At 44.4% G+C, this 57,671-nt stretch carries 39 protein-coding genes and 14 pseudogenes (1 of these 53 running past the window's edge); 16 read left to right on the top strand and 37 right to left on the bottom strand.

The window, feature by feature from the left end:
* The 4 genes and pseudogenes from bioD to coaD all read right to left on the bottom strand — a co-directional run.
* A pseudogene (gene bioD, locus TT12_RS07870) lies at window positions 1–28 on the bottom strand (dethiobiotin synthase); it reaches 712 nt to the left of the window's first position.
* Window positions 25–1,339, bottom strand: a pseudogene (gene bioA, locus TT12_RS07865) (adenosylmethionine--8-amino-7-oxononanoate transaminase). The pseudogenes bioD and bioA overlap by 4 nt, the downstream one beginning before the upstream one ends.
* Window positions 1,340–1,341: 2 nt before the next feature.
* On the bottom strand, window positions 1,342–1,590 hold the full coding sequence (locus TT12_RS07860; protein WP_045453660.1) for a YfhL family 4Fe-4S dicluster ferredoxin: 249 nt from the start codon (window positions 1,588–1,590) through the stop codon (window positions 1,342–1,344).
* A 102-nt stretch (window positions 1,591–1,692) separates the two neighbouring features.
* A complete protein-coding gene (gene coaD, locus TT12_RS07855; protein ID WP_045453657.1) occupies window positions 1,693–2,211 on the bottom strand; it encodes a pantetheine-phosphate adenylyltransferase in 519 nt (172 codons plus the stop codon).
* 355 nt (window positions 2,212–2,566) lie between these two features.
* Here coaD and smpB point away from each other — a divergent pair, with 355 nt between their 5' ends.
* On the top strand, window positions 2,567–3,043 hold the full coding sequence (smpB, locus tag TT12_RS07850; protein ID WP_045453654.1) for an SsrA-binding protein SmpB: 477 nt from the start codon (window positions 2,567–2,569) through the stop codon (window positions 3,041–3,043).
* 104 nt (window positions 3,044–3,147) lie between these two features.
* Here smpB and rarD read toward each other — a convergent pair whose 3' ends face one another.
* Entirely contained in the window at window positions 3,148–4,170 is a 1,023-nt protein-coding gene (rarD, locus tag TT12_RS07845; RefSeq protein ID WP_045453651.1) for an EamA family transporter RarD, read from the bottom strand.
* 290 nt (window positions 4,171–4,460) lie between these two features.
* Between rarD and TT12_RS07840 the strand changes: the two genes are divergently transcribed.
* The 6 genes from TT12_RS07840 (at window position 4,461) to TT12_RS07815 (ending at window position 10,804) form a co-directional block, all read left to right on the top strand.
* Entirely contained in the window at window positions 4,461–4,928 is a 468-nt protein-coding gene (locus TT12_RS07840) for an Lrp/AsnC family transcriptional regulator (protein ID WP_045453648.1), read from the top strand.
* Window positions 4,929–5,070: 142 nt separating this feature from the next.
* Window positions 5,071–5,784: a YidX family protein gene (locus TT12_RS07835; protein ID WP_502685174.1), complete on the top strand. Its 714-nt coding sequence runs from the start codon at window positions 5,071–5,073 to the stop codon at window positions 5,782–5,784.
* A gap of 269 nt (window positions 5,785–6,053) precedes the next feature.
* Window positions 6,054–8,513, top strand: a complete 2,460-nt coding sequence (locus TT12_RS07830; protein ID WP_045453645.1) for a YgiQ family radical SAM protein — start codon at window positions 6,054–6,056, stop codon at window positions 8,511–8,513.
* Window positions 8,514–8,849: 336 nt separating this feature from the next.
* On the top strand, window positions 8,850–9,263 hold the full coding sequence (locus TT12_RS07825; protein WP_045453637.1) for a hypothetical protein: 414 nt from the start codon (window positions 8,850–8,852) through the stop codon (window positions 9,261–9,263).
* A 236-nt stretch (window positions 9,264–9,499) separates the two neighbouring features.
* Complete coding sequence (locus tag TT12_RS07820) at window positions 9,500–10,063, top strand: hypothetical protein (RefSeq protein WP_227678916.1); 564 nt, start codon at window positions 9,500–9,502, stop codon at window positions 10,061–10,063.
* A 33-nt stretch (window positions 10,064–10,096) separates the two neighbouring features.
* Window positions 10,097–10,804 carry a hypothetical protein gene (locus TT12_RS07815; RefSeq protein WP_045453630.1) on the top strand — a complete coding sequence of 236 codons (708 nt, stop codon included), beginning with the start codon at window positions 10,097–10,099 and terminating at the stop codon, window positions 10,802–10,804.
* Window positions 10,805–10,875: 71 nt separating this feature from the next.
* On the opposite strand, the pseudogene ligA reads toward TT12_RS07815, so the two are convergent.
* The 3 genes and pseudogenes from ligA to TT12_RS07800 all read right to left on the bottom strand — a co-directional run bounded on the left by ligA (window position 10,876) and on the right by TT12_RS07800 (window position 18,422).
* Window positions 10,876–12,965, bottom strand: a pseudogene (gene ligA / locus TT12_RS07810) (NAD-dependent DNA ligase LigA).
* 347 nt (window positions 12,966–13,312) lie between these two features.
* A complete protein-coding gene (locus tag TT12_RS07805; protein ID WP_045453626.1) occupies window positions 13,313–14,329 on the bottom strand; it encodes a cell division protein ZipA in 1,017 nt (338 codons plus the stop codon).
* Window positions 14,330–14,543: 214 nt separating this feature from the next.
* Entirely contained in the window at window positions 14,544–18,422 is a 3,879-nt protein-coding gene (locus TT12_RS07800) for a coiled-coil domain-containing protein (RefSeq protein WP_243443510.1), read from the bottom strand.
* Between the two features lie 222 nt (window positions 18,423–18,644).
* On the opposite strand from TT12_RS07800, the gene TT12_RS07795 reads away from it, so the two are divergent.
* Window positions 18,645–18,944, top strand: coding sequence for a DUF4298 domain-containing protein (locus TT12_RS07795; protein WP_045453623.1), 300 nt, complete (start codon window positions 18,645–18,647; stop codon window positions 18,942–18,944).
* Here TT12_RS07795 and TT12_RS07790 read toward each other — a convergent pair whose 3' ends face one another.
* The 3 genes and pseudogenes from TT12_RS07790 to TT12_RS18370 all read right to left on the bottom strand — a co-directional run bounded on the left by TT12_RS07790 (window position 18,945) and on the right by TT12_RS18370 (window position 21,043).
* Window positions 18,945–19,880, bottom strand: a complete 936-nt coding sequence (locus TT12_RS07790; RefSeq protein WP_045453620.1) for an abortive infection family protein — start codon at window positions 19,878–19,880, stop codon at window positions 18,945–18,947.
* A 38-nt stretch (window positions 19,881–19,918) separates the two neighbouring features.
* A pseudogene (locus TT12_RS07785) lies at window positions 19,919–20,721 on the bottom strand (sulfite exporter TauE/SafE family protein).
* 193 nt (window positions 20,722–20,914) lie between these two features.
* A complete protein-coding gene (locus TT12_RS18370) occupies window positions 20,915–21,043 on the bottom strand; it encodes a hypothetical protein (RefSeq protein ID WP_279378845.1) in 129 nt (42 codons plus the stop codon).
* Window positions 21,044–21,059: 16 nt separating this feature from the next.
* On the opposite strand from TT12_RS18370, the gene TT12_RS07780 reads away from it, so the two are divergent.
* Both TT12_RS07780 and TT12_RS07775 read left to right on the top strand, forming a co-directional pair.
* Window positions 21,060–21,875, top strand: a complete 816-nt coding sequence (locus TT12_RS07780) for a biotin--[acetyl-CoA-carboxylase] ligase (protein WP_243443495.1) — start codon at window positions 21,060–21,062, stop codon at window positions 21,873–21,875.
* A gap of 37 nt (window positions 21,876–21,912) precedes the next feature.
* Window positions 21,913–22,641 carry a pantothenate kinase gene (locus tag TT12_RS07775; RefSeq protein ID WP_045453617.1) on the top strand — a complete coding sequence of 243 codons (729 nt, stop codon included), beginning with the start codon at window positions 21,913–21,915 and terminating at the stop codon, window positions 22,639–22,641.
* Between the two features lie 83 nt (window positions 22,642–22,724).
* On the opposite strand, the gene TT12_RS07770 is transcribed toward TT12_RS07775, so the two are convergent.
* The 15 genes and pseudogenes from TT12_RS07770 to TT12_RS07710 all read right to left on the bottom strand — a co-directional run bounded on the left by TT12_RS07770 (window position 22,725) and on the right by TT12_RS07710 (window position 39,580).
* Window positions 22,725–23,192, bottom strand: a complete 468-nt coding sequence (locus TT12_RS07770) for an energy transducer TonB (protein ID WP_060490399.1) — start codon at window positions 23,190–23,192, stop codon at window positions 22,725–22,727.
* Between the two features lie 169 nt (window positions 23,193–23,361).
* Window positions 23,362–24,549: an isovaleryl-CoA dehydrogenase gene (locus TT12_RS07765; RefSeq protein ID WP_045453610.1), complete on the bottom strand. Its 1,188-nt coding sequence runs from the start codon at window positions 24,547–24,549 to the stop codon at window positions 23,362–23,364.
* Between the two features lie 197 nt (window positions 24,550–24,746).
* Window positions 24,747–24,884 carry a hypothetical protein gene (locus TT12_RS19370; RefSeq protein WP_502685173.1) on the bottom strand — a complete coding sequence of 46 codons (138 nt, stop codon included), beginning with the start codon at window positions 24,882–24,884 and terminating at the stop codon, window positions 24,747–24,749.
* Window positions 24,885–24,904: 20 nt separating this feature from the next.
* Window positions 24,905–25,171, bottom strand: a complete 267-nt coding sequence (locus tag TT12_RS19365) for a hydroxymethylglutaryl-CoA lyase-like TIM-barrel protein (protein ID WP_502685172.1) — start codon at window positions 25,169–25,171, stop codon at window positions 24,905–24,907.
* Window positions 25,172–25,190: 19 nt separating this feature from the next.
* On the bottom strand, window positions 25,191–25,679 hold the full coding sequence (locus TT12_RS19360) for a hydroxymethylglutaryl-CoA lyase-like TIM-barrel protein (RefSeq protein WP_502685171.1): 489 nt from the start codon (window positions 25,677–25,679) through the stop codon (window positions 25,191–25,193).
* Between the two features lie 45 nt (window positions 25,680–25,724).
* Window positions 25,725–27,854 carry an acetyl-CoA carboxylase biotin carboxylase subunit gene (locus TT12_RS07755; protein WP_045453607.1) on the bottom strand — a complete coding sequence of 710 codons (2,130 nt, stop codon included), beginning with the start codon at window positions 27,852–27,854 and terminating at the stop codon, window positions 25,725–25,727.
* A 69-nt stretch (window positions 27,855–27,923) separates the two neighbouring features.
* A pseudogene (locus tag TT12_RS07750) lies at window positions 27,924–28,732 on the bottom strand (enoyl-CoA hydratase/isomerase family protein).
* 151 nt (window positions 28,733–28,883) lie between these two features.
* Window positions 28,884–30,494, bottom strand: a complete 1,611-nt coding sequence (locus TT12_RS07745; protein ID WP_045453604.1) for a carboxyl transferase domain-containing protein — start codon at window positions 30,492–30,494, stop codon at window positions 28,884–28,886.
* 113 nt (window positions 30,495–30,607) lie between these two features.
* Window positions 30,608–32,380 (bottom strand): annotated as a pseudogene (locus tag TT12_RS07740) (AMP-binding protein).
* A gap of 277 nt (window positions 32,381–32,657) precedes the next feature.
* Window positions 32,658–34,443 (bottom strand): annotated as a pseudogene (locus TT12_RS07735) (AMP-binding protein).
* 301 nt (window positions 34,444–34,744) lie between these two features.
* On the bottom strand, window positions 34,745–35,959 hold the full coding sequence (locus TT12_RS07730) for an FAD-dependent oxidoreductase (protein WP_045453601.1): 1,215 nt from the start codon (window positions 35,957–35,959) through the stop codon (window positions 34,745–34,747).
* A 214-nt stretch (window positions 35,960–36,173) separates the two neighbouring features.
* Window positions 36,174–36,905, bottom strand: coding sequence for an amino acid ABC transporter ATP-binding protein (locus TT12_RS07725; protein WP_045443837.1), 732 nt, complete (start codon window positions 36,903–36,905; stop codon window positions 36,174–36,176).
* A gap of 182 nt (window positions 36,906–37,087) precedes the next feature.
* Window positions 37,088–37,716: pseudogene (locus TT12_RS07720) on the bottom strand (ABC transporter permease subunit).
* 37 nt (window positions 37,717–37,753) lie between these two features.
* Window positions 37,754–38,498 (bottom strand): annotated as a pseudogene (locus TT12_RS07715) (amino acid ABC transporter permease).
* Window positions 38,499–38,593: 95 nt separating this feature from the next.
* Complete coding sequence (locus tag TT12_RS07710) at window positions 38,594–39,580, bottom strand: glutamate/aspartate ABC transporter substrate-binding protein (RefSeq protein ID WP_045453598.1); 987 nt, start codon at window positions 39,578–39,580, stop codon at window positions 38,594–38,596.
* 316 nt (window positions 39,581–39,896) lie between these two features.
* On the opposite strand from TT12_RS07710, the pseudogene hslO reads away from it, so the two are divergent.
* Window positions 39,897–40,876: pseudogene (gene hslO, locus TT12_RS07705) on the top strand (Hsp33 family molecular chaperone HslO).
* Between the two features lie 116 nt (window positions 40,877–40,992).
* Here the strand turns inward: hslO and TT12_RS17045 are convergent.
* The 11 genes and pseudogenes from TT12_RS17045 to TT12_RS07650 all read right to left on the bottom strand — a co-directional run bounded on the left by TT12_RS17045 (window position 40,993) and on the right by TT12_RS07650 (window position 52,742).
* Window positions 40,993–41,247, bottom strand: coding sequence for a hypothetical protein (locus TT12_RS17045; RefSeq protein ID WP_243443493.1), 255 nt, complete (start codon window positions 41,245–41,247; stop codon window positions 40,993–40,995).
* Window positions 41,220–42,461 carry an esterase/lipase family protein gene (locus TT12_RS07700; RefSeq protein ID WP_243443492.1) on the bottom strand — a complete coding sequence of 414 codons (1,242 nt, stop codon included), beginning with the start codon at window positions 42,459–42,461 and terminating at the stop codon, window positions 41,220–41,222. The genes TT12_RS17045 and TT12_RS07700 overlap by 28 nt, the downstream gene beginning before the upstream one ends.
* 228 nt (window positions 42,462–42,689) lie before the next feature.
* Window positions 42,690–44,890, bottom strand: a pseudogene (locus TT12_RS07695) (PhoX family protein).
* Window positions 44,891–45,139: 249 nt separating this feature from the next.
* Entirely contained in the window at window positions 45,140–45,784 is a 645-nt protein-coding gene (locus tag TT12_RS07690; RefSeq protein ID WP_045453797.1) for a fumarylacetoacetate hydrolase family protein, read from the bottom strand.
* Window positions 45,785–46,053: 269 nt separating this feature from the next.
* Window positions 46,054–46,779 carry an ABC transporter permease gene (locus TT12_RS07685; protein WP_045443544.1) on the bottom strand — a complete coding sequence of 242 codons (726 nt, stop codon included), beginning with the start codon at window positions 46,777–46,779 and terminating at the stop codon, window positions 46,054–46,056.
* 12 nt (window positions 46,780–46,791) lie between these two features.
* Window positions 46,792–47,526, bottom strand: coding sequence for an ABC transporter permease (locus TT12_RS07680; RefSeq protein WP_045453595.1), 735 nt, complete (start codon window positions 47,524–47,526; stop codon window positions 46,792–46,794).
* Window positions 47,527–48,156: 630 nt separating this feature from the next.
* The gene (locus TT12_RS07670; RefSeq protein ID WP_045453588.1) at window positions 48,157–48,975 is read right to left on the bottom strand and encodes an ABC transporter substrate-binding protein; all 819 of its coding nucleotides are present in this window, start codon (window positions 48,973–48,975) and stop codon (window positions 48,157–48,159) included.
* Between the two features lie 194 nt (window positions 48,976–49,169).
* Window positions 49,170–50,094: pseudogene (locus tag TT12_RS07665) on the bottom strand (transporter substrate-binding domain-containing protein).
* A gap of 32 nt (window positions 50,095–50,126) precedes the next feature.
* Window positions 50,127–50,926, bottom strand: a pseudogene (locus TT12_RS07660) (transporter substrate-binding domain-containing protein).
* A 311-nt stretch (window positions 50,927–51,237) separates the two neighbouring features.
* Window positions 51,238–52,035, bottom strand: a complete 798-nt coding sequence (locus TT12_RS07655; RefSeq protein WP_045453585.1) for an ABC transporter ATP-binding protein — start codon at window positions 52,033–52,035, stop codon at window positions 51,238–51,240.
* Window positions 52,036–52,418: 383 nt separating this feature from the next.
* Window positions 52,419–52,742 carry a hypothetical protein gene (locus tag TT12_RS07650; RefSeq protein ID WP_045453582.1) on the bottom strand — a complete coding sequence of 108 codons (324 nt, stop codon included), beginning with the start codon at window positions 52,740–52,742 and terminating at the stop codon, window positions 52,419–52,421.
* 449 nt (window positions 52,743–53,191) lie between these two features.
* On the opposite strand from TT12_RS07650, the pseudogene TT12_RS07645 reads away from it, so the two are divergent.
* From TT12_RS07645 to TT12_RS07625, 5 genes and pseudogenes are all read left to right on the top strand, one after another.
* Window positions 53,192–54,492, top strand: a pseudogene (locus TT12_RS07645) (glutamate-5-semialdehyde dehydrogenase).
* A gap of 179 nt (window positions 54,493–54,671) precedes the next feature.
* Entirely contained in the window at window positions 54,672–55,442 is a 771-nt protein-coding gene (locus TT12_RS15480; RefSeq protein WP_201552734.1) for a ribonuclease domain-containing protein, read from the top strand.
* Window position 55,443: 1 nt separating this feature from the next.
* The gene (locus TT12_RS07635; protein ID WP_045453580.1) at window positions 55,444–55,812 is read left to right on the top strand and encodes a barstar family protein; all 369 of its coding nucleotides are present in this window, start codon (window positions 55,444–55,446) and stop codon (window positions 55,810–55,812) included.
* Between the two features lie 89 nt (window positions 55,813–55,901).
* Window positions 55,902–57,176 (top strand): sodium/glutamate symporter, encoded by a 1,275-nt coding sequence (gene gltS / locus TT12_RS07630; protein ID WP_045453577.1) that lies wholly within the window; start codon window positions 55,902–55,904, stop codon window positions 57,174–57,176.
* A gap of 141 nt (window positions 57,177–57,317) precedes the next feature.
* On the top strand, window positions 57,318–57,566 hold the full coding sequence (locus TT12_RS07625) for a DUF2164 domain-containing protein (RefSeq protein ID WP_045443523.1): 249 nt from the start codon (window positions 57,318–57,320) through the stop codon (window positions 57,564–57,566).
* Window positions 57,567–57,671: the final 105 nt, after the last annotated feature.

Raw genomic sequence — 57,671 nt, 5'->3', positions numbered from 1 at the left:
CGATACCGGAGATAAAGAGAACGCTCATTCTTGACCTTCTTGCGTTAAATAAATACTAACTACTTTTAACAATGCTTGGCAAAGGGTAGCAAGTTCGTCATCTGTAATCACATAAGGCGGCATGATATAAACCAGTTTCCCAAAGGGTCTGACCCAAATACCGTTTTCAATCAATAAAGACTGAAAGGTCGGCATATCAACCGCTTCATTTAGCTCAATGACGACAACTGCGCCCAGACAGCGTACTTCCTTAACACCGTCTAGCTTTGCTGCTACAGCAAGTTGTTGTTCCATTATTGTTCGGATATTTGCTGTACGCGCTTCAATATCATAGGAGAGTATTAAATCAATTGAGGCACAAGCGACGGCACAAGCCAGCGGATTGCCCATAAAGGTCGGACCGTGCATCAGTGCCGGATAATCACTTTGGCTAATGGTATCGGCAATTTTTCGAGTACATAAAGTCGCCGCAAAAGTCATATAACCGCCAGTCAGTGCCTTACCAATGGTCATGATATCAGCTGATACCTGCATGCTCACAAGCGAATAGCTTGCCACTACGCCCAAAACCAGTCGCGATTTCATCGGCAATTAGTACTACTTTGTATTTATCACACAATTTGCGAAGCAGTTGTAAATATTGAGGACTATAAAAGCGCATCCCACCTGCGCCCTGAATAATTGGCTCGATAATAAATCCAGCCAACTTATCGCTATTTTTATCAAAGAAATCCGTTAATTCATCATATTCCTGTTGGGTAATATCACGTTCAAAGCCCATTGGCGGAGCTGCGACAAAATGCTGCGTCGGTAATTGCTTGCCATAGAGACTGTGCATACCATTGATAGGGTCGCAGACACTCATCGCATGCCACGTATCACCATAATAGCCAGAATGGGTCGAGGCAAATTGGCACTTTTGTGGACGCTTAGCGGCAATTTGATATTGCAATGCCATTTTTAATGATACTTCTACCGCAATGCTACCGCTATCGGCATAAAATATGGCATCCAGTCCAGCAGGAACGATTGCAAGCAGCTTTTTGCCCAAGTCTATTGCGGGTTGATGGGTCAAACCACCAAACATGACATGCGCCATTTTACCCAACTGCTCAATCATCGCTGCATTCAGTTTGGGATGATTATAGCCATGGACACTAGCCCACCACGATGACATACCATCAATCAAGCGCGTGCCGTCTTCAGTAACGATATAAATACCATCAGCGTGATCAATCACAATATTGGGATAAGTCGGCGGTAGACTAGCATACGGATGCCAAAGGTGTTGCTGATCAAAGTCGTTCGTTGATTTCGTAGATGAGAGTGATGTTGTCATATTTATTGACCAGTAATACGTTTATATTTTGACAACAAATCGCTTTCGGTTTCGACATGGTCAGGATCATGAGGAATACAATCGACTGGGCAAATGACTACGCATTGCGGCTCGTCGAAGTGCCCGACACATTCGGTGCATAAATCAGGGTCAATCACATAAATATCATCGCCTTCTGAGATGGCTTCGTTTGGGCAGGCAGGCTCACAGACATCACAGTTGATGCATTCATCAGTAATTAATAACGCCATAGACTGCTCCTTATATTTTGCTTATAGCACTTGTATCGTTGGCTTTGACGATTTCGATGCGTTTAAATGTTCGACACATCTTCATTGTCAGCAGGTATTTTGCTATCTAAGATTGAGTTTTTCAGCAAAAGCTTGTGAGACACATGGTGGGACAAATTTAGTCACATCACCACCGAGTTTGGCGATTTCTCGAATCATCGTCGAGGAGATGAATGAGTAATTCTGCGATGGCGTTAAAAATACTGCTTCAAAGTTTTCATCAAGCTCACGGTTCATATTGGCCAGCTGAAATTCATATTCGAAATCTGACATCGCACGCAGACCTCGTAAGACAGCAGTGGCATTTTTTTCACGCATAAAATCGACAAGTAGACCTTCAAAACCCACAACCGATACTTGTGGTAAGTCAGCAAATACCGTCTCAACTAAGGCGACACGCTCCTCAAAGTTAAATAAAGGCTTTTTATGATGTCCTGAGGCAACTGCAATAACGACCTCATCAAACAGTTTGGTGGCGCGTGTGACCAAGTCCACATGACCATTGGTAATAGGATCAAAGGTACCAGGATATAAAATTCTGGTGTGCAGCTTTGAGGAGTTAGCAGAAGTAGAGTGGCTCATAGCGTGGCTAATAGGGTCAGTAATAGTAGGCTATATGCTAGCAAATTTTGCTCAAACTTAATACTTATCGTCGATGCATTTGTAAATAGTTACCGCCTTAACCTCACTGAATGTACTCAGTCTTCTGTTTGCGCTCGATTGCTGTGTGACCACCTTAGATGACTTCGACTATATTGCTACATTTGTCCTAATAGCCGACTTACATTTTTGTTAGAGGCTTTGCTACAATAGGCGGTTCGACTCATCCGTTTTAGCATTTATAAAAAATAACCCACATTTAAGGGTTAGGATGAGGAATCAGTAGGACTAGTCAGATAAGGACTTTGTATTTGTAGGCAGTCCTTATGGAGAAATTATGTCAAAAAAATCAAAAAAACCAGAGAATCAAATTTGTGCCAATAAAAAAGCTCGACACGAGTATTTTATTGAAGAAACGTTTGAAGCAGGATTGTCGTTACAAGGTTGGGAAGTAAAAGCCATTCGTGCGGGCAAAATGACCATTACGGAAGCCTATATTATCTTTCGTAATAATGAGGCATTTATATTTGGTGCCCATATTCAGCCGCTGCTATCCAGCTCGACGCATGTCAGTCCTGATAGTATCCGTACCCGTAAACTGCTGCTCAATCGCCGCGAAATCGAAAAGTTAATGGGCGCAGTCAACCAAAAAGGCTATGCCTGTGTGCCATTATCTTGCTATTGGAAAAACTCGCTGGTGAAATGTCAAATTGGCTTGGCACTGGGTAAAAAACAACACGACAAACGTAAAACGCTTAAAGACCGTGATTGGGAACGTGATAAGCAGCGTGGCTTTAAGAAGGATTTAGATTAAAGCCATCTTTCAACAGATTGGTGTTAATCTTAAAAAAACGGACGATTCAACTTTATGCTGAATCGTCCGTTTTTATTTGTTCAATCTATTTTACTTATCAACCCTCAAACAACTGGCGCAATCTTTGTTGTTTGCGATTGTTTATGAGCGCTACGTAATTTGCGCACCCCATGAGCCACTAAAAATGCGATGCCTACCCAAATCAAGCCATAGCTATAGATCATCGCCGATTCAAACGGGTTGCCTAATACGGTGATTGCCAATATGAATAATAAAGCAGGCTCCAAATAGCTCATCATGCCATAGACGTTGACTGGTAGCATCTGACTGGCATCGACATTGGTTTTCATGGCAAGCACGCTCATGACACCAAGTCCCGCCAGCATCAGGATAAAAAAGCCAGAACCGCTCACTAAGCTTAAACTGCTCGGCGCAAACAGCAATAAGTAAGCCAAAGCAAATGGTGCGAATATCGTCAAATCAACCAATAACCCAGTCACCGCGCCAATCCCTTGTATGCGGCGTAAAATATAATATAGCGGGTACGTGCCGCAGACCCAAAGCGTTGCCCAAGAGACACTTTGCGTACGAATGATTTCACTGCACACACCCACTGCTGCAAAAGCCACCGCTAGCCATTGCAGGCGGCTTAGTTTTTCGCCAAACAAGACGCAACCAAACACTACCATCATGAGTGGGAATAAAAAATAACCCATCGCGGTTTGTACGCCCTGCCCATTGACTGGTGCCCACATAAACAACCAAAACTGGCTTAAGAATATAGGTGTCGGTAATAATAACCACGCCCATTGTTTAACTGTGCCTAGCGCTTTGAGCTTATCAATATGCGAACTCAAGCGCCCACTGATCAGCAAATAGCCTATCAATGCCGCCCACATTGCTAGCATACGCCAGATAAACACTTGCGTACCTGACAATGGTGCTAAAAAGCTGCTATAAGCATAAAGTACGCCAAATAATAAATTCGACAACACCGCTAACGCTACGCCCAATATTAATGTGCGTTGCTGTGCGCTACCCGCCGTCCAAATCACTGGCAATGGCAAGCGCGAGACAGTCGTTGCTAGCGTATTTGCAAAGACAGTAGAAAGCATTGAAGTAGACATAAAAGCACCGTAAGTTTAAATAGATATTAGAAAACCAGCTGTGAGCTTTTACTTGTTAGGGTTAAGCTTTGGTTGCTAGGCTTTAATTGCTAATTTTTGGTTGTTAGACCTTGATTAATAGCACCTATTTTACTGAGTGTCGGTGAGATATTATTGCTATAAAAACCTATTTATGAATAAATCTATCTTATTAATCACTTAAAAATAAATATTTTCTTAAATTTTGACTTATAGTGATAATAATTATAAAAAATCCTGTGAATAAAATGCTTTCTAAAAGAGAGAACACCATGAGCCAAGTTTTAGATGATATCGATAAAGCGATTTTAAATTTATTACAGGACGATGCGACCTTGCCATTAAAAACCGTGGCAGAACAAGTGCATGTGTCTATCGCTACTGCCCAGCGCCGTATTCAAGCATTAATCAGCAATGGCGTCATTACCAAGCAAGTCGCTATCGTTGACCCAAATAAGGTGGGTTACGGACTGACCGCGGTGGTGATGATAGAGATGGCGCGCTCAAACACTTCGATGCAACATCGGTTTGAGCGCTTGATGAATACACAACCACAAGTGATGAGCTGTTATGAGGTGTCCGGTGATGCGGATTTTATGTTGATGGTCAATGCCAAAAATATGAGTGATTACCATCGCTTCACGACTGGTTTGCTCACCTATGAGAATAATGTGCGCAACTTTAAAAGCCAATTTGTGATGAACTTTACTAAAAGTGGGACAAAGATTTTGCTCGATTAATTTGATTATGAAAACTGCTTGGCTGTTTAATTAAAAGTAGATAAGTCGCGGTCAAACAAGGTACGATATCAACGAAAGTTTGGCAGTAAATAATAGATGCCGCACCAGTAGTCCATCGCCTAGTAGACAAGGAAGCCTTACCATGATTAAAAACACCCGTACCATTAGAAAAGAAGAAAGTAATAATCCAGTACTAAAAGCATTAAGCTTTAAGACAGTGATAGTCGGTACATCGCTTGCGGCATTGCTCGCCAGCTCTGGCTGTGCAACCAGTTCATTATTAGACAGTGACAATCGAGTCAGCACAACGACAACTAAAAGTGTGTTGTCAGAAGATCAAATTGTGGCCTTTGGTCGCCCTGCACAGGCATTACCAAAAATGCCAAATGCGACGATGGTTATCGTTGGCGAAAAGAACAGCTATGTGCTGACCCAAGGTGGGACAGAGATGGTGAATTTACTGACCAATTTGACACCAAAAAATATCCAAGTCGATAATGAGATGAATTTTTATGTGCCCAATAATGATGGCTACTTTCAGGGAGAGATGAAGCTGTCTTATGCCAAACTAAAAGACGAATTTAAGCGTTCTGACTACCAGTTCTTTTTGCAAAACAATGGCCGCGAATGCACCTCAGCCAGTGATCAACGTATCAATGCTCAGCGCTTTTGCTTTAGTGTCCCTGTCAAAGGCGCTATTTATCCGCAAGTGAGTAATCTCAGCTTAATCCAATCCAATTATCGCCCTTTAACTAAGCCTTATACGGTCAGTTTTATACCCAAAGCCAGCAAAATCAAGTGTCTCGTAGTGGCGCCAATACGGCGCAAAAGCTGGTCTTACTGCCCTTTGCGTTAGCTTTTGACGTTGTCACTTTCCCATTTCAGTTATTAGAGTAGTAAATCCTTACTATAAACGATGATTTGAAATAAAGATGCGCTTAGTTTCTACAAGCCTTTTTATTCATAGATTACTTAAACTATCAATAACTTATCGTCAATCCTTTGTCATCGTTTATGACATCATGAAGACAATTCATGTTAAAATGAGCACTTTTAAATGAGCCGTTAATATTTTTAATGAATAACGCTTTTTTAGTGCCATTTTTCTAATTAACAGGTCCGCTCATGTCTGCCGATACCATCGCCCGCACCGCCTTTAAACAAGGCACCAAACCACTTTACGACTACGACAAACATTGGGCAAGCTGTTACGAGCCAGCGCCTTATTTGCCAATGAGCCGCAAAGAGATGGACGATTTGGGCTGGGATGCCTGTGATGTCATCATCATTTCAGGCGATGCGTATGTCGATCATCCAAGCTTTGGCATGGCGATTATCGGTCGTCTACTAGAATCACAAGGCTTTCGTGTGGGTATCATTGCTCAGCCAGATTGGAAGAGCAAAGACGCCTTTATGGAATTGGGCAAACCTGTCTATGCTTACGGCGTGACCGCAGGCAACATGGACAGCATGATCAACCGCTATACCGCCGATCGCAAGATTCGTAGCGATGATGCGTACTCGCCGGGCAACGTGGCAAATAAACGCCCTGACCGCGCCGCTATCGTCTATAGCCAGCGCTGCCGCGAAGCATATCCTGACGTGCCAATTATCCTAGGTGGTATCGAAGGCAGCCTACGCCGTATCGCGCATTATGATTACTGGTCGGACAAAGTCCGCCGTAGTATTTTGATGGATGCCCGTGCCGATGTTTTATTGTACGGTAATGCTGAGCGCGCCATCGTCGATGTGGTACATGGTCTGTCTAAAGGCTATAGCTTTGAGCAGATGAGCAAATTGCGCGGTACCTCATATCTGTTGACACCAACGCGCCGCCATTGGCAAGACGATATGACTGAAGTTGCTAGTAATGACGTCGATACCGTTGGCCGTGTTGATCCGATTATCAATCCGTATGTGATGACCGAAGACGTGGATCAATGCTCAATCGAGCAAGACAAACCCAGCGATTCACCGGTTGGGCAAGCGCTCTCAGGAATGGCTTCACAGTATCCGGGCTTTGTGTCTGAACCAGTTACCAATAAAATTCTAAATGCTGAGCAAGTTGACGAAGAAACTCAAGTGGTGCAAATGCGTGGTTTTGACAAGCCAATGACGGCGCGTAAGCATAAAATAAAAATGCCGCCACGTGAAAAGACAGTCATTCGTCTGCCTGATTATGAGCACGTCAAATCTGACCCTGTTTTATACGCTCATGCCAGCCGTATCTTACATCTTGAGACCAATCCAGGTAATGCCCGTGCCCTCGTGCAACGTCATAGTAGCGGCGCTGGTAACTCACACACCTCCATCGATGTCTGGCTCAATCCACCACCGATTCCACTCTCGACCGAAGAGATGGATTATGTGTTTGACTTGCCGTACGCACGTTTGCCGCATCCAAGCTATGGCGATGCACGCATCCCTGCTTATGACATGATTAAATTCTCAGTCAATATCATGCGCGGCTGTTTTGGTGGTTGTACTTTCTGCTCAATCACTGAGCACGAAGGACGCATTATCCAAAACCGCTCGGAAGAATCTATCCTACGAGAAGTCGAAGCCATTCGTGATACCGCACCTAACTACACTGGCGTTATCTCTGACCTTGGCGGGCCAACGGCCAATATGTATCGTCTGAGCTGTAAAGACGAAACCATTGAAAAGAATTGCCGTAAGCCATCTTGTGTCTATCCTGACGTCTGCGAAAATTTGATTACCGATCACAGTAATTTGACCAAACTATATCGCAAAGCCCGTGATATCAAAGGTGTAAAAAAGATTCTCATCGCTTCTGGCTTACGCTATGACTTGGCGGTAAAAGATCCAGAATACGTCAAAGAATTGGTCAGCCATCATGTCGGTGGTTATCTAAAAATTGCGCCTGAACACTCTGAAGAAAACGTCTTATCGAAAATGATGAAGCCGGGCATGGGCAGCTATGATAAATTCAAAGCCATGTTTGAGCAGTACAGCCAAGAAGCAGGTAAAGAGCAATATCTAATTCCTTATTTTATCGCCGCGCATCCGGGCACGAAAGATGAGGATATGATGAACCTTGCGCTGTGGCTAAAAAGCCATGGCTACCGCGCTGACCAAGTACAAGCGTTTTATCCTAGCCCGATGGCGACAGCGACCACCATGTATCATACGCATAAAGATCCACTGCATAAGATCAGCCGTGATGAAGGTGACATGGATATCGTCAAATCGGGTAAGCAGCGCAAATTGCATAAAGCGTTCTTGCGCTATCATGATCCAAAAAACTGGGTATTATTGCGTAAAGCTCTGCAAGACATGGGTCGTGGTGATTTGATTGGTAAAAATCGTGGCTGCTTAATCCCGCCGTTCAACGCCAGTTTAGAAGGGCGCGATGCGGCACAAGACAGCTATCAATCAGCGCGTAAAAAGAACAGCCGCCTCGGTAATGACTCGGTGAAGCGTAATAATAATTCGTCAACCAATGGCGCATCCGCTAAAGGCGCTGCGAGTCAAAACACGGTCAGCAAAAACACCAAAAAGCGCGTGAGCAAAGGCAATTTCCAAACCCAGCATACGGGTCTGCCACCGCGTAAAACCAAGTAGCTAAAGCTCTGTATCTCATTGCTAAATGCAGATGCTTAAACGAGTGACGAACACTTATTTAAGCTCATCAAAAAAGCGTCTATCGGTCAAAAGATCGATAGGCGCTTTTTTCCTTTGAAGCGGCTTATTTTTAATAAATGCATAATCAAAGCTCAAATACCGACCAAAACGCACCAAATGATGCGTTACATTAGTCAGTGATTAAGTAACTTAATGAACACGTAACAAACAATTTCTAACATTCTTCAAGCGCTGTTTTCGTTACCATATGCGCTATATGCTTAACGCATTATTAAAAATAAATACATTATGATTTTTATATCTTTGGAGAATGCCATGAAAACCCTAACCAAATTTGCTGTTGCTCTACCTACCCTTGCCCTATTAAGTGCTTGTGCGACCACAGCTCCTACTACGCCAAATGCATCAAACACGCCTGCATCAGAAAGCGTCACCGATGCCGCTTATGATCGTATGGCACCAGCACCTTATACCTGTACTGACGACAGCACCATCATGGCTAAACAATCTATTAATAAAAAACAAGTGATGCTCAATGCAACCTTGCCTAAAGTAAAATGGGCTGAGCAACCAATCATCTTAAATGGTGATGTGCAAGGTGATACCGCAAGCTACGTTAATGAGTCAAACCCAGAAGCTGTCTATGCATGGCACATGAAAGGCGACAAAGGTATTTTTGCCATCAAATGGGCAAACGGTAAAGAATATCAAGTGAACTGCCAAATCTAGTTAGCTAGCTATAAACAGTCTGACAGTTCTAAAAAACTAGCTACTTATAAAAAACAGTCATCATAGGATGGCTGTTTTTTGCGTGTTGATTGAACAATATTGCATTGAATATCTGTATAAAAACTGACATCAAACCATAGATTCAGGTTAAGCATTGGTTAGAATGAACGGTTTGCTGCTTTTGTCTAGAGAAGCATCAAGAAACCTGTCAAAATAGCACTGATAGGATATTGTTTATGATTAATAATACTAAGGATACGTCGATGGCTAAGCGCCTAATGAATATGATGATAATCGCTACTGCCAGCATGTTGGCACTGGCAGGCTGCGACAACAGTGCTGAAACTGCCGCTCAAGATTCTGAGCCAGCGGTGACGACCGCAGACTCATCAACGACAGCCACTAAGACTATCGACTGGTCTGTCATAGCGAGCGGTGAGAAGCCCGCTGACCCTGCCAATTATCAATATCCGTTTGCGCTCGATAGCCAAAATGTGCGCGACTACGCAGAGTATTTCAAAGTGGATAATGCCACCGCTCAGCATAATCTAACGATAAGCATGGCGAGTAATGAGGCACTATCGAAAGCGTTGGATCAGCTGAGTGAAAGCTATGTCTCGCATGAGCTAACCGATGGCAATGAGATGAAACTCATTATTCATACCACGCCTGATGTCGCCGCTAGTCGCTATGATTATGTGCTGTCTGATGACTTTGCGAAAGGGTTGGTATTACCTATCGTGATTCAGCCAGATGGTAAAAAAGGTGATGTGAAGGCTCATGGAGAGGCGCAGGAGTAGAAGAGTGATTAATCTAATAAAATAAGCCATTAAATGACTGAGAATACGCAAGAAAGATGCACTATAGACCTTTCAAATCCTTTTTGGCTACATTACCTATCTTTAGAAAAATCTCTCAAGGAAATAAGTGAATATATAGCTATTAATAAAGATAATTCTCAAAACTATTCTTTCAAAAACATGCAATTGTATTTTGCAATTTGTACTGAAATAGATAGTATATTTAAGCATATAAGAGATAATTTACATCTAAAGAAAATTGAAAGACCCAATATAGGTCATCACATAAAGATGATTAAAGACTATTTTCCCAAAATCGAAGAAACCATTCTAACGCTTAATATCAGCGGATTTGACCTAGACTTTCAACCTTTTCGCATCTTATTTGAAAATGCTAAAACAGAAAAAAGCAATGAGGACGTAGAAAAAAACTCAAACTATGAAGGTTGGTGGAAAGACTATAATTCAGTCAAGCATCAAAGACTTGAAAACTTCAAAAAGGCTAATTTAGATAACCTACTAAACTCATTTGCAGCTCTACATATATTAAACTTAGTTTATGCTATTAGTTTGGAAGAAAAACTAGTACTTATATATGACACAGTATTAATTCAAGCACATGCTTTACGAGACTATCCTTTTTTTCAAGTTAGAGGAAGTGAAGTTATACGATATGTTGGTGGCGGTGGAGACTATTACGGTTGTTATTTGAGTAATAAGCATATCTATTCAGCAGATTAAGACAGATATAACGTCTTGAACTTACAATGATGTGGGTTACACTATTGCTAACCCACCCTACTACTCAAGCCTTATACCTCTCCCAACATTTTCAAAAACTCATCCTCACCCACCACTTTTACACCCAGCTTTTCAGCCTTCGCCATTTTCGAGCCAGCCTTATCACCTGCCAGTAGCGCAGTCGTTTTTGCCGAGATGCTTCCTGAGACTTTGGCACCGAGTGCTTGCAGCTTAGCTTTGACTTCATCACGCGCCATGCTATCTAGCGCACCGGTGATGACCACGTTTGCCCATCGAGTGGCAATCCTTCTGATGCGACTTGCTCAACCTTATCCCAATGCACGCCAGCTTCTCGTAATGCAGTAATGACTTCGATATTGTGCGGTGCGCGGAAGAATTTATAAGCAAGTTCAGCAGTGATCGCACCGACATCAGGCGTTTGCAGTAGCTTATCGATATCAGCAGCCATCAAGCTATCAAGGTCACCAAATTGCTGCGCCAAGTTCTGCGCCGTCGTCTCACCGACACCGCGAATACCCAGCGCGTAGATAAAGCGCGCGAGTGTCGTATGCTTACTGGCTTCGATAGCACTAAGGATGTTCTGTACCGACTTTTCGCCCAGTTTCTCAAGCGTAATCAGCTCGTCTTGATGATTGTGCAACTGATAGATATCAGCGACTGTCTTCACCAAGCCATGCTCAAAAAAGCTAATCAACCAACTTGCGCCTAAGCCATCGATATCCATTGCCCGACGCGAGACAAAGTGGATAAGTGCCTCGACCTGCTGCGCGGGACAAAATAGCCCACCAGTACAACGCGCCAACGCTTCATCTTTGGGCAACACCACAGGCGAGTCGCAGACTGGGCAGGTCGATGGCAATGTAACGGGTTCAGAATTTTCTGGACGTTGATCTGTCCAAACACGGGTCACTTTAGGAATCACATCGCCTGCACGGTGGACGCTGACCATATCACCTGCGCGCACATCTAGGCGCTGAATCTCACCAAAGTTATGCAAGGTGACATTGCTGACCGTGACGCCGCCGACTTTCACGGGTTCTAATTTACCAACAGGCGTAATCGCGCCAGTGCGTCCGACTTGCCATTCGATAGCATGCAAGCGTGTCATGACAGTTTCGGCAGGGAATTTATAAGCGGTTGCCCAGCGCGGCTCACGTGATAAAAAACCAAGCTGCTGCTGCAACGCCAAGCTATTGACCTTAATCACCATGCCATCAATCTCAAACGGCAGCTCGCCACGTGTCTCCTTTACCGATTCATAATAGGCTTGAGCCTCGCGTGGATTTTGTACCACCTCGACTGCACTGACGGTAAAGCCAATGGTCTTTAGCCAAGCAAGCGCTGCTGATTGGGTTTTGATATGTTCAGGCAAACCTTGATTGACTGAATAACAGTAAAATGCGAGCGGACGGCTAGCAGCAATGGCGGGATCTAGCTGACGTAAACTCCCAGCAGCAGCATTGCGTGGATTGGCAAAAGTTTTGTCGCCCTTTTCTTCAGCAAGGCGATTCAAACGCTCAAAACCCGCTTTCGGCATCAGCACCTCACCGCGCACTTCTAATAATGGAATATCGCTTGCAGCCGCGAGCCAAAGTGGCAAATTGCGAATGGTTTTGGCATTTTGGGTGATGTCCTCCCCGGTTTGCCCATCACCGCGTGTCACCGCTTGCGTAAATTTACCGTGGACATATTTAAGTGATACCGCCAAGCCATCTAGCTTTAGCTCCATCTCATATTCAGGGTTTTTCTGCGCATCGTTGAGGCGATCATTCACGCGGCGCATAAAGCCATGTAATTCATCATAATCAAAGACATTGCCAAGCGAGAGCATGGGAATATCATGAGTGACTTGGGTAAAAGCCGATAGCGGCATGTCGCCAACTTGGTTAATTGGGCTGTCTGGCTGTACCAAATCGGGATATTGTTCTTCAAGCGCCAATAAAGAGCGGCGCAACTGATCGTATTCGCTGTCTTCTAAAATGGGATTATCAAGCACATAGTAGGCATAATTGTGCTGCTTAAGCGCATCGATAAACGTGCGCATCTGGGTGACGATAGCATCATCATTTTTTATAGGGTTAGTAGTATTGATGTCTTTATTAATGTCTTTAGAGGTAAGCGGTGAGATAGGGTCAGTCATAGTCGGCGTCTTTTTCTTTGCAATTCAAGATGCCGATATGATAACAAGTTTGTAGGATGCTCGGATATAGTCGATCCTATATAAATTAGATACTGTGTCAGGCTCGCTCAGTCTACTATGTGTAGTACTTTCACTCACCTTCCTTGTATCTAAATTATCTTGAACCGACTCTAGCATTTTGCAGAAAAATAATTCTGTTGAAAACCAAGTTTATAGAAAATCAGGCTAATAAAAAACGCGTCAACCAAAAACTAAAAAAGGCAAATAACGTCAATCGCTATTTGCTTTTTAGAATACTGCTAATTTTAATCAGCTTTTATTAATCAACCTGTATTAATACATTAAAACTAACCTTCATAATCGCGAACTTGGTTACGCAATTGCTGTTTGTATTCAGGGGTGATTGGCTCGTTCTCTTCATCGAGCATAATGGCATCCAAATCACTTGCCATCATGTAAGCAATACTCATCATACTATCGAAGCTACGCAGCGCTTGTGGATGCGGCAGCGATAAGAATACTACCACGCCATTATAAGTATTGGTCGCCACGCTATGCGGATCAAAAGGCGCGATGCCACTATCAGTGATGCCCATCATACTGAACCATAGCATGCCCGTACCATCTTTTTGCTCATAGCGATGGAACATATTCATCGCGCCATAGCGCAGACCATACTTATCAATTAATGCCAATAAATCACGACCACGGATAATCGCGGCTGGACGGTCACGATATTGATGCGGCAAGATAGTGATATTAATGTTGTCTTTGGCATTGATGAGTGGACCGTTTTGCGCTTCATCTACTGGCTCTGAGAGATGCTGATCGAGTATCGGGCTGTTATTATCGAAGCTTGGCTCGTCTGCGGTATCAATAGAGGGTATCAAGCTGTCAGTTGCAGACATCAAGCTTGAAAACGCATCCTGCTCTTGCTCGATATGCATTTGCTCAGCGGCTTCTGCAAACTCGCTGTTGTCAGCACGCTGTTGCTCTGCTTGCCAGCGCACATAGTCGGCGTCATCTATTGTGTCAGTATCGCTGTCATTAACATCCGCATGCTCAGCTGTCAGCTGCGTATCGACATGGGTATGAGATTGGGTCAAAGGCTCGTCTTCGACCACCGCATTTAGATAACTGCGATCAGGAGCGATACTTGTTTCGCCAGCGACTGTATCATCCAAGTCTGGCTGATCGACGATATTGCGTTCATGGCGCGGTATGATAGGAATACCGTTTTTATCATAATTGACCGCTACCGCTTCAGCATTGCTGCGGCGCTTAAAGCTACGAATGACCATAAATAGCCCTGCAAGCATGATAAATGCGGCAATGGCAATCAATATAAACTGAATAGCGGTCATAAGAGATACATCCTAATATATGACAAAAGGGAATACATAAGAGGGAATAAATGGCAATAGTCTAGCATGGCTAATGAATATCGTCACCACATAGTCATCGTTTACCGTGAGGCTGACACACTTGCGTGACGTTGTAATATTGGCACATCATTTCTAACTATACCACTGACAACTGCTACCAGTTATCAATTATTTTTGCTATTCAGCGCTGCTCTTAATCAGAAAGGTAACGTGCCGCCTCATTAAGTGAGACACTGACCAAGGTAGAAATCCCTGCGCTTGGCATGGTCACGCCCTTTAATTCATCGGCAATCTGCATCGTTAATTTATTATGGCTGATAAAGATAAACTGCAAATCGTCTGCTAATTCATGAATGAGGCTGGTAAAGCGGGCGACGTTGGCGTCATCAAGTGGTGCATCCACTTCATCCAGTACGCAAAATGGCGCGGGATGCTGCTTAAATATCGCAAAAATCAAACTCAATGCAGTAAGCGTCTTTTCACCACCTGAAAGCACAGCGAGGCGGCTATTACGTTTGCCTTTTGGCTGTGCCATCAAGGTTAGCCCTGCCCGCCACTGTTCTGATTTTGGCGCATTAACGGGCATATCATCCGTATTGAGCGTTAAACTGGCTTGCCCACCACCAAACACTTTGGCAAATAAATTGGCAAGCTCAATATTGACGGCATCGAGCGTCTGCATAAATAGCGTCTTGGTCGTTTCATCAATCGAAGCAATCGCCTCCGTTAACGTCTGCATACTGGCAGCAATATCAGCTGTCTGCTGCGCGAGTGGCTCTAAGCGTTCATTAACCTCTGCCAACTCTGCCACGGCTGCCAAGTTGACTGCGCCAATTTTGCCTAGCTGCTGCTCAAGCTGCACGCGCTCAGACTCAAGCTCAGCGATTTTATCTGGGCGCACACGGCGATCATGAGCGATAAAATCTGCCAATAAGTTTGAAACGCTCATCACTTGTTGCTGATGCTGTGGGTGCTGCGCTATGTCTGATTGTGCTTTATATTTATGACTCACCTTATAATAAGCATCTAGCGCTTCTTGCGTATGGTTACTAGCATCCTCTAATTTTGCAGCGCTTAGTGCCAGCTCGGTCGAGTGATTGGCAAGCGCATTTTGCTGGGTTTGCAGTGTATTTTGCAAGCTATCTAGCTCAACCTGCTGCTGATTGTATTCTTGCTTGAGCACCGTTAATGCAGTTTCTCGCCCTGTTAATACAGCCTGCTGCTCATCGCGCGCGGTCTGTGCTGTTTGCAATGCAGCTTGCAGTGCTGGCAGTGTATTTTGCTGCTGCTCATGACGCGTCTTTAGATTTTGCTCGCTTTGTAGTGACTTATCAAATTGCGCACTTGCCCGAGCAAGACTGCTAGTACTGTGCTCTAGGCGCATTTCGCTCTGTTGAATACGAAGTTGCAAGGCTTGCCAAGCGTCATCATCTGCTTGACGGTTACGACTTAGCTCACTGCGCTCCGCTTGTAATTGCTGAGTTGCCGCACGAGCATCGGCAATTTGTGGCGTTAGCGCTGCTATTTTGCTTTGGAGATCCTGCTGCTCATGATTGAGCGATTGTTGCTCTTGCACTAGCTCCTGTTGCTCTTGCTCAAGGGTAGCTTTGTCAGCATTGAGGCGTTGGCTGTCCGCTTGCAAACGTTCAGCGTTGGCGCGCTGAGTAGTGAGCTTTTGCTGATATTGATGCTTATCACGCGTTAATTGCTCAGCTTGCGCGCGAGTTTCTTCTAAGCTGACTGTTAATGCATCATAGTTACGCTGGTTATTAGCAATCGCCTTTTGCTGGCCTTGTATCTTTGTTTCAAAATCATCGAGCAAATTCTCTAACGCTTGCAGACGGCTGCGCTGCTGTAAACGCTGGGTTAAAAATTGACTGTTGCTGTTATTGCTATCATTTTGTCCATCTTGCGCACCAGCAAATTTACTTAGATTCATCGTACCCTGACGACTGATAAGCCAGCCGTCAGTCGTGAGTAAAATAGCTGACGATGGCAATGCTTTTAAAATCTCAGCAAGCGCTTCTAACGTTTGCCTATTATCTGTCTCAGGCTGTGCAATATATAAATAGCACTGCTGCCAAAGCGCTAAGTTCGGTGCGCTAATCAGCTGTGATAAAGGCAGTACTTTATCAATCAAACTCTCAGGCAACTCGCTAACCAGTAGCTTTGCATTTATCTCATTTTTCTTAGCGCATAGCCACAAGCTATGACCCGCTTCTATTTTAATTGATGACTTGTCCACTGTATTGGTTTGCGCATTTTGATAAACAAATAAATCTTTTAACTCATATTCAAGCACCTGCCATAAGCTATGCGTCTGCTCGGAGTCAGCGCTCACGTTATTAACATTTGGTCGATAAGTTTGGTTAGAAACCAGCACATGGCTATCTAGCCACAATGCCAACACACTATCAAGTAGCTCTGCATGCTGCTGCCCTTTCGCGCTTAACTCAATCTGGTCACGCAAGGTGGTAATGGTCAATTGGCTATAATCGCTAGCTATTTCATTTTCTAAATCACTTTTAATATCAGCAGTTTTTGCATGAACAAGCGGTTGAGATTTTGGTGTCGGCTTAGGATGCAATATCTTATGCAGAGTATCGTACTCACCTGCCAATACGGCGTGACGTTTTTCATCCTCGCTCAACTCGCGCTGCTGCGTATGCAATTGCTGTTGTAAATCCTGCGCTTGCGGTTGTAGCTCAGACAGTCGCTCATCGACGCTGTCTTGTTGGCGTTCAATCTGCTGCAATTGTTTGTTTAGCTCAGCAACTTGCGCCACTAACGTCTGCTGCAAATTATTCGTATCAGAATTATCTTGCAAACTAGCACTTGCAACTGGTGATAGCGACTGTTGTAATTGCTGCCATAAATGCTGCCAGTTTGTATGACGACGCTGCCACTTATCATGGTTTTGCTGATAACGTTTTTGTGCTTGGTTATTAATGGCTTGCTGCTGCTCAAACGAACGCGCAGTATCTTGCAGGCGTGACAGCTTGTTTTGCGCATCATGGTAGGCGCGCTGTAATGGTTGCTCGTTGCGTTTATGCGCTTCACGTTTAGTCGTTAATTCAATAAGCTTCGGACGCAATGCTTCTAGCACAGTCTGCTGCTCGGCTTGCTCAGCTTTTAAGCGCTCAATCTCATCGACTGCTTGCTCACGCTGCTGCTCTAAACTGGCAAGCTGTTGCTCAATAGCAGTCAGCTGTGACTTGGCATCACCTAATTGATGCTCTGCTTTTTGATAGCTTAGCTGCTGTTGATAATGGTTACTTTGAGCATCGTCTTTGAGCCATTGCTCTTGATTGATATGCGCGGCAAGTTTATCTTGCTTGGCTTTTAGGGTGTCATAGTTGGCTTGTAAAGTTGATACTTCAGTGGCGCTGCGCTCATGCGCTATTTTTTGCTGCTGCTGAGTATGCTTGGCTTGATAGAGCTGCTGAATGGCGAGCTGCTGCTTAATATCAGCAAGCGTTAGCGCTAATTCCTCATAACGCTCAGCACTGGCGGCTTGTTTAGACAGACGTTTTTGTTGGTTGACCAGCTCGCTTTGCATATCATGCAGGCGTGCCAAATTATCTCTAGTTTTCTCGAGCTTCTTTTGCGTTTCTTCACGGCGAGCTTGATAGCGCGACACCCCTGCCGCCTCTTCGATAAATTCACGCAGCTGCATGGGGCTAGACTCAACGATACGCCCAATCATGCCTTGTTCAATCACCGCATAGCTACGTGCGCCAAGTCCCGTACCCAAAAACACGTCGACCACATCACGGCGACGACAACGCGTACCGTTGATAAAATAATCCGAGCGCCCTTCTTTATTTACCTGACGACGAACGGACAGCTCTTGATACAGATTAAATTCATGGCGAATACCGTTTTGCTCATCTTGCGTATGCTCAAAGGTTAGCTCAACGCTAGCGACACTTTTGGCGGCTTTATCTTGCGTACCCGCAAAGATGACATCACTCATCGCCCCGCCACGCAGCTGCTTGGCAGAGGTCTCGCCCAGCACCCAACGAATGGCATCAATGACGTTAGATTTGCCACAGCCGTTTGGCCCGACAATGGCGGTGATACCATGACGAAAGGTAAAAGTCGTAGGATTGGCAAAGGATTTAAAGCCTGCAGCTTGAGAGATTTTAGGCGCATGAAGGATCAGTAAATATGGCGAAAACAGGCGGCTATTCTACCTCAAATTGTGCTAAATTTTTAGGGTTTGTGACAGATGCTATAATATGGCTTAAAATAATAATCATTCATATAACTCTCAAAAAATAAGAGTATAAAAATGCCTAACTATAATCCGCAAGAACTACAGCAAAAATATGAAGAATGGTGCAAACTACATCGCCAGCAACTCGAAGCGCAGCAGCAGTTTTTGCAAGCTGAAGCATTGCAAAATGAGTTGAAAAATTACTATCTAGACCCTCAATGGATGACAGATCGTGAAGCGGATCTGCCAATTGAACATTCGGGTAAAGAATACTCTATCTTTAGTGAAGATGCGCTATGGAGCATGCTCAGCGACCATGATGCGCTAGCCAGAAAGTGGATGCGTTTGGGGCTAGATGCGATTGATAGGAAATAATCATTTCAAGCTTTCATCTGCTTTGATTAAAAATACAATGGTAGAGGCTGTCATGTGTAGCACATACTGAATAAGGTGTTCAGGAACTTCTATGTCATCGTTACCTTTACCATGACCACTCAATTTGTTTCGAGGTGTGGGTATGCTAGAAGTCAACATATTACTTAATGAATTAAAATGATCAGTCCAAAACTTTGGTATCAATTCATTAGCTATGCAACAATCAATAAGCTTCTTTGAAGTGTCCTTTTTACCATATTCCCAGTCACGTTTATCTAATATGATTTTCATGGTGCTTTCAAAGGCTTTTAGACAATCTGTTAGTGCGGAATCGTAACGACCATGACGATAATGTTCGTGAGCCTTTAAGAATTCTTCTTGTGCACCTTTATATATTGGATTACTTAGTAGTTGTAAAGCTGGCTTAACTGCTTCAGTGTGGATAAACTCAGAATCCACTCTGATGATTTGATCGCTTTCGTATTGGTAACCTACGGCATGTTCACGGAATCTTTGATTTAGTTCAGATATAACGTTTTTAACATTTATGTTGGTTCGACAATTTTCAGTAAAAAGCTTTGTGATTTCTACCATTAACTCGATAACACTTAACGCTTTTTCAATATCTTGCTCTGTTAAAAAATATTGAGAGATACTTCTAAAGTAGATGATATGCATTTCATTATCTCTATCATCTCTATTGAGTTTAAAGGTACCCAACTCCTTACATAGGATATTATGGCACTTTTGCAAATACTTACGATTTAAACTACTAGAATATCCAGTATTGCGTGGATAATCTTCGCCTATCGTTTCTTTCCAAATATGTATTATCTGAATTTTCAGTGTTTCTGGTAACTCTTCGTATTGATAGATATCAGGATACTCACCACGTAACTGCTTTTGTCGTTTAAAATATAAATCGTGTATCGCCATTTCTTATTCCTTAAAGTTAGACACTTTACAATTAAAACCTAAATCATCCCAATCCCACTTAACAATAGCTGCCCGCCTGCAAACAATAACAACACTCCAAAGGCACGCTTAAGCGTTAACGCAGGCAATTGGTGCGCAAGCTTGGCACCAACTTTTGCCATCGCAAAGCTAGCGATGGAGATACATAAAAAACCCGTAATATGCACAAAGCCTATCGTGCCCTCAGGCAGATTGACCACATCTTGCCCGAACCATGCAAACCCTGCCGCACCAGCCAATGCAATCGGCAATCCACAAGCGGCAGACGTGCCGACCGACTGCTTCATCGGTAACCCCGCCCAATTTAAAAACGGTACGGTTAAGCTGCCACCGCCAATACCAAAAATAGACGACGCCATGCCAATCCCTGTACCCGCGCCGAACTGTACGCCAGCTGACGGTAACGGCTTACCCAATTGTTCTTTATTGGACAAAAACAGCATTTTTAAAGCGACCAATAACGCGCCGACACCGATGATGGCTTGCAATACTTTACCGTCAATCATATCGGCAATACCAGCACCGACCAGACTACCGATGACCAAGCCGAGTGCCATTTTGCGCCATACTTCCCAACGTACGCCGCCACGCTTATTGTGTGCAGTCATTGAGCTGATCGAGGTCACAACGATGGTCGCCAGTGACGTACCAATCGCCAAATGGGTCACCACTCTGGCGAAAAATCATAAGCAGTAAAAATCCAGACCAATGCTGGTACGATAATCATGCCGCCGCCAACGCCAAATAAACCGGCACTGACACCCGCAAACGCGCCTGCAATCACAAACCACACATATAACATCATCGAATCAGCCTTTTATCACACTTATTTTTATAAAAATTCTTTAGTTTTATAATCACTTGCCTATCGCATTTGCTAAATCATAATCCGACCTTTATGCTGTTTATTTGATACTGTCTAATCGCGACAATCTCATGACAATCGCCCAGTATAACAAAGATTATCCACGCCATATTAACCACATCGACGAAACTTATGCCGCCATTTTCCAATTTTTCTGACGACTCATTAGCGCTTCATCATTTACCACAGCTGAACCATCGCCACTTGTCAGCAGTGCCTCTACCAATAGCGAGCTGATAGCAGACGTGCAACATGGCACGTTAAATGCTGCGCAGATGCATTTACTGACCGCTGAAACCCAAAGCGCAGGTCGTGGACAACACGGGCGCTCGTGGCAATCACCACGCGGCAATGTCTATCTGTCGTTATATCATCCTGTTCATCTGCCGATTAGCGGTTTACTGTCATTAATCATCGGTGTTGAACTGGCAAAAATGCCCGTTATTCAAATATTAAATGAGCAATTGCGCACGCAAGGATTGACGCCAATCGGCGTGAAGTGGGCAAATGATTTGGGCTTTTATCAACCACCATCTGACTCAGTGTTAAATGAGCCTAAACTGGCAGCACAGACCCTACCCTTTAATAAACTTGCGGGTATTTTAATAGAACCCGTGTCGCAAACGGGCAAATTGGTCGGCGTGGTGATGGGCGTAGGACTTAATGTACAGGCAACGCCCAAACTCACTGCAAAAACCTGCGAAGGCATGAGTTATCAGGCGATTAGCCTACAGGATATTTATGAGAGGCTAAAACCAGAGACAGATATTGTGAGTCTGCCAAGCCTAAAAATACTTTACCAACAAATGAGTAAAGCCCTGCTAGCCGCGATGACACGCTTTGAGCACTTAGGATTAGAGAAGCCCACTGGTCAAAGCTATAATTTGGACAGCTTTTTAAAACAGTTTGAGTCGATGGATGCACTGGCAGGATTACGCTTGCACGTTACTCAAGAGCATAACGGTAAAACAGATAGCATCACAGGTTATGCTTGTGGTCTTGATACACATGGATGTTTGCAATTGCGTCAAGATAGCGGTAAGATTTCTGCGCTTTTTACCGGACGCATCGACGTTATTGATAAGGCTTAAATCAAAGACCCAATGGGCACGATATAAAGGGATTTTTATGCTCTGGTTAGATCTTGGCAACACCCGCCTAAAATACTGGCTCACCGATGATATCGGACAAATAGTCGCGCATGATGCCAAGCAACATTTGCAAGCGCCTGCCGAACTACTGATGGGTTTGACCGATCGCTTCGAGCGTTATGCACCTGATTTTATTGGTATCTCATCGGTACTTGGCGACGATTTGAATGTTAAAGTGTCAGAGACGTTAGGTCGTCTGAATATTCCGTTTGAGTTTGTCCATGTCGATGCAGCGCATGCTTTGATGAAGAGTGCTTATAATGACGAACAGCTCGGCTGTGATCGTTGGCTACAGATGCTCGGCGCCGTGGATAAGAAAAAACGTCAATGCGTGATTGGCTGTGGCACAGCAGTGACCATTGACTTGATTGATCATGCTGAGCATTTGGGCGGTTATATTTTCCCCAGTATTTATCTGCAACGTGAATCACTATTTTCAGGCACCAAGCAAATCACCATATCCAATGGCACCTTTGATAGTGTTGGTCAAGGCATGACCACACAAGATGCGGTACATCGCGGTATCTTGCTCTCTATCGTCGGTGCCATCAATGAGATTAGCCATCGCCATCCCAACTTTGAAGTCATCATGACAGGTGGTGATGCAGCCATTATCTCGCAGCACGTCAACCGTCCGGTGCGCCTACGTGATGATTTATTGTTAAATGGCTTGGCACGCTATTTTGATCATACCAAGCAGTCGTAATACTCAATAAATGCTTTTACCTTGAAAATAAAAAAAGCAGTACGTGTGAGGCGTACTGCTTTTTTATTATTGTTTAAGCTTTATTAATACTCAAAGACTATTGGGATGGTGACATTACCTACTACTGTCTTACTATCTTTTCTAAATGGTTTAAAAAGAGAACGACGTAGTTCTTTTTCAAATCCACTATCAATTCTATCAGAGCCGCTACTCTTTAATACGGTAATATTGGCGACTTTGCCTTCTTGATTTACCCTTAATAAGAATTCCATTTGAACACGCTTCTTTTTGCAAGGTTCTTCCGGATCGCAATAACCTCCTAAAGCACGAATGTGGCGATTGTTAAAACTTGGCTGACGTAACCACTTCGCATCAGAAGTCGCAAACTGGATGACAGGTTGCGCTGGTGATAAGTCTGCTATTTCAGCATTTGCAATGTGTGCCGAAAATATACTCAGTACTAGCATCGCCTTTGTCAGCGCAGAAATGATAGTTAATCGAAGGCGTATTTTTAAGTGTCTTTTAAGCGCGGTAGTAGTAGTCGGCATCATAAGCATTATCTGATAAATATGGTGGATAAAAAAGGCTAAGGGTCAGCTTTATTAATCGATTATTGTTAATCAAAAAATAAAACCGCATCTTAGCACAATTGTTTATTTTTTTCTAGCCGTTACCTCGCACAGCCCAAAGCCATGTTGATCAATCTAGCCTGTGTTAACGTTATTTAGTCTCATTAAATAGCTCACGACCAACCAGCATACGGCGGATTTCACTGGTACCTGCGCCAATCTCATACAACTTGGCATCGCGCCAGTAGCGACCAAGTGGATACTCATTGGTGTAGCCATTACCACCAAATATTTGAATGCCCTCGCCTGCCATCCAGGTGGCTTTTTCGGCACACCATAAAATCACACTAGCGCAGTCTTTACGTACTTCTCGGCTATGACCGGCACCGCGCTGATCTAGCATGTCCAAATTCTTGCCGACGGTATATAAGAAACTACGACCTGCTTGCAGTATCGTATACATATCCGCCACTTTACCTTGGATAAGCTGAAACTCGCCAATCGCTTGACCAAACTGCTTACGGTCATGGATATAAGGCACGACATTGTCCATCACTGCTTGCATGATACCGATAGGACCTGCGGCCAATACGGCACGCTCGTAATCTAGGCCACTCATAAGTACCTTAACGCCTTCATTGAGACCGCCCAAGATATTTTCGCTCGGTACGGTCACATTGTTAAAGGTCATCTCACCAGTATGGCTACCACGCATGCCGAGCTTATCCAGCTTTTGCGCTGTGCCGAAACCTTCCATGCCTTTTTCAACGATAAAGGCAGTCATGCCTTTCGCGCCTAGCTCTGGATTAGTCTTAGCATAAACCACCATCACGTCAGCATCGGGACCATTGGTAATCCACATTTTGCTACCGTTTAACACGTAGCTGCCGTCTTTTTCTTCCGCTTTTAGCTTCATACTAACGACGTCTGAGCCAGCGCCTGCCTCACTCATAGCCAATGCACCGATGAACTCACCGCTGACTAATTTTGGCAAATACTTTTGTTTTTGTGCCTCAGAGCCATTGCGTTTTATTTGGTTGATACATAGATTTGAGTGCGCACCATAGCTCAGCGCGACCGATGCCGAAGCACGGCTGATTTCTTCCATCGCGACCATGTGTGCGACGTAGCCCATGTTAGAGCCGCCGTATTCTTCAGGAACGGTAATGCCATGCAGACCGATATCACCCATCTTTTGCCATAGATCCATTGGGAATTCATCGCTGCTATCAATCTCGGCAGCACGTGGGGCGATTTCATTGGTTGCAAACTGCTGTACCATATCGCGTAATGCATCAATATCTTCGCCAAGTTGAAAATTCAATCCAGGTAAACTCATAGCCATTCCTTGTATTTTGATGTTTAATTTTTTACTAGCGCTGTGTCAATTTAAAAATAGATGATATAGCTTGAACAAATTTTCCTCGCTTGCTGTGCAACTTCGTCACTCCAGAGGCTTCAAAAAATTTGTCCCAGCCATAAACCTATCTATCTATTCATTTAGCTTATGACTAACTATATTCTTAATGAAATTAGTTAAGACTGACGTTTGTTAATTAAAGCACGTGCCACGTTTGAGCCATTTGGACGCTTTAAGAACGCACTGATACGCTCGCCTGCCACGACCAATTTATCCAAATTAATACCTGTGCTGATACCCATACCATGCAGCATATACACCACATCTTCGGTTGCTACGTTCCCTGTTGCGCCTTTAGCATAAGGCAGCCGCCGAGACCAGCGACGGAAGTATCAAATTCGCTGACACCCATTTGCAGTGCGGCTAGCGTATTGCTCAATGCTTGACCGTAAGTATCATGAAAATGACCTGATAGCATAGAAATATCAGCAAATTCTAATGCAGCTTGTAACGCGTGCTGCACTTTGAGCGGCGTACCAACACCAATGGTATCGGCGATGCCAATTTGCTCAGCACCAATCTCTATCAGACGCTTGGTCACATACGCTACTTGGCTAGGGTCAATCTCGCTTCATAGGGACAACCAACCGTACAAGAGATAACGCCACGTACCTTGATGCCTTGTCCTTTTGCTGCCGCAGCCACTGGCGCAAAACGTTCGATACTCTCATCAATACTACAATTGATATTTTTTTGACTAAAGGTCTCACTGGCTGAACCAAAAATAACGATTTCATCAGGACGATGAATGATGCATTTTCAAAGCCGCGCATATTGGGCACTAGGACTGAGTAGCAAATATCTGTCTGCCGTGTCGGCGCTAGTGCGTCAAGCAGCGCACTATTATCACCCATTTGTGGCACCCATTTTGGCGAGACAAAGCTTGTTGCTTCTAGCTTTTTGACACCTGCTGCAATCAAATCATTGATAAGCGCTTGCTTAACCTCAGTCGGTACCGTCGTTGACTCATTTTGTAGTCCATCACGCGGACTGACATCAACGATTCTGACGTGACTTGGATATGAATGGTTTAGATACGAATGGCTCATGCTTGTCGTCCTTTTTATTACTTACCTATTATTAAGCTATGTCAGCTATTCGCTCTCAGTATTTTCGCCAGCATCAATGCGTAATAACTCGTCACCATCAGCGACCAAATCACCTGCTGCAAATAGCAATTCTGCCACCACGCCATCCGTCGGCGCAGTAATAGTGTGCTCAATTTTCATAGCTTCGATGACCGCTAACGGCTCGCCTTTTTTCACAGTATCACCAACCGCCACTTTAAAGGCAACCACCTGCCCTGGCATCGGTGATTTTAAACTGCCAACCGCTGCGGACTCTTCGCCCACGTGCGCCATAATATCAACAAGCGTAATCTCGTCACGACCACTGTCTGTGAACACATAAACGGTCTCATTATGCATCCAGCTTTGCGCGCTAGTACGTGCACCATCTAACCATAGCGTATGATTGTGCTCGTCGCTACTGGCATAGCTCACTTGACCTTCATAAACTGTTTCGGTCTGAGCAGCGACATTGATATTGCTAATATCCTGCGTATTAGCGACTTCTTTTTCAATAACGAGCGTAAAGCTACTGAGGTTATCGCTGCCTTTTTTACTATCAGAACAATTTGAATTGTGCCAGTTATTCATGCGGGCAGTATAAGCATTCTCATCATAAACCAAGCTAAATGAGCGAGTGTAATCGTTATAAGCACGGAAGCCAGTAGGTTTGCTAAATGGATCAATATCTGACTCTTGCGTCGCCATCTCGCTCGCAAGCTGACGAGTAATGGCAGTCACAACCAGCGTCGATAATGCCAAAGGCTGCTGATTAAAAATTGCATCACGCTCGTGCTCAATCAATGCCGTATCAAGATTGGCTTTGCTAAAAGATTCTGTATTTAAGATATAACGTAAAAATGCCGCGTTATTCGGCAAACCCACGATACGGGTTTGTGCCAGAGCCCGATCAAGCTTGGCTAATGCCTGCTCTCGCGTTGGTGCATGGACGATGAGCTTGGCAATCATAGAGTCATAGAACGGACTAATCACATCGCCTTCGCGCACGCCATCATCGATACGCACACCAGTACCATCTTTATCAATCATAAAGGTGCTGTGTTCAGGTTTTTGATACGTAAACAACGTACCGGTCGCGGGCAAGAAGCTATTGTCAGGATTTTCAGCACAGATGCGCGCTTCAATTGCATGACCGTTGATAGTCAGATCGGCTTGGGTTTTTGGCAATGGCTGACCTGCCGCGACTAAGAGCTGCCACTCGACCAAATCGACACCCGTGATCGCTTCACTGACTGGATGCTCAACTTGCAGGCGTGTATTCATCTCCATGAAATAAAAATTCATAGAATCTTCGCGCTGCTCAATGATGAATTCAACCGTGCCTGCGCCGACATAATCGACTGCACGAGCCGCTTCGATGGCAGCGGTGCCCATCGCCTCACGCATCGCAATATCAACACCCGGTGCAGGCGCTTCTTCTAATACTTTTTGGTGGCGGCGCTGTACGGAACAATCACGCTCAAACAAATGCACATAGTTGCCATGCGTATCGCCAAATACTTGGATTTCGATATGGCGCGGTTTTAAGGCGTATTTTTCAACCAACACTTTATCATCACCAAAGCTGGTAATGGCTTCACGGCGACATGAGTCTAATAAATCTACAAAATCGCTGCTTTTTTCAACGATACGCATGCCTTTACCGCCGCCACCTGCACTGGCTTTGATCAAGACAGGATAGCCAATACTATCGGCTTGATGCTGCAAAAATTCTGCGTCTTGATTGTCACCATGATATCCCGGTATCAGTGGTACGCCCGCTATTTCCATCAAGCGCTTGGATTCAGATTTGCCGCCCATGGCGCGGATAGCATCAGCCGATGGACCGATAAATACTAGTCCTGCATCCTGACAAGCTTGCGCAAAGTCAGCATTTTCACTTAAAAATCCATAACCCGGATGAATCGCTTGGGCGCCAGTCTCAAGCGCTATCGCGATAATCGCATCACCTTTTAGATAGCTGTCTTTTGGTGCCGAACCGCCCAGATAGATGGCTTCATCACAGACAGCCACATGCTTGGCCTCACGATCCGCATCAGAGTAAACAGCGACGGTGCTGACACCCAGACGCTTGGCAGTCGCGGCTACTCGGCAGGCAATTTCACCACGGTTGGCAATTAGAATTTTAGAAAACATAACTATCCCTGTGTGTTATCGTTTTTATTTGAGATCTTGTCTATTGACTCATTTGTCTCTCGTGCATTATCAATCTGCCGTCAACCAATCCGGCTTACGTTTTTGCAGAAAGGCTTGCACGCCCTCTTTACCTTGCTCTGATGAGCGAATATCAGCGATGCCTTTTACCGTATCGGCAATCAGCTTATCAGTGATGGGAGCATCAGCGACATCGTGTAATAGCTGCTTGCAGGTTTTGACTGCATCAGGGCTGTTTTTGACGACTTTGCTACAAAATATAGCGACCTCATCAGCTAGCCATTCTTCGCTAACACGTTCATGGATAAAGCCAAGCTGCCGTGCCTTTTTAGCATCAAATACTTCAGCACTTAAGAAGTAACGCTGTGACGCTCTAGCACCCAGTGCTCTGATGACATAAGGCTAATCGTTGCAGGCGCTAAGCCTAAACGCACTTCGCTGAGGCAGAAGTTTGCAATTTTAACAGCGATGGCCACATCACAGACAGCCACTAATCCCATGCCGCCTGCATAAACATCACCTTGAATAGCCGCAACTGTTGGCTTAGGACATTCATAAATAGTTTTGAGCATCTGTGCTAATTTGTCCGCGTCTGCTAGGTTTTCCTCGTAGCTATAATCCGCCATGGCACGCATCCAGTTCAAATCGGCACCTGCACAGAATGCCTTGCCAGCAGCTGCTAATACAATGACACGTACGTCATCATCAGCGCCAAGCGTATTAAATGCATCGGTTAGCTCAGCAATCATTTCATCGTTAAAGGCATTACGTATCTCAGGACGATTTAACGTCACCGTCGCCACGTGCTGTTCCACTTTAACCAATAAGCTTTTATAATTTTTATCACTGTCTTTTTGCATAACTTTCTCTATATTTTTATGTAAATATTTAAACAAACGCTCGGTCAATCCATAATAATGTTAATACAAGGAAACCGAATGTAGATGTACAAATCGTACTTCAAATGAGGTTGACGCAGTAGTAGCTTATTATGGGAAGGTCTGAAAATGCTTACATCCTAAAAACACCAAAAGTCGTCTCTTCGATCGGAGCGTTATACGCGGCGCTCAACCCTAATGCCAATACATGACGTGTATCAGCAGGGTCAATTACGCCATCGTCCCATAGACGTGCGGTGGCATAATATGGGTGACCTTGCTTTTCATACATATCGAGAATCGGCGCTTTAAATGCCGCTTCATCCTCATCACTCCATGCCTCGCCTTTACGATCAAAATTGTCACGCTTGACCGTTGCCAATACTGATGCTGCTTGCTCGCCACCCATCACAGAGATACGCGCATTTGGCCACATCCATAAAAAGCGCGGGCTATAAGCGCGGCCACACATGCCATAGTTACCAGCGCCAAATGAGCCGCCAACGATGACTGTGAATTTTGGCACTTTTGCATTGGCGACTGCCATCACCATCTTGGCACCATGACGCGCAATGCCTTCATTTTCATATTTGCGACCGACCATAAAGCCAGTGATATTCTGGAGGAATACTAGTGGGATTTTGCGTTTACAACATAGCTCAATAAAGTGCGTGCCTTTCTGTGCTGACTCACTAAACAAGATACCATTGTTGGCGATAATACCGACTGGCATCCCTTCGATATGAGCGAATCCACAAACTAGCGTCGTGCCAAAGCGTGATTTAAATTCATCAAAAGCACTGTCATCGACGATACGAGCAATGATTTCTTTGATATCAAATGGCTTACGCTTATCCGTTGGAATGACGCCATATAGCTCTTTGGCATCATAGCGCGGCGGAAGCGGCTTGATTTGATTTGGGATTTGCTTAGCAGGACGATTTAGATGGCTAACGATGTTGCGCGCAATTGACAACGCATGCGTATCGCTTTGTGCTAAGTGGTCGACGACCCCCGACAGACGAGTATGCACATCGCCGCCGCCCAAATCTTCGGCTGTGACCTCTTCACCTGTCGCCGCTTTTACCAGTGGAGGACCACCCAAAAAGATAGTACCTTGGTCTTTCACGATAATAGACTCATCACTCATCGCTGGCACATAAGCCCCGCCAGCCGTACAGCTGCCCATGACCACGGCAATCTGTGGAATACCTGCCGCACTCATATTGGCTTGATTGAAAAAGATGCGACCAAAGTGCTCTTTATCAGGGAACACGTCATCTTGATTGGGTAAGTTAGCCCCGCCTGAATCCACCAAATAAACACAAGGCAAATTGTTTTCTTGCGCGATTTCTTGCGCACGCAGATGTTTTTTGACCGTCATTGGATAATAAGTGCCACCCTTTACCGTGGCATCATTACAGACGATCATACACTCAATACCATTGATACGACCGATACCCGCAATCACGCCCGCCGCTGGAATCTCTTCGCCATACATATCATGCGCTGCCATCGGTGCCACTTCTAAAAATGGCGTACCCACATCCAGCAAACGCTCGACACGTTCACGAGGCAAGAGTTTGCCACGGGCTAAATGCTTGGCACGGGCACGCTCTGAACCGCCTTGCACGACTTTACGTAAGTGACCATATAAGTCATCGACCACCGCTTGCATAGCGGCACTATTTTGCTGAAATTCAGCGGCGTTTGGACTCAGTTTACTGGTTATGATAGCGCTCATGACATCCCTTTTCTTTAATGCGTAAATGCAAGTGGCTTTTTTATCTTATGCTTTATTTTAGCGTTTACTCATATATCTTATTCATAAAATAACAGATAAGAATGGTTAAATTTCTACAAACCCAGCTCTTCTTTCATTTGTTCAATGATTTTATATTTCTGAATTTTTCCAGTGATGGTCATTGGATATTCCGTTACGAAACGATAATAAGTCGGTACTTTATAATGGGCAATATGCTCGCTACAGAACTGACGAACTTCCTCTTCAGTTAAGCTGTCTGCTTCTTTAGGAATAATCCATGCCGCGAGTACTTCGCCATATTTTTTATCAGGAATACCGACGATTTGCACATCGCGAATCTTTGGGTGACGATACAGATAGTTTTCGATTTCAACAGGATAAATATTTTCGCCGCCGCGAATGACCATGTCTTTACTACGACCAACGATTTTGACATAGCCATCTTCATCCATCGTTGCCAAATCGCCTGTATGCATCCAACCATCTTGGATGGCTGCGCGAGTTTTGAAACGACTGCCCCAATAGCCTTTCATCACTGAATAACCACGTGTGAGTAGTTCGCCTGTCTCGCCCAAGGCTACAGTCTCACCCGTTTCCGTATTGATGACTTTGACTTCAAGCGCAGGCTGCACTAAACCAACGGTCGATACTTGCTTATCAAGCGGCGTATGTTCATTGGTCTGACAAGAGACTGGACTGGTCTCTGTCATGCCATACGCAATGGTAACTTCACTCATGTGCATCTCATCAATGACGCGGCGCATGACTTCAATCGGACAACTAGAGCCTGCCATGATGCCAGTACGTAAAGTCGATAAATCAAAGTTTTTAAACTCCGGATGGTCAAGCTCAGCGATAAACATCGTTGGCACACCGTGCAGACCCGTACACTTCTCTTCTTCGACGGCTTGCAACACGGTCAAAGGCTCAAAACCATCGTTCGGATAAACGATACAACCACCATGCGTGATAATCGCTAGGTTGCCAAGCACCATACCGAAACAGTGATAGAGTGGCACTGGAATGCACAGCTTATCTTCTTCTGTGAGATTCATGGCCTCACCGATGAAGTAACCATTGTTAAGGATATTACGATGGCTTAAGGTCGCACCTTTTGGCGTACCCGTCGTGCCACTGGTGAACTGTACATTGATAGCATCGGTGTTTTTGAGCTGGGCTTGACGCTCGGCAACACGAGGATCGTTGGCATCGCTTCCGCCATCCATGCAGAGAACTTCTGCATAAAGCCAAAGGTTTCCTCAGATGCTGGCTCATCAATCCAAATGATACGTTCAATCGTCGGAATCTCGACCAAATCAAGCTGGGTATAGTCTTTGTGATAAATCTCAGGACACAGTTCACTGATGAGACTGGCGTAATCGCTGCTTTTAAAATGACGCATAAGCACGAGCGCTGAGCAGCCCAATTTATTCAAGGCATATTGCAGCTCAAAAGTACGATAGGCAGGATTGATATTGACAAGGATAATACCAACTTTTGCTGTTGCTAATTGCATGAGCAGCCATTCAGCATTGTTGTGTGACCAGATACCAATGCGATCACCGATTTCTAGCCCCATCTCAATCATACTGCTTGCCAGCTGATTGACTTGCTGTTGCAGCTCGCGGTAAGTCCAGCGGATATTTTGATGGCGAGAAACCAAAGCTTCACGCTCTGGATATTTGGATACAATGGCATCAAAAAGTCACCGATAGTCGCTTCAATCAGCGGCACATCAGGGCCTTTATCATAGCTTTGGCTAAGCGGTGCATTTGCTGAGCGTGCGCCATATTAATACTAGGAATGCTATTTAGAATAGTATCAAAATCAATGTGAGTCGCATCAAAATCAGAAGTTTGCGTCATAACGAGTCCTTTCGTTTTACTTTTTATGGTGCTTATTAGTCGCCTATCACCGATTCATTCTTCCTTGAACAGGTATTAACTAGCGTTAGCTACTATACCGTCTTAAATCGAAGGCTGTCAATAATAGTAATACAATATGTATCATTTAAAATGATATTATAAGATAAATTCATCAGTCATGATTAAGTGACGAATTTCTTGAATGACTTAAATCAAAAAAGCCAGCCTTATCACATATAGAAAAAAGCTGGCTTTTCCAGTGATTAATAGTCTCAAATCACTCCAGACCCAATTCTTTTATCATTTGCTCAACGATTTTGAATTTCTGAATTTTACCAGTGATGGTCATTGGATATTCATCAACGAAACGAAAGTAGGTCGGCACTTTATAATGAGCAATATGGTCACAACAAAACTGCCTTACCTCTTCTTCGCTTAAGCTATTTGGCTCTTTTGTAATAATCCACGCCGCAAGTACCTCACCGTACTTTTTATCAGGAACACCAACAATTTGTACATCGCGAATCTTCGGATGACGATAGAGATAGTTTTCGACTTCTACTGGATAGATGTTTTCGCCGCCGCGAATGACCATGTCCTTGCTACGTCCCACCACAGTGATGTAGCCATCTTCGTCCATTACCGCCAAATCACCCGTATGCATCCAGCCATCAGTAATCGCCGCGCGTGTTTTAAAGCGGCTGCCCCAATAGCCTTTCATCACCGCGTAGCCATAAGTGAGTAATTCACCCGTCTCTCCAATCGGGACGACATCACCCGTTTCGGTATCCACGATTTTGACCTCAAGCGCGGGCAGCACCATCCCTACGGTAGAAACTCTTTTTTCAAGGGGTGTTTGCGAGCTGGTTTGACAAGAAGCTGGACTGGTCTCGGTCATGCCATAAGCAATCGTCACCTCGCTCATGTGCATTTTATCCATGACGCGGCGCATGACTTCGATGGGACAACTAGAGCCGCCCATAATACCAGTACGTAAGCTGGTCAAGTCAAAACTGTCGAAGTCTGGATGATCCAGCTCTGCGATAAACATCGTCGGTACGCCGAGCAAAGCGGTACATTTTTCTTTTTCGACCGTTTGCAATACGGTGAGCGGATCAAAGCCATCATTAGGATAAACGGCGCAACCACCATGGGTTAAAATAGCTAAATTACCACCTACCATGCCAAAGCAGTGATAAAGCGGTAATGGAATGCATAGCCTATCCTCCTCTGTCAGCCTCATACCTTCGCCAAGGAAGTAGCCATTATTCAAGATATTTCGATGCGTTAAAGTAGCGCCTTTTGGTGTACCCGTTGTCCCACTAGTAAACTGCACACTAATAGCATCGGTATTCTTTAGCTGGGCTTGGCGCGCAGCTAAACGAGGGTCGTTTGCGTTACCCTCTGCCATCCAAGCAGAGAATTTCTGCATAAAATTGAAATTTTCATCAGATGCTGGCTCGTCAATCCAAATGATGCGCTCAATCGTTGGAATCTCGACCAAATCAAGCTGAGTATAATCTTTATGATAAATCTCAGGACAAAGCTCACGAATCATTTGCGTATAGTCGCTGCTTTTGAAATGACGCATTAATACCAATGCCGAACAGCCCAGCTTATTCAGTGCATATTGCAGCTCAAAGGTACGGTAAGCGGGATTGATATTGACGAGGATAACGCCGACTTTCGCGGTTGCCAATTGCATCAAAAGCCATTCAGCATTATTGTGTGACCAGATACCGATGCGATCACCGATTTCTAGCCCCATTTCAATCATGGCACTCGCTAACTGATTAACTTTCTCTTGTAGTTCGCGATACGCCCAGCGAATATTTTGATGACGAGAAACCAAAGCTTCACGCTCTGGATATTTATTGACAATGGCATCAAAAAATCACCGATTGTCGCTTCAATCAGCGACACATCAATGCCTTTATCATGGCTTTGGGTGAGTGGCGCATTTGCTGAACGCACGCTACATTAACTTTAGGGATATTGTTGAGAATACTGTTATTAGGCGTACTTTCATTAATAGTACTTTCAAAGTCAGAAACTTGAGTCATAACGAGTCCTTTCGTTTTGCTGTTTAATGTTTGTTATCAGAGCGGTAATAGACTACAAAGGTAAATGTCATATTCTTCCTTGAATATTCTCTGTCACCATAGACTATAATTAAATCAAGCCCTAACCAATATAGCCTCTTAAATGAAAGCCTGTCAATAATATTGATACAGGACGTATCGATTACTATTGCTGCGCCATCTTATTAAGTTGATTATTTATATAAAAGATACGATAGACATAAAAAAGCCAGCGCTGCATTAGGATAGCAACACTGGCTATGATTTAGAGCTTTTTTAATCGTTACAATGTAGGTGCTACAGGCGATTTAATCGTTACTGTTGCGCTGACTTCATCACTATCATTTAGCAAGTCCATGACCAGCTCTTCATCACTTTCTGTCTTGACCTGCCAATTACCAGTCGCTTTTGGCACACCTGTCACCATGACGGAGATTGCTTTGTTTTTTAGACGAATCATTGGCGGTTTATGCTCATAGCCATTATGATCTAGGCCCAACACATCATCAGCAATGGTAGCAGCCTGCGCGCGTAATGGGGCGACATAGCGACACGGTACACCATCGATAGACATACAGTCACCAATCGCATAAATATTGGCTGTACTGGTACGCAAGGTCGGCGCATCCACCACGATCCCAGTGCGACGGTCAAAATCGACACCAGCTGCGGTAGGCAGTTTGTCATCGACCGTCAAACCTGTACTGGCAATCACATGATCCACGATGAGTGGTTCGATTGGCTCAGCAGTCGTATTTACTGATGCTAGCGCCTCGTAACTGACTTGTAGTTTTCCATCACTAAGACGGGTAATAGCAGATACCTGATAGCCGCCTAAAAAGTTAATGCCTTGCGACTTCACCGCTTGAGCAATACGAGCCGTCGCCTTTGGCGGTAGCATTTGTGATAGTGGTGCACCGTTTAAATCAATGAGTGTCACTTGATGACCTGCTTTGAGCAAATCCTCTGCAATCTCCGTCCCGACCATACCTGCACCAACGATAGCGACGTGCTGACTGCCAGTTGCTAGCTTTTCTTGCAACTGTCCAAAGCGCTCAATATGATTGACATGCCAGACTAGTTCCTCTGGCAAGCTTTTTGGGAAGATAGGATGCGCACCCATCGCTAGTACCAGCTTATCATAGCCAATCGTGGCGTAATTGGTATAAACGGGATCTGAGCGCAGCGCAGAGATAAGCTGCAACTGTTGAGTGGTCGTATCAACATCCGTCACTTGCGTGTTGGCAAGTAGCTTAACATTTGTAGCTTCTGCGGCATCAATGCCCGTTGCTCTGACCAAATCTGCCGCACTTTTCTTTTGGCTAATCGCCATGGTCAGCATTGGCTTGTGATAACGATCGCCACTGTCGGAAGTAATTAAGGTAATCGGAATGTCTTTGTCTTTCGCACGAATGGCATCAATGACATGCCAGCCTGCCAAACCTGCACCAATAATGACGATACCGTTGTTTGATACTTCTGAGTTTTCAGCGCTCATATTAGCTCCCATATAGATAAGCAATTATTTTAGTTGTTAGAATATTGACCGCTATTGTATCAGTAAACAGCCATGCACTCATCTACTCACTTATAGACCAATCATATCAACATCACTGTTAAATACATCAAGCTATCACGCACAAAAAAGCGCCTATTGATAAATAGACGCTTGATATCACCCTAGAGCTACATGAGAAAAAATATATAAATGGTTAGTGATTCAAAATCTTAGATAAGAACAGTTGCGCGCGGTCACTTTTTGCCCCTTCAAAAAACTCATCTTTACTACAGTTCTCGACAATATGACCTTCGTCCATAAAGATAATACGGTTGGCTACTTGACTAGCAAAGCCCATTTCATGGGTCACACACATCATGGTCATGCCATCACGAGTCAACTCGACCATAACATCGAGCACTTCTTGAATCATCTCAGGGTCAAGCGCAGAGGTCGGCTCATCAAAAAGCATCGCTACAGGATCCATTGCCAGCGCTCGTGCAATTGCAACACGCTGCTGCTGACCACCCGATAGCTCCGCGGGATATTTCGCGGCCTGTACCGTTAGTCCAACACGATCTAAATATGCCATGGCTTTTTGCTTGGCCTCGCTCTCTTTGCGACCCAATACTTTTATTTGCGCCACCGTTAAATTATCAATAATGGTCAAATGCGGAAATAGCTCAAAATGCTGAAAGACCATACCGACACGGCTGCGTAATTTCGGCAGATTGGTTTTTGCCGCACCAACTGAGATACCATTTACCATGATCCCACCTTCTTGAAAAGGCTCCAGTCCATTGACCGTCTTAATCAAGGTTGACTTACCACTACCTGATGGCCCGCACACGACGACGACATCACCTTTATGTACATGCGCCGTACAGTCACTCAATACTTGAAAATCCCCATACCATTTGCTGACATCGGACATTTGAATGACCATCTCATCACTAGCATGACCATTGTTGGTGACCAGTCCGCCAAAGGCATTTAAGTATGTATCAGCTTTGCTCATCACTGGCTCCTAACCACATTGTTTTTAATAATCGTCATTTAAGAAAAGTTAGATCAACTACTCAACCAAAGCCTCAACACTCAAAAAGCGCAAGCCAAGATAAATATCTATCAAAATCGCAAACGCTTTTGCAATTGTTGTACACCCACGGAGCACTGACACTGATGATGAAATACACCGCACCAGCACCCAAAATGTAAGGCGTCAGCAAACCCATCAGCTCACCGCGTACATAGGCGGCACGGAAAAAGTCTGTCAAACCAATAGCAAAAACCAACGTCGTATCTTGGAATAAAATAATACACTGCTGCAAGATTAGCGGCAGCATCTTGCGAAAGGCTTGTGGCAAAATGACCAGACGCATGGTCTGCCCATAAGTCATGCCTAACGCTTTAGCCGCATTAACCTGACCACTACCAATCGATTGAATACCAGCACGCACCACCTCTGAAAAGTAAGCGGCTTCAAACATCATAAATGCAACCACACAAGAGGCAAAAGCAGCATCAAGTTGTAAGTACTTACCCGCTATCCAAAAATAAATCATCGGTACGGCAAAGTAAAACCACAGTAGCACTAGTAGTAGCGGTACAGAGCGGAAGTAATTGACGTATAGCTTTGCTGGAATCTCAAGCGCTTTGATACCAGACAAGCGCATCAACGCCAATACCGTTCCTAAGCTAATACCACCAATAATCGCCAAAAACAGCACTTTTAAGGTGGTAATCATGCCGCCCATCAAACCAGGATAGCTGTTGCCAATTCGGTCATCATATTCATTTCTGACCTCCTGCAATGAGCCAGGTACACGCAGTTTGCGCTCAATTAACCCCATAATAGCAATCAACGATAAGTTAAATATTAAATAAATAATCGTCGCGTAGGTATAAATCTCGATGCTGTTTTGGGTGTATTCGCTGATGGTTTTGGTTTGACTGATCAGCTCCATTACCCCGACGAGCGAGGCGACGGAGGCATTTTTGAAGCAGTTGGTCAGCTCAGAGCTGAGCGGTGGCAAAATAATACGAAAGGCCTGCGGTAGCAGTACTTCTTTATAAACTTGTGGAATACTAAAGCCTAGTGCATAAGCAGCATTGATCTGACCTTCGGGCAACGACTCAATACCTGTACGTACCTGTTCAACGATACGAGCGGCGGTAAATAAGCCAAGACCAATACTCGCTGAGAGCATGGCTGAAGTGTTAGGAGATAAATCCTTATACCACCACTCTTGTATTGTGGGCGTGAGCAGCCAGGTGCAATATAAAACCAAAAGAACAATTGGACAAGCAGTGGAATATTACGAAAAAATGTCACATAAGCGGTGCCAATGGCACGAGCGGTCTTATTAGGCAAAGTACGCATGATGCCAAAGATAGTACCTACGACCATAGCAATGGCCCATGCGATACTACCAATCAATAGTAGCCAGCCAAGACCAGTAATCATCCAATGGATATAAAGCTCATTACCGATACCAGTCTGCTCAAAGAGCACACCCCAGTTCCAGCTATAATTCATGGTTGTCTCTCCGAGCAGCGACTGAAAATCCTACGTGTCAGATTGACATCAACATCAGTCTGAACACGTAAGTAAGCTATGTTGCAGGACAATAATTACTGTGCCGTCGCAACTTTCGGCTGAGCGCTGTCATGCGGGCTGGCAATCAAGGCTTTTAAGTTGTCAGACATCTCAAAGTTTAGATTGACGTTCTTTGGTGGGATTGGGTTTAAGAACCACTTGTCATAAATGCTATTGATTTCCCCTGATTTAAAGACATTCGCTAACGCTTCATCGACCACTGCTTTGAACTCAGGATCATCCTTACGCATCATGCAACCATAAATCTCAAACGATTGCGGCGTGCCGACGATGACCCATTCATCAGGATTTTTTGCTTTGGCTTTTTCGCCAGCAAGTAGTACATCATCCATCATAAAGGCATCCGCGCGACCATTTTCTAGCATAAGGAAGCCTTCGCCGTGGTCTTTTGCTGAGATGATATTCATGTCCATTTTGTTGTCATCATTATACTGACGAATATAACGCTCTGAAGTTGTGCCTGCGGTGGTGACTAAGGTCTTACCTTTTAGGTCTTCAAAATCTTGAATACCTGAGTCTTTTTTGGTCAATAGACGCGTACCGATTTCAAAGAAACCGTTGGAGAATGCCACTTGTTTTTGACGCTCTTCGTTGTTGGTGGTCGAACCACATTCAAAGTCGACCGTGCCGTTTTGTACCAAGGGAATACGGGTTTGTGAGGTGATAAGGTTATAACGAACGTTGAGGTCTGGCATGTTTAGCTTTTGCTTAACCGCTTCGACGACTTTCATCTCTAAATCGTGCGCATAACCAATCGGCTGATTTGGGTCGTCAGCGATATAAGAAAATGGAATAGAAGAGTCACGGTGACCGACCACGATAGTACCCGAGTCTTTGATTTTTTGTAGAGTACCGTTGGTAGTGGTTTCTGTCGCTGTTGCATCATCTGCTGGCGCATCAGTGCTGGTTTGGCTACTGTTATTACACCCTGCAAGACCTAGTGCCATAAAAGCAGCGAGAGTTAAAGGTTTAGAGAAAGATCTAGAAGATAGATAGCTCATGAGATACATCCTTTTATCACAAGATTGAATGAGTGCTTGGACGACACAGGTCTTATTCATTGACCTTATTGCCACGCATCCATGCGGTTGTTGTTGCTGTTATTTATCACAATGCAACTTAATGTTACTGTACAACAAATTAGCGGGTGTGGGTAAAAAATTTTTAATGAGGCTTATTTTTTAAGGATATCGGGTTTAGTATCACCATAACTATCCAATAAACACCTGTAATTTGTTAAACAATATCTAACGGGCAATTGATAAATCACGATGAATCCCCATAAAGCTAACAACTTCTTAATACTATAAATGACCTATGACACAAGATACTCAAGTCCCTAATACGGACAGCCAGAACGCTGGCAACCATAGTGACAATGACGTACGTCAACGTTTCTTTATTGAAGATTCGCCAGTGCGCGGTGATGTGGTACGCCTATCACGCAGCTATGCCAGTACGATAGCTCAAAAGCCTTATCCTGAAGCGATCAAGCGCTTATTGGGTGAGATGCTGACAGCAGCGAGTTTGCTTATCGGCACGGTCAAAATCAATGGTCATCTGTCCATTCAATTGCAATCATCAGACAGCGATAGCTTGCTAAACTGGGCAATGGCAGAATGCAATCAAGACGGTATCATCCGTGCCCTTGCTAGCTGGAAGGGTGAGACTGATGAGCAAGTACAGGCTTGGGAAAATATGACTCATGCCAAAGAGGCATTTGCTGAATTGGGTGCGATGGGTCAAGGCGTGTTGTTTATTAACATTCAGCCTGAAGGCGGCGAAGCTATCAAGGCATCGTCGAGCGCAGCCATGACAATTTGGCAGACTGCTTAGCGCACTACCAAAAGCAATCGGCGCAGATTCCAACCTTGATTAATTTGGCATCTGATGGTCTGCAAGCGGGTGGAATGTTGGTACAGATGCTTCCTCGTACTGCTGAAGAAACCTATGAAGTCGAGCAAAACCAAGATGCAGGTATCGACGATGACTTATGGACACGTCTGAGCGTTTTGACACGGACAGTGAAAGCTGAAGAGTTGACCACGCTTGATGCCAACGAAATCCTTTATCGCTTGTATCATGAAGAAAATGTCGTCGCGCCCGATCCTGTTGCATTATCATTTGGTTGCACCTGCTCACGTGAGAAGTGTGAGATGGCCATTGAGCAAATCGGTGAAGCAGAAGTCTTAGATATCATTGATGAGCAAGGCGGTAACTTTGAGATGGATTGCGGCTTTTGTGGCGAGATGTATAAATTTAATAAAGACGATGTGACCACGATATTTTCTGAGTAGTTAGGATTTAGTGCAGCGCGCTTAGTAATAAAAAACCCCTCAAGTGTGACGCTTGGGGGTTTTTAATGTCATGGCTTGAAATTTATGACTGACGATATAACTGGTTTCGAGCACGCTTAATTGGCTACTTCATCCACTTCTGGATAAGAATAGATACGACTATCAAGCCCATACTTTGCATCATGGGCATCGCCTAGCCTATTATCCAACAACCAAGCAATAACTTGCTCATGTACTCTATCGCTGTAGATTAAATTCATGTGATTGACTCCATAAAAAATCGCCTTATGTCCCTCTGGTACTGCTAGCGTATGCTCTTCGGTATATTCGCCGAGCGCTGATTCTACTGAGACCAACCCGTCCCCAAGCAAACTTGTGTCTTAGATTCATAATGAGTTTCAATCAAAGCTGCCGCCACTAAATAGGTATTCACATGCAGGGGCAAACGCGTGGGATGACGAAACTCTGCTGGCAGCACGCTGCGCCCTTCGGTAGACTTCCAATCAGCATCGCGAATACTGCCGTAACGTAAATCTATAATACCGGCGCTACGCAAGTCGCCCAATTTAGCCAATGATCCTGCAAAAGGCAGCTTAGCGATTTTATCTTGAACAAAATGTCCAATCTGCTCCAAGCTTGCGCCATGATGCGGTGAGCCTAAGGTGACAAGATTGCCCACGCGTTTGACCCAGCTAAAGCCTTGCTCTTTACCGTAAAACAGCGCACTACGGCTCAACAAACCGCCCATACTATGACCGATTAAATCTATCTGAGTGACGTCAGGATTATTCTCAACCAAATCTTGCAAGACTTTTGCAAAGCTACGTCCGTTGCTAGAAATACGCCGACCCGTATTATAGTTTAAATACAGCACCGTCGCTTTTGGCAAGTGATTGACCAACGCTTCACCCAAATTGCCTTCTCCAGATACCTGCCAGCTCAAGTGACTCATACAAAGCCCATGGCATAAGATAATAACGCGCCCTGACAGCGCGCCACTTTGTACACGATTGTATTCATCGTATAGCACCATCGATACTGCCAATGGATTGTGATGAGTGATAAGGTGATCGCCCATGACGCCATTTAGAATATTGACCAAGCGACGTAAGTTTTTGGGTAAAGGTTGTATGTTTTTGGGTTTAGAGACAGTGTTATAAAGACGCAGCCCTGAGGCAAGATTATTGCCCACCAATTGCATCGTATAACGCACCGTGCCATAAATACGCCCCGTGATACCGCGCTGCCAGTGCTCAATATTGCCTTTATTAAACCGCCCTAAAGGACGCAGCAGAATCTCACGATGGATAGCCTCTACAATATCAGTGACTTCCACCACGCCCATCGTTGCCAACTGAGCCAAGCCTTCAAAAAAATCAACCAACGTAATAGGCTGATGCGGTTTGCTATAGCTGTTGTCCACCGTCTCGGCGCTCAGCTCATCGACATAGATATATTCGAGTTTCGCCAGCTCTTCATAGACATCGCCCTGAAAACCTTCACCAGTATCCGACTCAATAGCAGTTGGACGCCGAGTGGTGGCAAATAAATCATGAATGGTTTCTAAAGGTTTTGGACTGGGCATAGTGTTAACATATCAAGCAGTTGAAGGGATTTTCCATACTATCCTGTAATTGTCATAAACAGAAGAGAATGATTTAACTATCAAGTATCTTTATTGTCAAAGAAAGGCGCTATCCTTTAATATCAATACTTGCATATTAATAACTATCCTCCAAAATACAAAATCCCAAGCCATGACTTGGGATTTATGTGTTGAGTAAGACGTATCATTACTCATGCAAATGTCTAACTAGACAAACGACTCTGCCAGTATGACATCGCCATCTTCACGCGTAATCATCACGGTCGCTGAGCGCGGCGTACTGCCTCCAGCAATAGCGCCCCAAGTATTACCCGGATGCTGAATATTGATAAATAAGGTTTTAAAGTCAGGAGTCATGGTAATACCTGTGACTTCACAGCCTTCAGGACCGACAAAAAAACGTTTGATATTGTCATTACTAGCAGGCATCCCAACTCGTGTTTGTTGTCCTGCTGAGGTCGTTATGGCTGTCCCATCACTGACTTTACCCGGCAGCGCCGCCAGTAACATACAGCTGCTGGTATCGGTATAAGCGCCATCATCGGTCTGAATCCATAATACGCCACGCGGATCGAAGTACAAACCATCGGGAGAAGACAAATCATTGCTATCATTTAACTGTGACAAATTTTCTGCGGCCAGATCATAAGGCGTGGCAAACAAATAAATGTCCCACTCAAAACTCGTGGCTGCATGATCGCCACCTGCTTCTGCCCAGCGAATAATATGACCGTTGTCATTACCTGCCGCTTTTTCACCTGCCTGATAGCTACGCGGATTAGAGGCTGACACAGGTTGGTCTTCGCGTACGCCGCGGTATTTATTATTGGTCAATGTGACGTATACCTCACCCGTCATAGGGCTAACCGATACCCACTCTGGTCGATCCATTTTGGTGGCGCCGACCACATCTGCTGCGGCACGAGCAAAAACTAACACCTCATCTTGCCCATTAAAAGGCAATACCGTATTGGAGGCATCCAGTCCGTTTTGACTATGGACGAGTGCTTTCCATTCACCGCTGCCATCTTCATTAAAGATAGCAACATAGAGCGTACCGTCATTCAAATACTTATCGCCCGCTTTTAAGCCACCACCGATATCACTATTTGACCATGTGGCTTTGGAGACAAACTTATAAATATATTCGCCGCGAGCATCGTCGCCCATATAAAAGACCACCGGTTTGCCTTGTTCAACCGGAGCATAAGCACAGTTTTCATGGGCAAAACGTCCCAGTGCCGTACGTTTTTGCGGCATAGAGTTTTGGTCAAACGGGTCAATTTCGGTGATATAGCCAAAGGTATTAAAGCCATTACGATAATCCTCAGCAGCACTGGTACCGACGGCGGTCATATCCCAGCGCGAAAATTCATCGGCTATCTTGGCATCTTTGGCTTCAGGTGTGTGCCACAGATACTCCCAGCCTGGGAAATCCTCTGTTGCACCGTAGCGCTCGCGACCATAGTTTTGCCCATCACTTAATTGGCTAGCATCTTGCCCACGGGCGAATACCCCTAAAAAGTTCTCTTCGGTGGTCAGATAGGTACCCCAAGGTGACAAACCTGCACCACAGTTATTATTGATGCCGCGCGTCTGAAAGCCTGTCGGATCAAACTTAGTCTTGACCAAATCAGAACCCGCAACGGGCCCTGTCAAGTGCGCTGTACTACTACTCGTGAGACGACGATTAAATTTCGAATCAGGTACCATCTCATAGCCCATGCCATCAGCGCGGCGTTTCATCTCGACCACCGCCACTCCATGACAATTAACCTCACGGCGCACGTCACTTGCGAGGCGACGATTTTTAAAGATGGGCGCGGCATTATTATCTTGGATCACATGATAGCCAAACGGACTCAATTCGTTACTATTCACGTATTCATGATTCATGACTAGCAAACCATTATCTGACGCTTTAGCATTATACGTGCCGCCATTCTTACCAAAGAACCACATGCCATCATGGTTATCACCCATGCGCCATTCGAATGACTCTGCCGACTGCTCTCGATTGTCTTTCCAATCATCGATACCCGATATCAGCGGCGTACCCAGTGGTAATATCATCTCGGCTTTATAGCTGCTGCCACGCTCATCGTCTCAGCAGTTGAATGCGCCACTGCCGTAAATTTCAAAGTCTCAGGACGTTTGAGATCGCCCTGTGCAGGGATAGCCGCGTTATTATCAGTATTTTTGATAGGACTGCTGTCATCGTCATCGCTACAGCCAACCAAAGGTAGCGCCCCAAAAAAAGCCGCCGCCGTCAATCCTGTGCCACCCTTTAGGATACTACGACGATTTAAACGACGACTAATAATGGTTTGAAAATCGATATTGTCAGTCAGATTAGAGTCTTCAACGACTTCATGGGCAAGTGGTTGTTTATTATTCAATAATGTCATTATCAGTCACCTTGCTGTTAGGCTGGATTGGCGGAGAGTTGGTCGCGGCTTTACAATTATCACCACAAAAATACGAATTACGCCTAAGTCTACCGAGAGTTTATGACAGAACGTTGAAACATAGATGACAGTCTCATGACAGCACTTTGTGAGCACCTCATAAAACGAAAAAATCCCAAGCGTTAACTTGGGATTTTATGATGGCGTCGCTGCATTTGACGACTGATAAAATAGTACTGCTATAAAAACTTATTGAACCTGCGCCTGCCATTCATGGGCACCGAGCTTCAATTTTAACGCATCGCCTGCTTGTAATATGCCAACGCCGCTCGGCGTTCCAGTCATAATTACATCACCTGCTTGTAAGCTAAAGGCATGGCTAATCTCTGCCAGTAATTCATAAACTGGAAATAGCATCAATGCAGTATCACCATCTTGCTTCAACTCATCATTGATATAAAGCTGATATTCGACATGGCTAAAATCACCAAATGCTTGCGGATCAATCCAATTAGCAAGCACACAGGCACCATCGAAACACTTAGCACGCTCCCATGGATGACCTTTTTCTTTGAGCTTACTTTGCAAGTCACGTAAGGTCAAATCCAGCCCCAAAGTCACGCCACCTATCGCTTGCTGTGCTTGTTCAAGCGTGGCTGCCGATAAGTCTGCTGCTAATTGCACACACAGCTCAGCTTCATAATGGGTCTCACCATATATCGCTGGATTGGGACGGACGATATCATGACGCACACTGACCACTGATGATGCTGGTTTCATAAATAAGATGGGCGATTTTGGTATCTCATTGCCAAGCTCGCGGGCGTGTTCCGCATAGTTACGGCCGACACAGACCACTTTGCCGATGGATGCACGTACGCTATCGTTAACCATTGCGATGCTCGCGTCATCATTGACACTGGCAGCAATCGCATTGATTAAAGACATATGGGGTGATTGGCTCATACTAGGCACTCACAGCAGATTATTGATAGGTTGGTCATACATACTGCACTATCTGTCGCTATTTTTCTAGGGCTTATCTTCATTTTAAAAATAGCCATAAAAATGAGATAAATGGCAGTTAAACAAAAGAATAGCGGGTTAATATTAAGATATCAACCCGCTATTTCATTGATTTTTTAGCATTATTTTGAGCCAAATTAAGGTATGGTGTTGGTCATTACATCAGGCGGTACATAGCTTGTGTGGCGATTCATTCTTTTTTCAAACAACCTAAAGCTAAACAAAATCACCCATGATAATAAAAGGTAAATAATACCAGCAGCAAAGAACAGCTCCATTAAGGTATAAGTTCGCGCACTAATGGTTCGAGCGACACCCGTGATATCCATCAAAGCGATGGTTGACGCTAGCGCACTGCCTTTTAGCATAAAGATCACTTCATTGCTGTAGGCTGGAATGACAATACCAAAGGCACGCGGTAAGGTAATACGCGTAAGCTTCTGCCATTTCGACATACCGATAGCGTCAGCTGCTTCGAGCTCACCAACAGGAATGGTCTGAATCGCACCGCGAATGATTTCTGCCAAATAAGCACTGGTATTCATGGTAAAGGCAATGATGGCACACCAATACGCTTGACTGAGCACAGGTTCCCATAAGAACGAATTGCGTATAGCCTCAAACTGTCCTAGACCATAATAAATCAAAAATATCTGTACCAGCAGTGGCGTGCCACGGAAGAAAAAGATATAAGAAAATGGTAGTATCTGCACCAGCCAGTTTTTTGACAAGCGCAACTGGGCTAAAACCAAACCAAAAAATAGACCGATAATACCTGAGATAACCACCAGCTGTACGGTCAATACTGCCCCGTTTAATAAATCAGGAATGCTATCAAAAATAACCTGCCAATTCCAATCCATAGTATCTCTCCTCTATCCTATGGTCGATTGACGGTGGGTTGACTGACGGCTCAGCTTTTTAGCGTAGCGTGCCGCTGGATTGGCGCGCCATTCGAGCCACATCATAAAACCAGTAATCAACATGGTTAAACCCAGATAAATAATCGCCGCTGCCATATAAAAAGTGAATGGCTGCTGCGTTGATTGGGCGGCACGTGATGCCTGATACATGATGTCTTTGAGACCCACGACCGATACCAATGCGGTATCTTTGAGCAACACCAAAAACAAATTGCCCAATCCTGGCAACGCAATCTGCCAAACTTGTGGCAAGGTAATGCGATAAAACGTCTGAAAAGGACGCATGCCAATCGCTTGTGCCGCCTCCTTCTGCCCTATCGGAATCTCTTGGATCGACATGCGAAAAATTTCAGTCGCGTAAGCGCCAAACGCGATAGACAACGCCATCACGCCACCCCAAAAGGCACTGATCTCAACATATTCGTTATAGCCGAATTTCTTGAGAATCGTCATCAGCAGCATAGAGCCACCGTAATAGATAAACAGTACCAATAGCAACTCTGGAATACCGCGCATTGTCGCTGTATATACAGTCGCAATTTTACGCAGCAGCCAGACGTTGGACAGCTTAGCTGTGGCACCGAGCAGCCCTAAAGCCATGCCGATGACTAAACTGGTCATAGCAAGCTTGATGGTGACGGTAGCGCCGCTCAGTAGTAGCGCGCCAAATCCTTGTAAATCAAACACAATTATCCACTCAGTCTCTTTATATTAGCAATTTGCAAAATATGAGTTAAAAGAATCAGCATCAATCGCTGAGCGCTGCTGATAAGCGTATTTTATACCAAATAGACCTTGGTGCTTTGCGTCATAGATCGACGTCAAATCAATACGATTATTGCGGCGGAAATTGACACAGTAGAAATGAGCGCTGATTTTATCATATTCGCTGCCAGCTATGTTAATACTCACACGTAAAAGCAGTGCTTAAATAGACGCTTATCTTCTTAAAAACACATTAGATTAGTCATATTTTTACAAACCGAACAGTCAATATCACAAGACCGAACTATTTTTTATAAAAAACAAAAAAAGGATATCGCTATTGAAGCAATACCCTTTCTATGAAATGGAATTCAAATTAACCTAGGGCGTGTCCTCAATTCAACCGATAGCAATCTAAATGAGCTAAAAATGGTTAAATCTTGCCAAACATCGTCAAATAGCTAGGTAATATCTCGATATTATCTGCACTATTTTCCTTGTTTGACTGCAATTTACCTCATTTTTATCACCATTTTTAAAATGAGGACACGCCCTAGTAAAAATCACCATTCTCACGGTTACGATGCAACAGTGCTAAATGTATTTGAAGACTTATTCAGCAGGTTTTTCTGTCGGCTCAGTAGTGACCGTCGAGCTTGACGCTGGAATCGCAAAATATTTTTGATTGATTTTATCGTAAGTGCCATCGGCTTTAATATTGACCAACGACTTATTAATTTTTGCTTGCAATGCATCGCCTGGGCGCACCGCGATGGCAAAATTATCATTGATGTCAATCTCTTGACCTTTGAGCGCATACTGACTACCTGAGGTGGAGCCAAGCCATTCTAGCGCTGGCAGCTTATCAGACACCATCGCATCGACACGATTCGAACCCAAATCCAAAAACGCATTACTGAGCGTGTCATAAAGCTTCATGTCAGCATTCGGATAAACCTTTTCTAACCACTGCGAAGAAATGGTCGAGCGCTGAGCGGCAATAGAATGCGCATTGATATCATCGCTATTGCTAGGATCGAAGCTGCTGTCTTTTTTTGCCAAAAACACCAAGGTATTGCTAAAGTACGGCTCTGTAAAACTGACTTGTTGCTCACGCTCAGGCGTCACCGACATAGCGGCCACAATCGCATCGTACTTACCCGCTTTTAGACCGGGGATAATACCGTCCCAATCTTGCGCTGTGATTTCACATGTTACCTTCATATCGGCACAGATAGCGTTGGCAATATCAACATCAAAACCACCAAGAGTGCCATCCGCATTGGTATAGTTGAAGGGGGCATAAGCGCCTTCGGTACCAATACGTAACACATCACCCGTCGCTGCGGTCTCAGCGGCGTCTGGGCTGACATCATTATTTGCATCATTTTGACCATTGCTACACCCTGCTAAGGTTAAAAGCGCCGCCATCGCAAGCAAGGGCGCTGAAAAACGTCGCGCTTGATGCCATTGATAACGGATGCGTTCGCGATTGCACGGTGTTGGTCAAAATGGTTGTTCATGATCATCCTTGGGGTTTGTGAGTAAAATAACACTCATCTCTATGAGTGAATATCGCCATACGTGACAGCCATATCAGCCGAGCACAGAGATGAGCTATGATATTAGTTAGTCGCCGCTTCAGCTGATTCTTCTTTCACTTCAACAGCATCATCACCTTCAACCACCATCACTTCTTTTACGTCGGTGGTTGCCACGGCTTTTTGCGCAGCAGCGGTAGAGCTGGTGCCAAAATAGCTGCCTGTGATTTGGTCATAAGTACCGTTTTCTTTTAATTCAGCCAACGCTTTATTGAACTTAGCGACCAATGGATCGCCTTTACGAAGTGCGATACCCATGCATCTTCGTCGGTGCTGATTTCTTGTCCTTTCACTTCATAGTCTTTGCCAGCATCCGTTTTTAGCCAATCGATGCCAGTGACTTTATCGGACATCATTGCCCGTACGCGACCTGAAGTCAGATCCAGATACGCATTGTCTTGGGTATCATAAAGCTTGATATCAGCATCTGCATGTTCATCCTGCAAGTACTGTGAAGCGACGGTTGAGCGCTGTGAAGCAATGGGCTGACCTTTTAATGCATCGACGCGAATGTCATCACCTTTTTTACCAATCAAGATAATGCCAGTGTGAAAGTACGGGTCAGTGAATTCAACCACTTCTTTACGCTCAGGCGTGATTGACATACCTGCGATAATTGCATCGAATTTTTGGGCATTTAGACCAGGAATGAGACCATCCCAATCTTGTGAGATGACTTCACATTTTGCTTTCATTTGTGCACACAGAGCATCGACCAGCTCAATCTCATAACCAATTAACTTGCCATCAGCATCGGTATAACTGAACGGCTTATAGCTTGATTCGGTGGCAATTTTTATGTTCATAGGTGCATCGGCTGTGGTGTCAGCTGCCGCACCATCTTCTGGCGTGGCGCTATTATTACAACCAGCCAGCATAAGCATCGCGGCACTTAATGGCGCAAGCAAAGCGCCTTAGTTTTTAATGATGATGTCATTGATATTGTCATGTTTGCTATTCCTTCATTTTTCAATCAGAAGATTATTGACCAAAGTTCGCTTGCTCAAGACGTGCCAGCTCACCGTTACTACGGATTTCGCTGAGTGCTTTATTAAAGTCGTCTCTGAGTGCGTCACCTTTACGAACAGCAATGGCAATATTATCGTCATTGTCAATTTCGTCACCAACGATACCAAAGCCTTCAGGGTTGTCTGCCAACCATGATTTGGCAGAGACTTTTTCCGCCAATACTGCATCGCTACGACCAGACTTTAGATCCAGATAAGCATTGTCATAATTGTCATACAACTGCACAGTATTGCCGTCTTTGCCTTCATAGTTATCTTGTAAATAAGCGCCAGGCGTGGTTGAACGTTGACCACCAAGTGTCAAGTTTTGATCGCCATAGGATCAAAACTGCCTTTGGTATCGGTCAGCCAAACCATCGTATTGGCAAAGTAAGGCTCGGTAAAGTCGACTTTTTCTTGACGCTCAGGTGTAATAGACATACCCGCAATCACTGCATCATATTTTTGTGCTAAAAGACCCGGAATAATACCATCCCAATCTTGAGCGACGATTTCACATTTGGCTTGCATCTGTTTACACAAGGCATTGGCAACATCAATATCGTAGCCTGCCAAGCTGCCATCAGCATTGGTGTAGTTAAAAGGAGGGTAAGCACCTTCAGTCGCGATACGAATGGTCTTGCCAGCCGTTTCTGCTGCAGCGGCGTCAGTGTTGCTATCAGTAGTTTCATTAGCCGGTTGACTACAGGCGCTCAGCATCAATGCGGCGGTAACGGTCATCGATGACCACAATAGGCGAGAATTCGACATCATACATTCCTTAAATTCTGATGGGTTTTTAATGTAGGGTTCTGATATTTTGTTCTCTGACGTCCCTGCCAGACAAGCAATATAGATAGCAGAATACACAAGCAGCCGTCATTATCGACCACCTGTAAACCTTTTGATAATACCTGAGTAAAATATCAAAAACAAACGTTTTACATACCGACTGTTATTAACGAGTAATAAACGGTCAACGCTGCTTACTAAGCAGTAATTTTACGCTTAAAATAAAATGACGATAGGGTGGTAAGAATATTACCACCCCATTTTTGCATATAAAACGGATACTAAATACGAGGCTAGTTCTGACGATGCGATGCCATAAAGTCTTTGACACGCTCAGAGGTAGGATCATCAAAAACTTGCTCGGGCGTGCCAATCTCTTCAATCACGCCTTGATGCAAGAACACCACTTTGCTTGATACTTCTCTCGCAAAACGCATCTCATGGGTGACGATAAGCATAGTACGTCCCTCTTCTGCCAACTCACGCATGACAGCGAGCACTTCATTGACCAGCTCAGGATCTAAGGCTGAGGTTGGCTCATCGAATAGCAGCACCTGTGGTTGCATAGCAAGGGCACGGGCAATCGCGACACGCTGACGCTGACCGCCAGATAAATTCGCTGGATAGGCGTCTTTCTTATCAAGTAAACCGACTTTATCGAGCAGCTTTTCAGCATCGCTAATGGCTTGATCTTTTTTAATCTTTAAAACCTGCGTTGGCCCTTCGATGATGTTTTGCAAAATCGTTTTGTGCGGCCACAAGTTAAAGTTTTGGAAGACAAAACCCACGCGCGCGCGCAAGTTTTCCAATTGCTTAATATCGACCGCTTGCAGCTCACCTGACTTGGCAGGCTTGAGCATCAGCTCATCATTACCGATAATAATACGACCTTGATTGGGCTTTTCGAGCAAATTAATGCAGCGCAGCAAGGTAGATTTACCTGAGCCTGATGAGCCCAAAATAGAGATGACATCACCGTCATATGCGGTAAGGGACACTCCTTTTAGCACTGCCAATGAGCCATAGCTTTTATGGACGTCTTGTAAATCTAAGGCGATAGGCCGAGTCGGATCTTTTGCAATATCAAGCATGGTTCAGCAGACTTCCAATAAATATGAGTGAAAACACGAATAAAAATAAATAAAAAATAGCGGCATAGGCAGCTTAAATAGTATCAGCATCAATCATAGCATTATTGTGATAAGGCCATGATTCGTGATACAAATAGAAAAAATGCCACATTGTCTCTTATTACACAGCAAAAAGGCAAATCCTGTATTGAACCAGATGCTCAATCAGTGGCAAATAAATATTAATAAGCCACTAAATAGCTAACACAAAAAAGCCCAGACTGTATTTACAGCGCTGAGCCTTATTTTATCACTTTCGTGTACTGGGCGTAGTTTTATCTGATTATCTAGTTTTATTCGCTTATATCATCAACTAATGATAACCAGTTAATCAAGATAGCGATTTAATACGTTGAGACATGTTCTTCGCTCTCAGTACCGTCTAGCACTTCGGCGTCATCTGCTGTTGCCACCGCCACATCATCATTATTACCCACTGCCATGCCATCATCGGCGCTAGCAACTGCAATATCAACACCTTCGCCTGCTGTCGCAACACCAGTAGCTTCATCCTCTACCGCTGTTTGTGCATCAACGGCTGGAGCAGTTTCCATAGGGGCTTCTTCTTTCTTACCACAAGCGCCCAATGTCAATGCCGCGGCAACCAAACCAACTGTCAGCAAGCTTTTACGCGTGGTGTTGTCGATAGTGTCATTTCTAATAGCCATTTTTATTCTCCATCATTATTTCATTTGTTAAGTTGTATTTGACGAGCAACCATTCATACATGAATGTCTGCCCTTTAATTGCTTTTTGATGCACCGTTAAGCTCTACTATACGTATGATTAATGCTAGCTACCTTAGTAGTTACAACGCAGTTCTGTTAAAACCACGTAACCGAAAGCTTGTGTTTTTGCTTTCTCTAAAACGGTGCTTGTATCATGAAATGGCAAAGACTCAGTAATGGTAAAGTCAGTAAAATGACGCGACGACCATGCTCATAAACGCTATGTAAAGTAGGCACTGTTCACAAAATCATCTTTACTATCGCCTCAATCTCCTCTATGTTAAATAGCATAATACCTGACAGGTATCAAAATCATCTTTTGGCCACATTTTCGCCTTTTTGGGCGCTTTCATTTGCTTAAAATATTTATAACATAAGGAAAATAATTTATGAGTCAATCGAATACCACAGACGTTACTGCCTATATGCAAGCTGTCGGCAAACAAGCACGAGCGGCTTCTCGTGTGCTGGCTGCGGCAAACACTGGTGACAAAAACTCAGCATTAATGGCGATTCATGATGTGTTAAAAGAGGCCAAATCAGATATTTTGGCCGCCAATAAAATCGATATGGATAATGGACAAAGCAACGATTTAGAAGCAGCCTTACTGGATCGCTTAGCGCTAAATGATGCCCGCTTTGACGGCATGCTCCAAGGGTTAAAAGACGTCGCCTCATTACCAGACCCTATCGGCGAAGTCACCGACATGACCTATCAGCCATCAGGGATTCATTTAGGTAAAATGCGGGTGCCGCTCGGCGTGGTCGGCATGATTTATGAGTCGCGCCCTAATGTGACCTTAGAAGCGGCTTCATTGGCGCTAAAATCAGGCAACGCTATTATCTTGCGCGGCGGCTCTGAAGCGTTTGAATCCAACCAAGCGATTGCCAAGTGTATCTTGGAAGGACTACAAAAAGTCGGGCTGTCTGAGCACAGTGTGCAAGTATTACAAACGACAGATCGTGCTGCTGTCGGCGAGCTGATCACCATGACAGATTATGTCGATGTCATTGTCCCACGCGGTGGCAAAGGATTGATTGAACGTATCAGCGTGATGCTCGTGTTCCTGTCATCAAGCATTTAGATGGCAACTGCCATACCTTTATCGATAGCGATGCAGATGCCGAAATCGCCATCAAGGTCAGCGTCAATGCAAAAACCCATCGCTACGGTACGTGTAATACCATGGAGACGCTATTGATCGACGAATCAGTTGCGGGTGAGCTATTACCTAAGATTGCCGAAGCCATCATCGCCGCTGATGATGCGATGCAACTGCGCCTTGATGATAAGTCGCAAGCCATCTTAAATGACAATGCTAAGCTTGCTGGACATCTGTCTGCGGCCACTGCTGAGGATTGGGATACCGAATATTTAGCGCCTATCTTAGCGGTAAAAGTTTTGTCAGGTATTGACGAAGCCATTGAACATATCAACACTCATGGCAGCCATCATACCGACGTTATCATTACCGACAACTATACCAAGTCGCAACGCTTCATCCGTGAAGTCGACTCGGCGAGCGTCATGATTAACGCCTCTAGCCGTTTTGCCGATGGCTTTGAGTATGGATTGGGTGCCGAGATTGGCATCTCGACCGATAAAATCCATGCTCGTGGTCCAGTAGGACTTGAAGGTCTCACCTCACAAAAATGGATCGTGTATGGTCATGGTGAGACTCGCGCCTAACGTCTTATCGCTTAGCCTATCATCCACTCTCTCATTTAACGTATAATCCACAAAAAACGCCAGCTCAATTGCTGCGTTTTTTAGTAGTGTCAAATATGTTATATATGCGGTATTAAAACTATGTATATGATAGAAGTCATGCGGCACGATAACAAAACATGCGATAGGAAAGTGGGCTTATGCAGAGTGGTAAAATCAAGCACTGGAATTCAGATAAAGGCTATGGCTTTATCGATGTAGACAACCAAAGTGAAGACGTGTTTTTTCATGTGAGTAAAGTGCGATTATCACAGCCGATAACCATCGGTCAAAGCGTCTATTTTAATAGTGAGCGTAATGATAAAAACCAACTACGAGCCACTGAAGTCACTTCCAACGAATTGAGTATTTTAGCCACTCCAAACTCAAATATAACCAATCACTATTCAAATACTAACAGCCGAAACAACTCTACTGATAATAACAAAAACTCGCGACACACTACCCGTGACAATCGCCATAGTCAGCGTGGCAACCAAAACAAGAGAAGCTTAGGATCTACCCTATTTAGTTTGATTGCTCTTATTGCCGTCGCTGTTTACTTTTTTGGTGATTTGTCGTCTGGGTTTTTGACCGATAGTATTGACCCAACGACGGTATCACAAACCTCATCAGAGGCACATCCAGCAAAGACAAGCGGCGTCACGGGCGATGCTCAGATAGACAATACCATTGCCCTTGTTCAACGAGGCGGGCCATTTCCTTATCCTCATAAAGATGGCACGACATTTTATAATCGTGAGGGAGTATTGCCCACGCAGTCACAAGGCTACTACCGCGAATATACCGTGCCGACCCCTGGCGTGTCACATCGCGGTGCACGGCGTATCGTCACAGGTGGTCATCCGCCGACTGTGTATTACTTGACCGTTGATCACTATGATAGCTTTCGCAGACTGGACGTAAAATAATATGAGTAAAGCCATCCACTATATTAATCTGGGTTTTGACCAAGATATTAACCAAAAAACTACAGCACTAAATGCTAGCATGCCCGCTCAGACTGTTAACATACCGGTAGACGAGATACTTAATAAAACCACATTATTAACAAACTTAGCCAATGCCTGTGATTTTCCCAGCTATTTTTCACATAACTGGGATAGCGCATGGGACTGTTTAACGGACAGCGAAGTGACTCACCTGATGCTGGATCTAACAGCGGTGAAAAAAATAAACACCGAAGATTTTAATGTTTTCAAAAGCATCATTGAAGATGCCTACAGAGATTTTGGCAAGCCGCAATTATGGGTTATTATGCCGTCCGTGGATGATGCCTAGTCGCCAATCACCACACAAACCTGAATTCGAGATAAAACCATATTTATCCCGAATTCAGGTTAATTTATTTTTATAGAAAGGATTAATATATGGAAATTACCCTAAACGGCTATTACACGCTGATACTAGCCACTCTAGTGCTGCTGCTTGGGCGCTTTTTGGTCAAGAAAATTAAATTCTTAGAAGATTTTAACATTCCAGAGCCTGTTGCTGGTGGTTTGGTCGCGGCAATAGTGGTCTATATTCTAAATATCATTTGGGGATATAGTTTTAACTTTCATCAAGGATTACAGACGGCTACCATGCTGATGTTTTTTGCCTCTATTGGTTTGAGTGCTGATTTTAGTAGACTCAAAGCTGGTGGTACGCCATTGTTGATTTTTACCATCGTTGTGTCCGTTTTTATCGTCTTGCAAGATGTCGTTGGTGTGGCCATGGCAAGCGCGTTGGGACTTGATCCACTACTTGGATTAGTGACAGGTTCTATCGCCCTGACTGGTGGTCACGGTACGGCAGGCGCTTGGGGTATCACCTTGGAGCAAGATTACGGTGTGGTCGGTGCAACGACACTTGGTATCGCCGTTGCCACCTATGGCTTAGTCGCTGGTGGTATCATTGGTGGTCCTGTTGCTCGTCGCCTGATTCAAAAGCTGGGGTTAAAACCAACACCTGCCAATCCCAATCCTAGTGACATCGAAAAAGTCGCTGGTGCGCAGTCGCTTTATAGCACCAAACATGACGAAGATTCAGCGAGTAGCAATAAAGAAATTTTCGAAAGACCTGACAGCATGCGCTTTATCACCGCCTCTTCTACTATTGAGACATTGGCATTGTTTGCCGCAGCGTTGGCTTTCGCCGATGTCATGACGCTTGTTGCGCAAGGCACGTGGTTTGAGCTACCTACCTTCGTTTGGGCGTTGGCAGGTGGTGTGATTATTCGTAATGTCTTAACCACTATCTTTAATTTTGATATGTTTGATCGCTCTATCGACGTATTTGGTAACGCTTCTTTGAGTCTGTTCTTAGCCATGGCACTGCTGTCATTGAAGCTATGGCAGCTGACTGATTTGGCAGGCCCTGTGTTGATTATCTTACTGGTACAGACGGTCATTATGGTCGTTTATGTCTATTTCATAACCTTTAAGGTGATGGGTAAAGACTATGATGCAGCGGTCTTGTCAGCTGGACATTGTGGTTTCGGTATGGGTGCGACGCCAACGGCGATTGCCAATATGCAGGCGGTCACGGATCGCTATCTGCCTTCGCCTAAGGCGTTTTTGATTGTGCCAATGGTTGGTGCATTCTTTGTCGATATCGTCAATGCGACGATCTTGCAGATATTTACTAAACTGCCGTTTATGTAATTTGATAAGCAATAAAGTCGAATTAACCTGAATAAGGCTGGGCTACGCTATCGTAACCCAGCCTTTTTATTGGTTATTCAACCTTCCTATAAAGGTATGATTGAACTAAGCTAGATCATTACCTAGTATTGAGAGAATGATATGAGTAAAGATAAACTTATCAAGTTATCGAAAGAAGAGGAAGAAGCGCTGTTAGATAATTTGAGAGATTATATGAGCGAAGAGTTTGATTTGGATATCGGTAATTTGCCTGCCAAGTTCTTATTCGATTTTATAGTGGACTTGATTGGCTCTAAAATATATAACCAAGCCATCGATGATGCTGAGCCTTGGTTATATGAGAGGTTTATGGGCATATTAGAAGACAGTCATGCGCTGAAGAAGGATTAGTTTGCGTTGCGTCAAAACATTGTCATTTCACAAAAAATGAAAGCTAGATTAAAACATAAGCTCAACCCAAATCTCAAAAACTACTACCAATTTTAATCACAAAAA

It is taken from the genome of Psychrobacter sp. JCM 18903, assembly GCF_000586475.1.
Lineage (GTDB): Bacteria > Pseudomonadota > Gammaproteobacteria > Pseudomonadales > Moraxellaceae > Psychrobacter.
Note: the sequence above shows the minus strand (reverse complement) of the source record. Positions and strands in the feature narration are given on the sequence as shown.

What these genes read in the sequence shown, in the direction of transcription:
- TT12_RS07860 (WP_045453660.1), bottom strand. Translation starts at nt 1,590, where the DNA reads ATGGCGTTATTAATTACTGATGAATGCATCAACTGTGATGTCTGTGAG.
- coaD (WP_045453657.1), bottom strand. Translation starts at nt 2,211, where the DNA reads ATGAGCCACTCTACTTCTGCTAACTCCTCAAAGCTGCACACCAGAATT.
- smpB (WP_045453654.1), top strand. Translation starts at nt 2,567, where the DNA reads ATGTCAAAAAAATCAAAAAAACCAGAGAATCAAATTTGTGCCAATAAA.
- rarD (WP_045453651.1), bottom strand. Translation starts at nt 4,170, where the DNA reads ATGTCTACTTCAATGCTTTCTACTGTCTTTGCAAATACGCTAGCAACG.
- TT12_RS07840 (WP_045453648.1), top strand. Translation starts at nt 4,461, where the DNA reads ATGAGCCAAGTTTTAGATGATATCGATAAAGCGATTTTAAATTTATTA.
- TT12_RS07835 (WP_502685174.1), top strand. Translation starts at nt 5,071, where the DNA reads ATGATTAAAAACACCCGTACCATTAGAAAAGAAGAAAGTAATAATCCA.
- TT12_RS07830 (WP_045453645.1), top strand. Translation starts at nt 6,054, where the DNA reads ATGTCTGCCGATACCATCGCCCGCACCGCCTTTAAACAAGGCACCAAA.
- TT12_RS07825 (WP_045453637.1), top strand. Translation starts at nt 8,850, where the DNA reads ATGAAAACCCTAACCAAATTTGCTGTTGCTCTACCTACCCTTGCCCTA.
- TT12_RS07820 (WP_227678916.1), top strand. Translation starts at nt 9,500, where the DNA reads ATGATTAATAATACTAAGGATACGTCGATGGCTAAGCGCCTAATGAAT.
- TT12_RS07815 (WP_045453630.1), top strand. Translation starts at nt 10,097, where the DNA reads ATGACTGAGAATACGCAAGAAAGATGCACTATAGACCTTTCAAATCCT.
- TT12_RS07805 (WP_045453626.1), bottom strand. Translation starts at nt 14,329, where the DNA reads ATGACCGCTATTCAGTTTATATTGATTGCCATTGCCGCATTTATCATG.
- TT12_RS07795 (WP_045453623.1), top strand. Translation starts at nt 18,645, where the DNA reads ATGCCTAACTATAATCCGCAAGAACTACAGCAAAAATATGAAGAATGG.
- TT12_RS07790 (WP_045453620.1), bottom strand. Translation starts at nt 19,880, where the DNA reads ATGGCGATACACGATTTATATTTTAAACGACAAAAGCAGTTACGTGGT.
- TT12_RS07780 (WP_243443495.1), top strand. Translation starts at nt 21,060, where the DNA reads ATGCATTTACTGACCGCTGAAACCCAAAGCGCAGGTCGTGGACAACAC.
- TT12_RS07775 (WP_045453617.1), top strand. Translation starts at nt 21,913, where the DNA reads ATGCTCTGGTTAGATCTTGGCAACACCCGCCTAAAATACTGGCTCACC.
- TT12_RS07770 (WP_060490399.1), bottom strand. Translation starts at nt 23,192, where the DNA reads ATGATGCCGACTACTACTACCGCGCTTAAAAGACACTTAAAAATACGC.
- TT12_RS07765 (WP_045453610.1), bottom strand. Translation starts at nt 24,549, where the DNA reads ATGAGTTTACCTGGATTGAATTTTCAACTTGGCGAAGATATTGATGCA.
- TT12_RS19370 (WP_502685173.1), bottom strand. Translation starts at nt 24,884, where the DNA reads ATGCTGCATGGTATGGGTATCAGCACAGGTATTAATTTGGATAAATTG.
- TT12_RS19360 (WP_502685171.1), bottom strand. Translation starts at nt 25,679, where the DNA reads ATGAGCCATTCGTATCTAAACCATTCATATCCAAGTCACGTCAGAATC.
- TT12_RS07755 (WP_045453607.1), bottom strand. Translation starts at nt 27,854, where the DNA reads ATGTTTTCTAAAATTCTAATTGCCAACCGTGGTGAAATTGCCTGCCGA.
- TT12_RS07745 (WP_045453604.1), bottom strand. Translation starts at nt 30,494, where the DNA reads ATGAGCGCTATCATAACCAGTAAACTGAGTCCAAACGCCGCTGAATTT.
- TT12_RS07730 (WP_045453601.1), bottom strand. Translation starts at nt 35,959, where the DNA reads ATGAGCGCTGAAAACTCAGAAGTATCAAACAACGGTATCGTCATTATT.
- TT12_RS07725 (WP_045443837.1), bottom strand. Translation starts at nt 36,905, where the DNA reads ATGGTCATTCAAATGTCCGATGTCAGCAAATGGTATGGGGATTTTCAA.
- TT12_RS07710 (WP_045453598.1), bottom strand. Translation starts at nt 39,580, where the DNA reads ATGAGCTATCTATCTTCTAGATCTTTCTCTAAACCTTTAACTCTCGCT.
- TT12_RS07700 (WP_243443492.1), bottom strand. Translation starts at nt 42,461, where the DNA reads ATGCCCAGTCCAAAACCTTTAGAAACCATTCATGATTTATTTGCCACC.
- TT12_RS07690 (WP_045453797.1), bottom strand. Translation starts at nt 45,784, where the DNA reads ATGGTTAACGATAGCGTACGTGCATCCATCGGCAAAGTGGTCTGTGTC.
- TT12_RS07685 (WP_045443544.1), bottom strand. Translation starts at nt 46,779, where the DNA reads ATGGATTGGAATTGGCAGGTTATTTTTGATAGCATTCCTGATTTATTA.
- TT12_RS07670 (WP_045453588.1), bottom strand. Translation starts at nt 48,975, where the DNA reads ATGGCGGCGCTTTTAACCTTAGCAGGGTGTAGCAATGGTCAAAATGAT.
- TT12_RS07655 (WP_045453585.1), bottom strand. Translation starts at nt 52,035, where the DNA reads ATGCTTGATATTGCAAAAGATCCGACTCGGCCTATCGCCTTAGATTTA.
- TT12_RS07650 (WP_045453582.1), bottom strand. Translation starts at nt 52,742, where the DNA reads ATGGCTATTAGAAATGACACTATCGACAACACCACGCGTAAAAGCTTG.
- TT12_RS15480 (WP_201552734.1), top strand. Translation starts at nt 54,672, where the DNA reads ATGCAGAGTGGTAAAATCAAGCACTGGAATTCAGATAAAGGCTATGGC.
- TT12_RS07635 (WP_045453580.1), top strand. Translation starts at nt 55,444, where the DNA reads ATGAGTAAAGCCATCCACTATATTAATCTGGGTTTTGACCAAGATATT.
- gltS (WP_045453577.1), top strand. Translation starts at nt 55,902, where the DNA reads ATGGAAATTACCCTAAACGGCTATTACACGCTGATACTAGCCACTCTA.
- TT12_RS07625 (WP_045443523.1), top strand. Translation starts at nt 57,318, where the DNA reads ATGAGTAAAGATAAACTTATCAAGTTATCGAAAGAAGAGGAAGAAGCG.